51 protein-coding genes (2 of these 51 only partly in view) are annotated in these 57,671 nt (G+C 40.4%); 18 read left to right on the top strand and 33 right to left on the bottom strand.

Annotated elements, in window-relative coordinates; genetic code table 11:
• The 3 genes from J4N25_RS20305 to mazG all read right to left on the bottom strand — a co-directional run.
• Positions 1-104 carry the start of an outer membrane beta-barrel protein gene (locus J4N25_RS20305; protein WP_207423634.1) on the bottom strand. 1,300 nt of this gene lie to the left of the window's left edge, so the window shows 104 of its 1,404 coding nt (coding positions 1-104); the start codon lies at positions 102-104; its stop codon lies off the left edge, out of view.
• Positions 88-651, bottom strand: coding sequence for an RNA polymerase sigma factor (locus J4N25_RS20310; RefSeq protein ID WP_207423635.1), 564 nt, complete (start codon positions 649-651; stop codon positions 88-90). Before J4N25_RS20310 ends, J4N25_RS20305 begins: the two co-directional genes overlap by 17 nt.
• 77 nt (positions 652-728) lie before the next feature.
• A complete protein-coding gene (mazG, locus tag J4N25_RS20315) occupies positions 729-1,535 on the bottom strand; it encodes a nucleoside triphosphate pyrophosphohydrolase (protein ID WP_207423636.1) in 807 nt (268 codons plus the stop codon).
• A gap of 216 nt (positions 1,536-1,751) precedes the next feature.
• Here mazG and J4N25_RS20320 point away from each other — a divergent pair, with 216 nt between their 5' ends.
• Positions 1,752-2,417 carry a phosphatase PAP2-related protein gene (locus J4N25_RS20320; protein ID WP_207423637.1) on the top strand — a complete coding sequence of 222 codons (666 nt, stop codon included), beginning with the start codon at positions 1,752-1,754 and terminating at the stop codon, positions 2,415-2,417.
• A gap of 118 nt (positions 2,418-2,535) precedes the next feature.
• Here J4N25_RS20320 and J4N25_RS20325 read toward each other — a convergent pair whose 3' ends face one another.
• From J4N25_RS20325 to J4N25_RS20345, 5 genes are all read right to left on the bottom strand, one after another.
• A complete protein-coding gene (locus J4N25_RS20325; protein WP_207423638.1) occupies positions 2,536-2,835 on the bottom strand; it encodes a GNAT family N-acetyltransferase in 300 nt (99 codons plus the stop codon).
• Positions 2,836-2,863: 28 nt separating this feature from the next.
• On the bottom strand, positions 2,864-3,796 hold the full coding sequence (locus tag J4N25_RS20330; protein WP_207423639.1) for a ring-cleaving dioxygenase: 933 nt from the start codon (positions 3,794-3,796) through the stop codon (positions 2,864-2,866).
• 370 nt (positions 3,797-4,166) lie between these two features.
• A complete protein-coding gene (locus tag J4N25_RS20335) occupies positions 4,167-4,811 on the bottom strand; it encodes a response regulator transcription factor (protein ID WP_207423640.1) in 645 nt (214 codons plus the stop codon).
• Positions 4,812-4,983: 172 nt separating this feature from the next.
• On the bottom strand, positions 4,984-8,316 hold the full coding sequence (locus J4N25_RS20340) for a UTP--glucose-1-phosphate uridylyltransferase (RefSeq protein ID WP_207423641.1): 3,333 nt from the start codon (positions 8,314-8,316) through the stop codon (positions 4,984-4,986).
• A gap of 9 nt (positions 8,317-8,325) precedes the next feature.
• Positions 8,326-9,270 (bottom strand): UTP--glucose-1-phosphate uridylyltransferase, encoded by a 945-nt coding sequence (locus J4N25_RS20345; protein ID WP_207423642.1) that lies wholly within the window; start codon positions 9,268-9,270, stop codon positions 8,326-8,328.
• 133 nt (positions 9,271-9,403) lie between these two features.
• Here J4N25_RS20345 and J4N25_RS20350 point away from each other — a divergent pair, with 133 nt between their 5' ends.
• The gene (locus J4N25_RS20350; protein ID WP_207423643.1) at positions 9,404-10,288 is read left to right on the top strand and encodes a YitT family protein; all 885 of its coding nucleotides are present in this window, start codon (positions 9,404-9,406) and stop codon (positions 10,286-10,288) included.
• A 59-nt stretch (positions 10,289-10,347) separates the two neighbouring features.
• On the opposite strand, the gene J4N25_RS20355 is transcribed toward J4N25_RS20350, so the two are convergent.
• The 4 genes from J4N25_RS20355 to J4N25_RS20370 all read right to left on the bottom strand — a co-directional run bounded on the left by J4N25_RS20355 (position 10,348) and on the right by J4N25_RS20370 (position 14,300).
• Positions 10,348-10,881: a CDP-alcohol phosphatidyltransferase family protein gene (locus tag J4N25_RS20355; RefSeq protein ID WP_207423644.1), complete on the bottom strand. Its 534-nt coding sequence runs from the start codon at positions 10,879-10,881 to the stop codon at positions 10,348-10,350.
• A gap of 37 nt (positions 10,882-10,918) precedes the next feature.
• Positions 10,919-11,734, bottom strand: a complete 816-nt coding sequence (locus J4N25_RS20360; RefSeq protein WP_207423645.1) for an SDR family oxidoreductase — start codon at positions 11,732-11,734, stop codon at positions 10,919-10,921.
• Between the two features lie 116 nt (positions 11,735-11,850).
• Positions 11,851-13,356, bottom strand: a complete 1,506-nt coding sequence (locus J4N25_RS20365; RefSeq protein ID WP_207423646.1) for an OmpP1/FadL family transporter — start codon at positions 13,354-13,356, stop codon at positions 11,851-11,853.
• An 11-nt stretch (positions 13,357-13,367) separates the two neighbouring features.
• Entirely contained in the window at positions 13,368-14,300 is a 933-nt protein-coding gene (locus J4N25_RS20370; protein ID WP_207423647.1) for a hypothetical protein, read from the bottom strand.
• Between the two features lie 162 nt (positions 14,301-14,462).
• Between J4N25_RS20370 and proS the strand changes: the two genes are divergently transcribed.
• A complete protein-coding gene (gene proS, locus J4N25_RS20375) occupies positions 14,463-15,935 on the top strand; it encodes a proline--tRNA ligase (RefSeq protein ID WP_207423648.1) in 1,473 nt (490 codons plus the stop codon).
• 66 nt (positions 15,936-16,001) lie between these two features.
• Here proS and J4N25_RS20380 read toward each other — a convergent pair whose 3' ends face one another.
• Complete coding sequence (locus tag J4N25_RS20380; RefSeq protein ID WP_207423649.1) at positions 16,002-16,652, bottom strand: NAD(P)H-dependent oxidoreductase; 651 nt, start codon at positions 16,650-16,652, stop codon at positions 16,002-16,004.
• 94 nt (positions 16,653-16,746) lie between these two features.
• Here J4N25_RS20380 and J4N25_RS20385 point away from each other — a divergent pair, with 94 nt between their 5' ends.
• The 3 genes from J4N25_RS20385 to J4N25_RS20395 all read left to right on the top strand — a co-directional run bounded on the left by J4N25_RS20385 (position 16,747) and on the right by J4N25_RS20395 (position 18,106).
• Complete coding sequence (locus tag J4N25_RS20385; protein WP_207423650.1) at positions 16,747-17,169, top strand: winged helix-turn-helix transcriptional regulator; 423 nt, start codon at positions 16,747-16,749, stop codon at positions 17,167-17,169.
• A gap of 82 nt (positions 17,170-17,251) precedes the next feature.
• On the top strand, positions 17,252-17,800 hold the full coding sequence (locus tag J4N25_RS20390; protein WP_207423651.1) for a cob(I)yrinic acid a,c-diamide adenosyltransferase: 549 nt from the start codon (positions 17,252-17,254) through the stop codon (positions 17,798-17,800).
• An 84-nt stretch (positions 17,801-17,884) separates the two neighbouring features.
• On the top strand, positions 17,885-18,106 hold the full coding sequence (locus J4N25_RS20395; protein ID WP_002996718.1) for a DUF2795 domain-containing protein: 222 nt from the start codon (positions 17,885-17,887) through the stop codon (positions 18,104-18,106).
• 481 nt (positions 18,107-18,587) lie between these two features.
• Here J4N25_RS20395 and J4N25_RS20400 read toward each other — a convergent pair whose 3' ends face one another.
• From J4N25_RS20400 to ettA, 3 genes are all read right to left on the bottom strand, one after another.
• Entirely contained in the window at positions 18,588-18,818 is a 231-nt protein-coding gene (locus J4N25_RS20400) for a hypothetical protein (protein ID WP_207423652.1), read from the bottom strand.
• Between the two features lie 184 nt (positions 18,819-19,002).
• A complete protein-coding gene (locus tag J4N25_RS20405; protein WP_207423653.1) occupies positions 19,003-19,827 on the bottom strand; it encodes a universal stress protein in 825 nt (274 codons plus the stop codon).
• Between the two features lie 215 nt (positions 19,828-20,042).
• Entirely contained in the window at positions 20,043-21,725 is a 1,683-nt protein-coding gene (gene ettA, locus J4N25_RS20410; RefSeq protein WP_207423654.1) for an energy-dependent translational throttle protein EttA, read from the bottom strand.
• A gap of 189 nt (positions 21,726-21,914) precedes the next feature.
• Here ettA and J4N25_RS20415 point away from each other — a divergent pair, with 189 nt between their 5' ends.
• Positions 21,915-24,443, top strand: coding sequence for an ATP-dependent Clp protease ATP-binding subunit (locus J4N25_RS20415; RefSeq protein ID WP_207423655.1), 2,529 nt, complete (start codon positions 21,915-21,917; stop codon positions 24,441-24,443).
• Positions 24,444-24,599: 156 nt separating this feature from the next.
• Positions 24,600-27,338, top strand: a complete 2,739-nt coding sequence (locus J4N25_RS20420; protein ID WP_207423656.1) for a DNA gyrase/topoisomerase IV subunit A — start codon at positions 24,600-24,602, stop codon at positions 27,336-27,338.
• 37 nt (positions 27,339-27,375) lie between these two features.
• On the opposite strand, the gene msrA is transcribed toward J4N25_RS20420, so the two are convergent.
• The 5 genes from msrA to J4N25_RS20445 all read right to left on the bottom strand — a co-directional run bounded on the left by msrA (position 27,376) and on the right by J4N25_RS20445 (position 31,624).
• The gene (gene msrA / locus J4N25_RS20425; RefSeq protein ID WP_207423657.1) at positions 27,376-27,921 is read right to left on the bottom strand and encodes a peptide-methionine (S)-S-oxide reductase MsrA; all 546 of its coding nucleotides are present in this window, start codon (positions 27,919-27,921) and stop codon (positions 27,376-27,378) included.
• A 114-nt stretch (positions 27,922-28,035) separates the two neighbouring features.
• Entirely contained in the window at positions 28,036-29,094 is a 1,059-nt protein-coding gene (locus J4N25_RS20430) for a hypothetical protein (protein ID WP_207423658.1), read from the bottom strand.
• Between the two features lie 86 nt (positions 29,095-29,180).
• Entirely contained in the window at positions 29,181-30,068 is an 888-nt protein-coding gene (locus tag J4N25_RS20435; protein WP_207423659.1) for a class I SAM-dependent methyltransferase, read from the bottom strand.
• Positions 30,069-30,140: 72 nt separating this feature from the next.
• Entirely contained in the window at positions 30,141-30,893 is a 753-nt protein-coding gene (locus J4N25_RS20440) for an ABC transporter ATP-binding protein (RefSeq protein ID WP_207423660.1), read from the bottom strand.
• Positions 30,890-31,624, bottom strand: coding sequence for an MlaE family ABC transporter permease (locus tag J4N25_RS20445; RefSeq protein WP_207423661.1), 735 nt, complete (start codon positions 31,622-31,624; stop codon positions 30,890-30,892). The genes J4N25_RS20440 and J4N25_RS20445 overlap by 4 nt, the downstream gene beginning before the upstream one ends.
• A 59-nt stretch (positions 31,625-31,683) precedes the next feature.
• Here J4N25_RS20445 and J4N25_RS20450 point away from each other — a divergent pair, with 59 nt between their 5' ends.
• The 6 genes from J4N25_RS20450 (at position 31,684) to J4N25_RS20475 (ending at position 38,987) form a co-directional block, all read left to right on the top strand.
• On the top strand, positions 31,684-32,385 hold the full coding sequence (locus tag J4N25_RS20450; protein WP_207423662.1) for an SDR family NAD(P)-dependent oxidoreductase: 702 nt from the start codon (positions 31,684-31,686) through the stop codon (positions 32,383-32,385).
• Position 32,386: 1 nt separating this feature from the next.
• Complete coding sequence (locus J4N25_RS20455; RefSeq protein ID WP_207423663.1) at positions 32,387-32,911, top strand: PspC domain-containing protein; 525 nt, start codon at positions 32,387-32,389, stop codon at positions 32,909-32,911.
• Between the two features lie 9 nt (positions 32,912-32,920).
• On the top strand, positions 32,921-33,868 hold the full coding sequence (locus tag J4N25_RS20460) for a toast rack family protein (protein ID WP_207423664.1): 948 nt from the start codon (positions 32,921-32,923) through the stop codon (positions 33,866-33,868).
• Between the two features lie 43 nt (positions 33,869-33,911).
• A complete protein-coding gene (gene ispG, locus J4N25_RS20465) occupies positions 33,912-35,915 on the top strand; it encodes a (E)-4-hydroxy-3-methylbut-2-enyl-diphosphate synthase (protein WP_207423665.1) in 2,004 nt (667 codons plus the stop codon).
• 406 nt (positions 35,916-36,321) lie between these two features.
• On the top strand, positions 36,322-38,034 hold the full coding sequence (locus tag J4N25_RS20470; protein WP_207423666.1) for a glycoside hydrolase family 13 protein: 1,713 nt from the start codon (positions 36,322-36,324) through the stop codon (positions 38,032-38,034).
• An 83-nt stretch (positions 38,035-38,117) separates the two neighbouring features.
• Positions 38,118-38,987, top strand: a complete 870-nt coding sequence (locus J4N25_RS20475) for an N-acetylglucosamine kinase (protein WP_207423667.1) — start codon at positions 38,118-38,120, stop codon at positions 38,985-38,987.
• A gap of 48 nt (positions 38,988-39,035) precedes the next feature.
• Here J4N25_RS20475 and J4N25_RS20480 read toward each other — a convergent pair whose 3' ends face one another.
• Positions 39,036-39,599 carry a 2'-5' RNA ligase family protein gene (locus J4N25_RS20480; protein WP_207423668.1) on the bottom strand — a complete coding sequence of 188 codons (564 nt, stop codon included), beginning with the start codon at positions 39,597-39,599 and terminating at the stop codon, positions 39,036-39,038.
• Positions 39,600-39,746: 147 nt separating this feature from the next.
• Between J4N25_RS20480 and J4N25_RS20485 the strand changes: the two genes are divergently transcribed.
• Positions 39,747-40,238, top strand: coding sequence for a D-glycero-alpha-D-manno-heptose-1,7-bisphosphate 7-phosphatase (locus tag J4N25_RS20485; protein WP_207423669.1), 492 nt, complete (start codon positions 39,747-39,749; stop codon positions 40,236-40,238).
• 53 nt (positions 40,239-40,291) lie between these two features.
• Here the strand turns inward: J4N25_RS20485 and J4N25_RS20490 are convergent, their stop codons facing one another.
• Positions 40,292-41,752: an amino acid permease gene (locus tag J4N25_RS20490; RefSeq protein WP_207423670.1), complete on the bottom strand. Its 1,461-nt coding sequence runs from the start codon at positions 41,750-41,752 to the stop codon at positions 40,292-40,294.
• 104 nt (positions 41,753-41,856) lie between these two features.
• Complete coding sequence (locus J4N25_RS20495) at positions 41,857-44,064, bottom strand: sodium-translocating pyrophosphatase (protein WP_207423671.1); 2,208 nt, start codon at positions 44,062-44,064, stop codon at positions 41,857-41,859.
• Positions 44,065-44,245: 181 nt separating this feature from the next.
• Here J4N25_RS20495 and J4N25_RS20500 point away from each other — a divergent pair, with 181 nt between their 5' ends.
• The gene (locus tag J4N25_RS20500) at positions 44,246-45,667 is read left to right on the top strand and encodes an APC family permease (RefSeq protein ID WP_207423672.1); all 1,422 of its coding nucleotides are present in this window, start codon (positions 44,246-44,248) and stop codon (positions 45,665-45,667) included.
• Between the two features lie 54 nt (positions 45,668-45,721).
• On the opposite strand, the gene J4N25_RS20505 is transcribed toward J4N25_RS20500, so the two are convergent.
• On the bottom strand, positions 45,722-46,459 hold the full coding sequence (locus J4N25_RS20505) for a methyltransferase family protein (protein ID WP_242695961.1): 738 nt from the start codon (positions 46,457-46,459) through the stop codon (positions 45,722-45,724).
• A 2-nt stretch (positions 46,460-46,461) separates the two neighbouring features.
• Positions 46,462-47,223: a carboxy-S-adenosyl-L-methionine synthase CmoA gene (gene cmoA / locus J4N25_RS20510; RefSeq protein WP_207423673.1), complete on the bottom strand. Its 762-nt coding sequence runs from the start codon at positions 47,221-47,223 to the stop codon at positions 46,462-46,464.
• Between the two features lie 132 nt (positions 47,224-47,355).
• Here cmoA and J4N25_RS20515 point away from each other — a divergent pair, with 132 nt between their 5' ends.
• Together J4N25_RS20515 and J4N25_RS20520 are read left to right on the top strand one after the other, a co-directional pair.
• Complete coding sequence (locus J4N25_RS20515; RefSeq protein WP_207423674.1) at positions 47,356-48,225, top strand: carbon-nitrogen hydrolase; 870 nt, start codon at positions 47,356-47,358, stop codon at positions 48,223-48,225.
• Between the two features lie 21 nt (positions 48,226-48,246).
• The gene (locus J4N25_RS20520) at positions 48,247-49,329 is read left to right on the top strand and encodes an agmatine deiminase family protein (RefSeq protein ID WP_207423675.1); all 1,083 of its coding nucleotides are present in this window, start codon (positions 48,247-48,249) and stop codon (positions 49,327-49,329) included.
• Between the two features lie 131 nt (positions 49,330-49,460).
• Here the strand turns inward: J4N25_RS20520 and J4N25_RS20525 are convergent, their stop codons facing one another.
• The 7 genes from J4N25_RS20525 to J4N25_RS20555 form a co-directional block, all read right to left on the bottom strand.
• The gene (locus J4N25_RS20525; RefSeq protein WP_207423676.1) at positions 49,461-50,762 is read right to left on the bottom strand and encodes a bifunctional folylpolyglutamate synthase/dihydrofolate synthase; all 1,302 of its coding nucleotides are present in this window, start codon (positions 50,760-50,762) and stop codon (positions 49,461-49,463) included.
• Positions 50,763-50,777: 15 nt separating this feature from the next.
• Complete coding sequence (locus J4N25_RS20530) at positions 50,778-51,596, bottom strand: energy transducer TonB (RefSeq protein WP_207423677.1); 819 nt, start codon at positions 51,594-51,596, stop codon at positions 50,778-50,780.
• A gap of 7 nt (positions 51,597-51,603) precedes the next feature.
• Positions 51,604-51,999 carry an ExbD/TolR family protein gene (locus J4N25_RS20535; RefSeq protein WP_207423678.1) on the bottom strand — a complete coding sequence of 132 codons (396 nt, stop codon included), beginning with the start codon at positions 51,997-51,999 and terminating at the stop codon, positions 51,604-51,606.
• 112 nt (positions 52,000-52,111) lie between these two features.
• Positions 52,112-52,801, bottom strand: a complete 690-nt coding sequence (locus J4N25_RS20540; protein WP_207423679.1) for a MotA/TolQ/ExbB proton channel family protein — start codon at positions 52,799-52,801, stop codon at positions 52,112-52,114.
• A gap of 6 nt (positions 52,802-52,807) precedes the next feature.
• The gene (locus tag J4N25_RS20545) at positions 52,808-53,953 is read right to left on the bottom strand and encodes an SPOR domain-containing protein (protein ID WP_207423680.1); all 1,146 of its coding nucleotides are present in this window, start codon (positions 53,951-53,953) and stop codon (positions 52,808-52,810) included.
• 41 nt (positions 53,954-53,994) lie between these two features.
• Complete coding sequence (locus J4N25_RS20550) at positions 53,995-55,728, bottom strand: porin family protein (protein WP_207423681.1); 1,734 nt, start codon at positions 55,726-55,728, stop codon at positions 53,995-53,997.
• Between the two features lie 4 nt (positions 55,729-55,732).
• Positions 55,733-57,671 carry the 3' portion of a tetratricopeptide repeat protein gene (locus J4N25_RS20555; RefSeq protein WP_207423682.1) on the bottom strand. Its footprint extends 1,088 nt past the window's final position, so only the last 1,939 of its 3,027 coding nucleotides appear in the window; the start codon falls outside the window, past its right edge; the stop codon is at positions 55,733-55,735.

Below are 57,671 nucleotides of genomic sequence, written 5' to 3' on the forward strand. Positions count from 1 at the left end.
CGCTTTCGAAGCTCCTTCCAACCCTGATCAGCAGACCCATCCTCAAAATTCTCGAACACGTCTCTGATCCTCCCGCTTAATCTGTCGTCAAACTGATCGTGCATAACTCTTCTCCTGTTGGTTCAAGTAATTTCTTAATTTTTCCTTTGCCCTGCTTAAGTACACCCTTGATGTACTTACAGGAATGTTAAGCATATCGCCTATCTCATCATGGCTGTAACCATCTATCTCGTACAAGTTGAATACCGTCTTCTGAACTTCGGGTAATGCATCAAGAAGCCTTAGTATGTCTTTGGCTGAAAGTTGTTCTACAGCCTCTGCTTGTCTTCCTACATACACAGCTTCCTCAATATCTACATTGTTCTGAAACTTCATGTTCTTCCTTCTTAGGTCGATAGCGGTGTTAACTACTATGCGTCGTAACCACGCTTTAAAGGGTTGTGTCTCATTATAAAATTGTATTGCCTTGAATACTTTTATAAATGAATCATTAACAACCTCCAGTGCATCATCGCGCTCGCTGAGATAACGTAAGCTAACCCCCATGGCATAACCATAGAAATGCTTGTACAGCTTCTCCTGGTATTTTAATTCGCCTGATTTGCATTTCTGGACCAACTCGGCCTCAGAAAGGGGGGCTTTTTTAAACATTGATTAATTGGTGTTTAATTTATTGTTTTAGTCCATTACGGTAAGAAGGATCCGAACGTAACAGGAGAATAAAAAAATTATTGGTTTTTTGCCTCGTTCCAATAAATATCCATTTCTGCAAGTGTCATATCTTTTAAAGCTTTCCCGGCCTCGAGCGCTTTCGTTTCAAGATATTGAAATCGTTTAATGAATTTTTTATTGGTTTTTTCTAAGGCATTTTCAGGATTGATGTCAATGAACCGCGCATAGTTGATCAGGGAGAAAAGTAAGTCGCCAAATTCGGCCTCCGCCTTTTCTTTGTCAATTGATTCAGGTGCGGCTGCATTAAACTCGTCTTTGAATTCCTGCAATTCTTCCTCTACTTTCTCCCACACCTGGCTTTTTTCCTCCCAATCAAAACCTACACCCCTGGCTTTTTCCTGTATTCTTGAAGCTTTTACCAACGCGGGCAGTGAAACAGGTACTCCACCCAGCACAGATTTATTCCCTTCCTTCAACTTCAGCTGCTCCCAGTTTCGTTTAACATCTTGGTCGTTCTTTACCTCCACATCTCCATAAATATGGGGATGTCGTGAGATTAATTTATCACAAATGCCATTAAGTACATCTGTAATAGTGAAATGATTACTTTCAGAGCCAATGCGGGCATAAAAAACAAGATGAAGCATTATATCTCCAAGCTCTTTTTTTACTTCTTGTAAATCGCCTTCAAGGATGGCATCAGAAAGTTCGTAAGTCTCTTCAATGGTAAGGTGCCTAAGGGTCTCCATCGTTTGCTTCATATCCCAGGGACATTGCTCCCGTAAAGTATCCATGATCTGGAGAAGGCGTTCAAATGCGGTTGCAGGAGTGGTAGCAGTACCCGGAGCGATATTTTGAGGCATTAATTGAAGTTTTGTGCAAAAATAGTTTTCTTTCTGGATATAACGAAAGGATAAGGGATTGATATAGAAATTCTTCCGGGTGTAAGAAACAAGTTTGCAAACGTTAAATTATAATAATTGTTTAGGAATCTTCTCAATAACCGCTAAAAAAAGTTAGGAATCACATATATTTGCACGCCTTAAACTTATTGTGAACTAATAGTTATATTTCTGTAAATGAACAACAGTAGAGTAAAAATTATCAGTGCGTCTTTGAGCAGGTGGGAGTTAGCATGGCAGGATTCGCAGTTTAAACAGAAGTTTTTACTAGGAGCAGGTTTGTTTGGTACATTACTGCCTATTTTTCCACTTTTTTATCAATTCATTCAGGCCAGAAATGGGTACGATCAGCACGATCCAATTCTTCATATGCTACCCGCAATGGATGTTTCTATGCCTATTTTTATCATTACATGGTTAATGGGAGTGTTAACTATCACCCGTACTTTGCAGAAACCTGAGCTGTTTTTATTATTTATGTATGGGTTCATTATCATGAATGTGGTAAGATTTTTTACAATTGCTTTAATTCCCTTTGATCCTCCCCATGACCTGATCCCAATAGCTGATCCTATAAGCAATCATTTCTATGGGAAGAGCTATGTTACAAAAGATCTTTTTTTCTCTGGTCATACAGCTACTCAGTTTCTGTTTTATCTGTGCTTGAAAGGGAAATCAGAAAAAGCAATGGCTCTATTCGGAACTATAGCAATGGGTATCCTGGTTCTTATACAACACGTGCATTTTACTATTGATGTAGTTTGCGCTCCCTTTTTTGCTTATATCTGCTTCGTTATCGCAAAAAGATTCGTGAAATATCCCGTGAACCTTTGGGTTAAATAATAGTGGACAACAAAAAATGTTAGGCGGCCAACGGTCGCCTTTTTTGTTTGTCGACTAATTGGCAAAAACAAAGCCTGGCATAACAATGCCGGCTTTGATATAACTAATTCCTCGGTTATTATTGAACATCACTATCATCTACCAATTTGTACCATTCGGGGTGTCGACGGAGGAATAGTTGGGTATATGAACAAAGCGGTACTAAGCGGAACTGGTTTTCATCGAGATATCTTAGTGTTTTTTCTACAAGGGCTGCTGCAACTCCCTTACCTTCAAGTTCCTCCGGTACTTCAGTATGTAAGATGTAAACCTTGTCTCCCCGCTGCTTATAATCTATAAACGACTTTTTGCCTTCAACCCAAAGTTCAAAATTATGAGCACCCTTGTTGTCTATAAGTGCGATTTCCTGGTATTTCATGTCTTAATATTAAAGATTATTCAAATAACTATAGTTGTGGTAAATAAGTAAGGATTTCATTTCTTCGAACCTCGTATTGAGAGGGTAACTTTAGGTCTGAACCTAGTTCTTCAATTGTTTCGTCTATTGCAAAACCTGGATTATCCGTTGCGATTTCAAATAATACGCCCCCTGGTTCACGGAAATACAAGGAGTAAAAGTAATTACGGTCTACTTTTTCTGTGATATGTAGTCCTGCTCCGACGATCTTATCTCTTATTTCCATCAAAACTTTATCATCCTTCACTCTGAATGCTACGTGATGTACCGATCCTCCTGCCACATGACCTACTGCTTCTCCGGGAACTTCGACAACATCCACAATGTTGGCATTTTTTACAGTGTCAGTAACAAAACGGTATCTGTTAACATTACTTTCCAATAACCTGTAGCCAAACAAATTTGTAAGAACATCAGCTGTTGGTTGTAATTTGCTCGTGGTAATTGTTACGCTGTGAAACCCTCGTGTTGCATGTTCTGCTTTAACCTCAGCAGTTTCCCAAGGTAGGCGATCATCTGGTGTTTTAGACTCTACCAACTCAAACTTTAGTCCGTCAGGATCTAAAAAAGTAAGATATCTTTCCCCGAATTTCTCTGAGATCTTATTATAGGTCACGTTTTTTTCCTCCAAACGCTTCAACCAGAATTCTAAACTATTTGAGGGTACAGAATATCCTATTTCTGTAGCCTGACGAGTGCCTCTTCTGCCTGTTTGAATATTTCCCCAGGGAAAGAATGTCAAAATAGTTCCAGGCGTTCCAACCCGATCTCCATAATAAAAATGATAGGTATGGGGATCGTCAAAGTTTACAGTTTTTTTAACAAGTCGTAAGCCTAAAATTTGAGTATAGAAATCATAGTTCCGTTTTGCATCGCCTGCAATTGCTGTTATATGATGAAGTCCTAATAGTTGATTTTCCATTTCTTTACTTTTTGTGTTTCTATACAGGCAAAGTTATAGTGCCAGCCGGATGTGAACATTGACGGGGGATAAGAATTGGCCTTGATGTAGGTTAAGATATTCTCGATACCATTATTTCCCCACAAGCCTACTCATTGCTTATTTAATTCAATGGAGAAAGTAGATTTTAATGTTATCAGCAACAATAACCATTGGAGGTAATGTTATTATTGGAAATGCAGGTTCTATTCTAATGATAGGTTTGCTTCAAGATTCGCTAATTGTAGGGATCAACCAAGATCATTGATAAAAGGAAAGACTGAAGAACAGGGGATAGTAACCAGGATATTATCCATCTAAAGTAAAGTAGAATGGCTTGATGTGCTCTTCCTTAAAGAATACCTGTTTTACAGGCATGTTTAATTAGTTGAGCCGTATTTTTTACGCCGAATTTATCGATTAGACTCTGGCGATGTCCCTCTACAGTGCGTCGGCTGGTAAAAGTTTTTTCGGCAATTTCGTTGTTAGTGTATCCCTCTGAGATTAAGGCTAGTACTTCAAGTTCTCTTGCTGTAAGAAGGTGGGCTGCTTCCGCATCTTCATTAAGGATAGCTGCACGCGACGCTTTCTTTAACATTCGCATACCAAGATCTGCACAGATCACCTGGTTGCCATTTATGACATGCCGTATGGAGAAGATCATCTCTTCCAATCCTGTGCTTTTTAGTAAATAACCACTGATTCCTGCTTCGAATGCTTGAAACACATATTTTTCATTATCCATCATCGAAAGTATCAGAACTTTCAAATCCTGATAATCCCTTTTAAGAATACCTGCTAAGGTAATCCCGTCCATATCAGGCATGTTTACATCGGTTAAAATGATGTCAGCCTTTGTTCCGGCATGCAGTAATGAAAGGGCTTCAGCCCCATTGCTGGCTTCTCCTGTAATGGTAAAATCCTCTTCCTGCTCCAGCATTGTTTTAAGGCCATTTCGTACAATTTTATGATCTTCTACCAGTATTATCTCTATCATTACAAAAGGCGTTCGATGTCCTATGTAATACAGGAATCAGATTAAATGGTTTGCAGTAAAGGGAAGTCTTTAAACAGAGGCAGTAAATAGGTGGCAAATACCTGGATGCCAATGGGAGAAGGTTGATAGGGAAGTGGCCGGTTTTGATACCCGGCCACTTAAAAAAAATCTCTTATTCAAAATGGCCAAGACCAACAATGTAGTCCTTGCTCCCGTCCGTTACCCAACTATCAAGCTGTGCTGGGTCTTTCATTTGCTGACCGCGACTACGAGGAACAGCGATATATCCACACTTAAGATCTTGTAGGGCAGTCATATCTGTCCATAATTTCTCAATTTGAGCAACAGGATATATATCCTCCTGCGCATGTCCCCACCGGTACTTTACATCTTTAATTGTAACATATGTAGGAATGCGATGGGCAACGCTCCTTACTGCTTTAGCTAGTCGTGCTTCATCTCCTTTAGCAAGATCTTCTCGGGTTAGTCCAAAAAGTTTAAGCAGCGGATCGATCTGGATCCAGGTTGTATTTGAGTTATAATAACTAAGATTCAATTCGTCTTCTTCCCGCGGCTGTGCAAGACCTTCCAGTAATCGTAAGTTTCCGTTAATTCTTGCTAAACCACCACCTCGATCCTCCAGTCGTCTTGGAATTACCTCAAAAGTCAAAACGTTACCGCTTTGTAAATGATAGTCAAGAGCTGCCGGGTCAATATCAGCTCCAAGAGTATCGATATTATGAAGCATAATGGTTTGGATCTGGGGCTGCTCCTGAATTAATCTCGCTAATGTTCCGTTTCTTAATAAATTTGAAACTTCATACCAATGCCCTAGAGGTGAGAAACGCTGAGCGGCAATATTATCTACATAGTCAGTACCTTCACCTTTCGTTTTCGCCCAATTGATCATGCTTTGCCGTACCGAATCCCGTACTTTCTGCTTATTCTCATCCAAGGTTTCCTGAGGCATTTCCTCCCACATAAATCGGAGGTCGCGCTCCATTGGAACAAAGCGCTGGCCTATAGAGCGCCCTTCTGACAAGTAAACTGGCCCATCATACCCAAAATTCCCTGTCTCCTTCAGCTTTAACTCTATGGCTGAATGAGTAAGATAGCTGGTTGCAACGATATGGGGAATCCTCGCTTGCCATTTTGATGCAGCTTTACGTGTTTTCGCAAGGTGGATCTCAAGAAAGCTACGGTGTAGATTATTAATCTCGACAAAAGGGTTAATAGCTTTAATTACACCAGCTCCTTTTGTCCAGCGGCTTCCAACTCCTGCTGCTAAGCTCATCACCCCAACTTCTCCACTCCGGATGGCATTTTCTGCTCTTTCACCTACCGTAACTTTTTCAAGCTTTTGAATTTCTTCAGCTTTTACATCTTCTATAAGTGTCTCTGCTGGAAGACGATTTCTGGAAAGACCAATCCGGCCTTTTTGCAGCTCTTCACGGATCTCCTCATGCTGAATAAAATCGAAGCCATTCTCTTTTTTGATACGGTTAGCTTTTTCGTTCTCCGCATCGCGGTTCCCTTGCGACGAAGGGTCTGATACTTTGAACAAATTGCTTACAATAGTGCGTAGCAAAGGATAAGCCATGTTATTTTGCTCGCAATGGGTGGTAAAGAAGTCAATCTCTGCTCTTCGGATATAAGAAATAGAAGATGGATCTTTCCTAACCAGGTCAGAAACCTGGATAGCATAATACTGCTCAGGCATTACAGCCTTGTTAGCCTCTAATAGATCAGCTACGGTTCCTTTGTGGTTAATATCCCAGTTATAAACAACAGGGTCCATCGCGAAGGGAAGTGAAGAGGAAAGTGACTTCTTCGTAGACAATAGCGTCTCTAGTAATTGCTGTTTATATTGTTCGTATTTCTCCGGGTTTACAAACATCCCCATTCCTCCTCCAGACATTCCACCCAGCATTAGGAAGCCATAGTAATCATTCCCTAACTGGTGTTTTGCCTTGCGGATTAATTCCTCAGTATAATGGGTAGAAGCCCATGGTATAATGGTCTTGATCGGACCAGCAAAATTTTTATCGGTGTTTTCTGCAAGTTTCCTTACATCGCCTTCCTTAATAGCTCCTAGTATGTTCTCAAAGATCTGATTGGTTTGCTGTCTTGCGGCACTTTCGCGCTGCCCTCTTAAAAGGTATTTCTGCGTTACCATCTCAAGTATGGGGCCAACGTTCGAAGCCATACCACCATGCATCAATACCAAAGAGCCAGTAAGCTTCCTAAAGAAATCAGGATGTACATCCTCACCCTGCAAAACCTTATGCCTCGGTAATAAAGTCCCTTTTGAAATACCGTATTCCGGATCTCCAGGTTGAGCGAATTCTCCCTGTATAGCCTTAATTCCCGGCCAAACACCCCCAGAATCCTGCCAGCCTCCGCCAGAACCTCCAAGCCATTCTCCAAGGATTGCCCTGGAAGCTACAAGCCTTCTTTCGCGTTCGTTTAGTCCCCCCGTTAAGTTTTCAGTCTGCCCGGTGGCCCGCATTAACAAACTAATGATAGACCCCAATAGATTGGTCGAAACAGCGAAACGGGAACCTTTGGGAATATCATTCACTCGTGTTACCAGTTCAATACCCATCCCTTGTCCAGCAATACGAGCCAAAATTCCTGGCAGCGATTGATTGGTTCCTTCAAAAGATGGTGGAATTAAGCCTGAGGCTATAATCCCAGCCTTTACCAAACTCAAATAGTCATTACCGAAATTGAATAGGTCATCAAGGTCTGTAATGTCTTTTGTTGTCCCCAGGTCAATACTTGTCACCCTTAACACAGGCTCAGGGATCACTCTGACATATGAATTTAGTGGAGGTCTGATGTCCTTATCTCTGCCATATACTCCCAGGTCAATAGATACGTTTATCACACGTGCCCCTTCTGGGTAGTCCATTCCCAGAAAGAATATATCAGACCAGCCACTATGTGTAAGGTCCATCCTAACAGAAGTCTGCTCGTGCAGGATAGGATAGAATAGCGAGTCCTCTTTTTTCTTGAGGAGCCTGGGGTGAATAGATATCGGATGCTCGTCCTTATTACCGGCTCTGAACATCCATTGATTTCCCTTACTTGACCGAACACTTTTTCTTACCTGATCGGCGAGTATCTGGAATGACAGGTGGTGGTAACATTCCGCAATTCCGCTAAATAAAGCGGCATTAGGCCCGTTCTTACTTAGGTCATTCAGGAAAACAGAAATAGCTTCTTCAAATCGCCTTCCTAAAAGGTCTTCAAATCCCCGGTAAGGTATCTTACCTGTGTCGGGAATATCTTTAGCCTCAGTCAGAAAATAGCGAAAACCGGAATTCAAGAAGAGGATAGCTCTTACTTTGTCGTAAAGATTATCCGTCGACTTTCTGAACTTTTCCAGTTGAAGCAACTCATTTAAAAGCTCCTTTGACGAAAATTTGGAAGCTAGCTCAAAAAATGAACGATTACGTTTCTCCGGTTCAACAGAGGTAATTGTTTCTACAAAAACATTCATATTACCTCCTTATTTTCTGGTATTAGCTTCGGCAAGTAATTCAACCAGAGTACCGAGAGTCTCGTTCTTCGCTTCACCAGCAAGTCCTAACGCAAGCTGTGCTTGTAGCAGCCCATGCTTGCGACTTAAATCGTAGCGAGAACCCTTCACTTCCAGAGCAAGGTATTTTTCTGATTCTGCTAATTCCTGAAGGGTAGGAGTAAGCATAATATTCTCTGCTCCAGATTGTACTTGTCTTTCGAGCATTTCCATCACCGAAGGAGTAAATACATGCATGCCGAAAAAGCATAAATAGTATCCTATGCGAAGACCAGGGGTTTGCAATTCAAGTTCGGCAAGGCTCAAGGAAGGTTTTTCAATGATTTTGTCGATCTTGTATACACCATGCTGATTGCTAAGTTGTTTCCCTGTTAACGTGCCATATCGTCCAATCAGATGCTCTGGGGTTGGATTTACCGCAGACACAGAACAGTTCTCCTGAGTAGCAAGTTCGATCAGTTGCGCTGCACAACGCTTTTGAGCCAAGTCTGAAATGTAGAGGTAATCGCCTAAAAGCAATAGAAAAGGATCGTTTCCGGTAAATTCAGCGGCGCAAAGAACGGCATGTCCATAGCCCTTAGCCTCTGCTTGCTCTGCAAAATGCAAGTTATTTACCAAATGATCGATCTTTTGAGCTTCCTGATTTGCCCATTCGGCATTTTGGAAAGACTTAACCAGATTATCTCTTAGGGACTTAAATGCAGCCTTGTAGCGTTCCCCGTCTCCAGGGGCGCATACAATACAAATCTCTTCAATCCCGCTGGCAAAAGCCTCTTCTGCAATGATTTGAATAACTGGTTTGTGTAAACCATCAACATCAATAACTGGAAGCATTGCTTTTTGTATTGTGTCAGCAACAGGGTAAAGGCGTTCACCCCGAGCAGCCGCAGTAATTACTGCTTTTTTTATCTTCATATTACAGTAGTAGAAATATTTTAATAATTATTTGCTATCGTTGGCATTCTCACAAAATAAGTGGAATATTTCGGAACTCGAAAAAAGTTTTTCTCCTTGTCTCAATATTCCTTTTTATTATTTTTATCGGGATATGAAGAGTAGGCGAACAAAATACATTTTATCCTTCCGTCAAAAGCTTGGAAAAGCCCTGTTTGTTATTGCAGGCGTTTTTCTTGCTGCATTTGGCTTGAAGGGCTTCCTGGTTCCCAATGGGTTTATTGATGGAGGGGTAACAGGCATTTCACTTCTGGTTAATCACACCACTAATATTCCGGTCTCGATTTGTTTATTAGTATTTAATGCTCCTTTTATTTACATGGGGGCAAAGCAAATAGGCAGAAGTTTTGCCTTATATACTCTTGCTGCAGTATCAGGACTCGCACTCGTTATTTTCTTTCTGGATTTTCCCATTATTACTAACGATAAACTGCTCACCGCTATCTTCGGTGGTTTCTTTCTGGGTGCTGGTATAGGAATGGCAATGAGAGGAGGCTGCGTGTTAGACGGGACTGAAATAATGGCCGTTTATATAAACCGGAAGAGTGTTTTCTCAATTGGCGATATTATCCTGATCATTAATGTAGTGATCTTTATTATTGCTGCCTTCATCCTTGGAATCGAAGCGGCATTATATTCTATTCTTACCTATCTGGCTGCTTCAAAAACAGTGGATTTTATTATTCAGGGGATTGAGGAGTATACAGGGGTTACTATTATATCGTCTAAGAGTAAAGAGATCCGGGAAGCAATTATTTATAATCTCGGTCGTGGAGTAACGATTTATAAAGGGGAACGGGGCTTTGGTGGCAATGTTCACGCAGATAAAGACATCGATATTGTATTTACTGTAGTTACCCGATTAGAAGTTACCAAAGTTAAAGAAGTGGTTGCCGTGATAGATAGAAAGGCTTTTATGGTGATGAATGTAATTACAGAAACCAATGGAGGGATTATTAAGCGCAGACCATTGCATTAGCCATTATCAGATGCATCTTTCTAATAGAGCCAACGCTTTAAAATTGCAATAGCCCTTCTCTACAACTTCCTGATCTTTACAGTTGATATCATCAGGAAAGCGTGTATGAAGTAAAGCGCCATCCAGATAAGAAGTGATAGCTCGAAATAGGAGAACAGGAAGTAGCTGCATACAATAGCTATACTAAATGGAACGGGCATTCCTTCAAAATACTTTCCGTTATCTAAGGTTCCCGTGATATTAAATCTTGCAAGCCGAAGCAGGCCCGCTACCAGGTAAACAATTACTAATGCAATGCGGATAGTAACATCAATACTTTCCATGGAGTATGCAAAAATTGCTGGAGCAATGATAAAAGAGCAGATATCACAAAGCGAATCTAATTGAACTCCGAAAGGCGACGCGAGGCCTAGTTTTCTGGCAATACGTCCATCCAGAAAATCAAGAACGCCCGCAAGTACGATAGACAGGACAGCAAGATCTGAATAATGATGAATACTGCAGATAATTGATAAAATACCCAGCACACCGTTGCCTAGGGAAATAACATCAGGAATACGGACAAATTTTGTAATGGAATTAGTACTGGGCATGTTGGTCAATTAAACGAGTTATAATAAAGGCTTATCTTTATTTGATAAGGGGATCTCTTTCCTTCGCAAATAGTTCAAATACTTTTTTGTCAACCCAGGCCGGGATCAGTTTATTCATTAATACCGCAAGTTTTCCCTGTCCTGTCATGATCAAAGTTCTTTTGCGCTTAACAACTCCGTCAACAATGATAGCAGCAACCTCTTCCGCTGTCATCATTTTACCTTCATCCATGCTGGTTTCCCCCTGCGAGCTGCCATCTTTTGCTAGTGCCGTATTCCTGATATTGGAAGCTGTAAATCCCGGAGCCGCAATCATTACATGGAGTCCGGTCTTGAGGTTTTCAACACGTAAAGCCTCCAAAAATCCATTCATCGCAAACTTTGATGCTGAATATCCTGTACGGCCTGGCAATCCACGATATCCCGCAATAGAAGAAACGCCCACCACCGAGCCCTGATTCTTCAGTAATTGAGGCATTGCATATTTCGTGCAATAAACCGTCCCCCAAAAATTAATATCCATCAGGTTCCTGATCACTACAAGATCAAGGTCTTTAAACAGGGCACGCATGCTGATCCCTGCATTATTAATTAAGACATCAATCCTGTTAAAGGTTAACTCCGCTTGTTTAATCAGGTGCTCGCAATCCTCTTCTTTCGATACATCGCATTGAACAGCAATAGCTTTTACCCCAAAGTCTTTTTCTATTTTCTGTGCTATTTCACAAAGCGTAACAAACTGGCGTGCACCTAATACTAAGTTGGCACCTTGTTTTGCAAATTCTTCAGCGCAAGCCCGGCCTATACCTGAAGAAGCACCTGTGATAATAACAGTTTTGTTTTTTAAGCTCATAACAATAATAGAGCTCAAAGGTAAAAGATGATAGGGGAAATGAGAAGGGAAATGTGATTGAAGGAGGCTGTTAAATAAATAGTAGCAGCAAAAGGATCTGCTGCTACTGTTTATCTTTAGAAACGTGTTGCTAATGTTATAAATACTCCGTTTTTAACGTTTTTAGATGTAGCAACAGGGTTGACCCCACTATCTAATAGGTATGGAGACAAAGATGAATTGCGAGTGTTGTTTATGAAGGCAACATCCAAACTTAAATTACCCGCCCGGTAACCTCCTCCGAAGGAGTAAGTTTTGATTTCAAGGTCTTGAACTGAATTTTCCATTGGAGATCCAGTTACGCCATATCCTGCTCGCAGCATAAACTGAGGTCCTGCCTTTAGTTCAGCTCCTAACCTATAATTAATAGCATTTTTATAATTATTAACAATGTATCTGTTGTCTTCTGCAAGTTCACCGGAAATATAGCTGTCTGGTTGACTAAGTTCCATGCTGCTATAATCGATAAAATCCACGTCGCCTGTAATAAAACCGATTTTTCCGGATAATAAAGCCGCTCCAAGAGAAAGCTTTGCTGGCGTACGTAGATTGTAAGTATACGTAGGAAACTGCTGGTTTTGCGATCTAACCTCCTGGTCTGTGAAGTATGGATTGTTTGTTAAGCGAGTACGAAGACTTTCAGAATAATTATCGTCTATAGTATACCAGTTTGGAGATTGAATATTAGCACCTAACCGCAAAAACTTACTAGGTCTGAAGATCATCCCAAATTTTGCATTTACTCCAGTACCTTTAAACTCGAATCGTTGATAGTAATTATTCGCGTAGTTTTCCTGATAATTTCCCCGGGGATCAGAATAAGAAAGGGTTCCAGTTTCAGTGAAAGTATTATCTGAAGAATAGTTAAGTCCTAATATGCCAACTGCCGCGCCGAAATATAGCTTGTTTCCTACGTTTAAACCAGCCGCAAGATTAAACTCGGACTGAGCTCCCTTTCTAATAATAGTTTCTTCCTGGGTTGGATTTGGATTAGTTATGGCTCTATACGTATTGTTATAATTTATTAAATTGCTTTCGAATGCAGCATCAGGGAGGCTCCCAGCTTCCAGACTAGTGCCCCCAGCACTATTTCCCAAATCAGCATAAAAATTAGCAATGGAATTTTGATTGTTTATTCCGGAAAACAAGATCTTGTTGCCAAAATTTGCTGTCTTACTGTACCCAATCCCAAAATTTAAGCTTAACGCTCCTTTTTTTAGATCCTGTCCTTTGAATTTATTAAGTTTAATAGCAAACACTGCACCCACATTACTAATACCTATTTGTCCGCGACTAGCATCAGTGCTTTGGTTAAAATAAGTGCTTGTTGTATTATAGTTCATTAATTCGGGAGTAAAAGCGAATTCAGATTTAGTGTATAATCCCAGACCCGCCGGGTTTCCGCTAATTGAACTTAAATCGCCTCCCATTGCAGTTTGAGCATTTCCGAGTGCCTTTATTCTGGCTGTCGACCCAAACTCATATTGTGAAAACCGTAAAGCATCTGTCGCATAACCCTGCGCATACGTCTCCCCCTTAATTGCCAACAAGGCAATTAATAAAACTAAATATGTGTGTTTCATTGTTTTTAATTTTAATTGCCTCCTCGCGAAGGACGTGAACCAGAGTTGTTTCCACCACCACTGCTGCTGCTGCCACCACCGCCATAACTTGAAGGCGCTGGAGCTGAACGTTCAACTGGTGCTGGTCTTTCAGTTCGAGTTTGAGGTTGAGTTTCCCTCGTTGAACTGGTTGATGGCTGTCTTTCTCTCTGAGTATTATAGTCTGGGCCTGAAGGTCTTGGTCTTCTGTAGCTGGGTTGCTCTCCTGAACTGCTTGTTCTACCATTACCGTTAGTAGAGCTTCTAGGTTGGCCTCCGGTTATTATCGTTCCTCTTCCTGAAGAGCGGTATACATCTGAACCTCCTCTTGTAGGTCTTGGGCCGTAGTTCGGATTCGATCTCCTGTCATATACATACCCCGGATACACATTATAGTAAGAATAAGGCCCCCAGTAATTGCTATAATATGGAGCGCCATAATATCCCATGTAAAGATTGTCATAGTACCCGAGGCCCCATCTTGGAAAAGCACCAAATCCTAATGAAAGTGATAGTCCGCCCCTATAATACCATGGGTCATAGAAGAATGGATCATAACGGTAAGAATACCAGGGATTGTATGAGTAAGCATACCAGCTGTCAAAGTAATTCGACCTCCATGGTGAACGACCGTAAAAACGGTTTAATCGCGAAGCATAGCCGTAATCGTAATTGTAATCATCGTAGTAGCGATCATCGTAAGAGCTATTGTTAGCATAATTACCGCCTCCGTACAATTGCTCGTCTGTGCGATAGCTCCTTTCTTCTCTTCGTTCTTCTCTGACTGCAAGAGTTACTTCTTTCGCCTTTGCCTCTGTAAAATACACATCATCATCGTTGCTCTGTTGTTGAGCAATCTTTTGCGTAGAGCAGGATCCCAGCAATAATGCCGAGATTGCGAAAACGGGTAATAGTAATTTTTTCATTGTTGTGTGTGTTTGAACTCTCTCTGCAAAATCCCCATCAGCATGACGAAACCTGGTGAGAAATGGTTGCATCAATTAATATAAATACCTCGGTTAGTTTTATAACTTTGCCTCTTTGATATTTGTGTTAAAATTACAAAAAAAATCATTTCAAAACATATTATGAGTAAGGGAATTACAAGTAAAAATGAAGATTATTCGCAGTGGTATAACGAACTGGTAACAAAGGCCGATCTTGCCGAGCATTCCGCTGTAAGAGGCTGTATGGTTATCAAGCCCTACGGATATTCTATCTGGGAGAAAATGCAAGCGGCTTTAGACAAAATGTTTAAAGATACCGGACATACCAATGCTTACTTTCCTCTTTTTATTCCCAAATCATTCTTCTCTAAAGAAGCATCTCACGTTGAAGGTTTTGCTACTGAATGTGCAGTTGTTACTCACTATCGTTTAAAGAACGATGGTAATGGAAACATTATTGTAGATGAAGAAGCTAAATTGGAGGAAGAACTGATCGTTCGTCCAACATCAGAAACCATTATCTGGAATACGTATAAAGGTTGGATCCAGTCCTATCGCGATCTTCCGATCCTGGTGAACCAGTGGGCAAACGTTGTTCGCTGGGAGATGCGTACAAGGCTTTTCCTTAGAACTGCTGAATTTCTTTGGCAGGAAGGTCATACAGCACATGCCACTTCCCAAGAAGCGATTGAAGAGGCAGAAAGAATGCTGGAAGTATATGCGGATTTCGCTGAAAACTTTTTAGCGGTACCTGTAGTGAAAGGAGTGAAAACTCCAAACGAACGTTTTGCCGGTGCTGTAGAAACGTATTGTATAGAGGCTCTAATGCAAGATGGAAAGGCTTTGCAGGCAGGTACATCTCACTTCCTTGGTCAGAATTTCGCTAAAGCATTCGATGTGAAGTTCACCAATAAGGAGGGTAAGCTTGATTACGTCTGGGCTACTTCATGGGGTGTTTCAACCCGTTTAATGGGAGCTCTGATCATGGCTCATTCTGATGATCAAGGTCTTGTTTTGCCCCCAAAACTTGCGCCTATCCAGGTGGTTATAGTGCCTATCTACAAAGGAGATGAGGAGTTTGCAAAAATTTCAGCAGTTGCAGATGAATTATCTCAGGCACTGAAGCAAAAAGGAATATCGGTAAAATACGACAACCGCGAAACGCAGAGACCAGGCTTTAAATTTGCAGAATATGAACTTAAAGGGGTTCCTGTGCGTGTAGCAATAGGTGGTCGCGATCTGGAGAATGGTACAGTTGAACTGGCTCGTCGGGATACGAAATCTAAGGAGACTGTAATCAGGGAAGGTTTGGCTGAAAGGATTGAAGCCCTACTTGAAGAAATTCAATCGAACATTTACCAAAAAGCATTAAAGTTTCGCGAGGAAAGCACTACCGAGGTAAATTCTTATGATGAGTTTAAGCAGGTATTAGATACGAAGGCTGGATTCGTTTCTGCTCATTGGGATGGCACTCCTGAAACAGAGCAGAAAATCAAGGAAGAAACAAAGGCAACTATTCGTTGCATCCCTTTAAATAATAAGCAGGAGGAAGGTGTTTGCATTTATTCTGGAAAGCCTTCTACACAAAGGGTGTTATTTGCAAGAGCCTATTAAAATAAATGAGAACAGAGTGGCGTGCTCTGTTCTCATTTATCTGATAAATATTGATCTATTGAGAGGTTAAGAAACCTTCGCCTCAAGTTCTTCATCTGTTATAAACAGTTTCTCTTTGGCTGTTCTTACTTTTGGGAGGTTAAGCAACCAGTCATTCTCTGGGTCTCTATATCCTAATGGAAGCAAGCTAACACTTTTCAGTCCTAACGCTTCCAATCCCAGTAATTCGTCCAGTGCTTGTGCATTAAAACCTTCCATAGGTGTTGCGTCAACTTTTTCTGCTGCAGCTGCAATTAATGCAGTTCCCAATGCAATGTAAGATTGACGGGCAGCCCAGTTAAAGTTTTGTTCTTCCGTGTTTTTCAAGAAGTTTTCGCCATAAGCGCGCATTGTACCAAGAGATTCTTTTGATACATTTCTAACTTCAGCAATCCTGTCTATAAAATCTTCAACTCGTTGTGGTGTAATATTGTTCCATGCGGCAAAAACTAATAAATGAGAACTTTCTGCAATTTGTGGCTGATTATTAGATACTGCCTTGATTTTTTTCCGAAGATCTTTATCCTTTATTACCAAAACATTGTAAGGCTGCATCCCTACGGATGAGGCAGATAGTCTTATGCTTTCTAAAATTCTTTCTAATTTCTCTTCAGGGATCTCTTGTCCGTTCATTCGTTTGGTCGCATAGCGCCAATTTAATATCGATAAAATGTCCATTTCGGGTGTTTTGTTTAATAGTTACTTTAGATAACTCAAAAATATTTAGTAACTTAGTGTCAAACAAGAAGGCACTATTTTAATACTTAGTTATATGGAAGTAACCATTGGCAAAACACGAGCTAAAGCGAGTCCAGAAGTTGTAAAAGGTCATTTTCCTGACAAATTTAAGACAATGCAGTGTCCTATTACTAATGTCTTGGATCGCATTAGCGACAAATGGTCTATTCACACGATTATTTTGTTGGGCAAATCAGACAAGTTGCGGTTTAATGAGCTTATGAAAGGCATTCATGGCATTTCGCAGCGAATGCTTACAGTTACCCTGAGAAGCCTGGAGGAAGATGGATTAGTGAGCAGACAAGTTTTTGCCGAAATTCCACCGAGGGTAGAATATCAACTAACTGATTTAGGCAGAAGTTTGCTTTCCCAACTGATTCATTTATCGGAATGGGCTTCAGAAAATATGACAAAAATTTTTGAATCGAGAGAAAGATATAAAAACGAAAAAGTTTAATTTGTCCCCCTCAATCAATCACTAGCTCCGCTAATGTGATGTTTGGCATTGTTAATGAGACTTTCTAATCTTAAGCTAATTCATGAAGATATACACGAAAACAGGTGATAAAGGACAAACATCTTTGATAGGTGGTGTGCGGGTCCCTAAATATCACTTGAGGATTGAAAGTTATGGAACAATTGACGAATTAAATTCGTATATCGGATTAATTCGCGAACATGAGATTGATCCTCACCACAAAACAGTGCTGAAGGAGGTGCAAGACAGATTGTTTACGGTTGGCTCTGTTTTAGCTTCTGATCCGGAAAAATCAAGGATGAAGTTGCCCGATCTGAAGGAAGAGGATGTTTTAATGCTCGAAAATGAGATGGACAGGATGGAAGTTCTGCTTCCCGAACTAAAGCACTTTATTTTGCCAGGTGGAGGTAAGACAGCTTCTTTTTGTCATATTGCACGCTGTATTTGCAGAAGGGCTGAAAGATTGGTGGTGCACCTTTCTGAGGAGAGTTATGTGAATGAAATGGTAATGGTATACCTTAATCGTCTAAGCGACTACCTGTTTGTTCTGGGCAGAAAGATAGCCTATGACACAGGAAACGAAGAAAATATCTGGTTGCCACGATTTTAAAAGTTAAAAAAATTATTTTAAATTCTTATATTTTTTATTATACTTTTGCGACAAATTTTTGAAGCTAAACCCTAAGTAAGTAATATGTATTGGACACTAGAATTGGCATCGCATCTGGAAGACGCTCCATGGCCTGCTACAAAAGACGAGTTGATAGATTATGCTATCCGTTCAGGCGCACCTGTTGAAGTAATTGAAAACTTACAGGCTCTTGAGGATGATGGCGAGCCCTATGAAAATATCGAAGAGATTTGGCCCGACTATCCAACTAAAGATGATTTCTTCTTTAACGAAGACGAATATTAGGACCTGGATGAGCAATGCTCATTAGTGGAAAGAAGCAAACTAAGTGCCCTTAGGCATTTATAAAGCATTAGAATTTAAAAGCTCTGTTTTTGCAGGGCTTTTTATTTTTTTCCAGGGGGAATGACCTGTCTACACGGCTTATTTTTTTTCTGTTTGTAGGTCCGTTTAGTCTTGGTCTACAGTGTTTTAATGTGTATTTTTACATCAACACTCCTAAACCTATCCCTCCTCTTTAATTTTCCCTATTAGTTATACTGACCTTACAGCGACCTTATAGCGATGTTATAGCGACCTTATAGCGATATTTATCCCTATTTCATTCGTACATCACTCGTTCATAACCCGTACTTGATTCGTCCACAAGCTATTCACAATAGCCAGCGTAGTCCCTACGGCTGGCCCGGTTTCCGAACTAGAACCGAACGAGGTCCGAACGATTACAGGAAATTAATAGGTTCCTTGAGATCTGCGTCTCTTTAAATTAGCGAGCCCGTTGAAGACAGCCAGAAACATCCAGTTGCTCCCGGCAATCGAGCTCATTAAGTCTATTATTAAGAATGTTAATTTCGTTAGTGATTACATCATAATGGAACTGATTGTTACCGGGGAATTTCTCATTATGACCAAGTTTAATCTCTTCGTTTAGGGCCTCTACACTTTCATAGCGTTTAAATAGGCGTTTTTGTCCGTGGCGTTTAAATAGGATATGCATACAATTCCAACAGCGACTACTGTCAATTGTGTTTGCGATTTAATAATAGTTTAGGTGACACTAATAATTGAGTTCGAGGATTGTGTAAAAGAGGATAAGAGGACGGGGGAGAATGTTTTGAGGAAAGTAAAAACTATACTGTGCTTATTTTCTAAGCACAGTATAATAAAACTAATTATATGTCTTACCCGGGAATTGCAAGAAGCGGAATTCTTGTTTTAAATGCCATTTCCAAAGTTTTGCTTTTATGAAATAAGGAATTCCAAAAGCCGTATTTGTGCGGCGACATTATCAGCATGTCTGCATTGAATTCATTTATTCCTTTTTCTAGCCCCGCAATGATGCTTTTTGATTCAACATCCTTGTAGGTATGTTTTACGGTGCTGATTGAGTTCTCCAACAGTTCGAGGGTTGCTGTTCTTGTGACAAACTCTTGGTCAGATTCTTCATGATCTCTGCACACATGAAGTATTTGTAGTTCAGACTCGAAGGCTGAAACAAATTCCTTAAGATTAACCAAGTGTTTTTTATGCGGTAAAGAGTGATAGTCACATGCGTATAGCACTTTCTCCGGGAAATTAAACTGGACGCCTTCCGGAACTATCAAAACCGGAACTGTTGAGTTTGTAATTATCGTATTTGAAACGTTTTCGGTAGAAAGATAGGCGCTGTAGTCTTTTTTTCGTCCCATAACTATCATGCTTGCATTTACCTTTTCTGCAAATTCTGATAGGGTGTCTTCAGAAAGAGAAGTAAGCGTATGGCTGGTTAGGGGAATATTATACCGATACGACGCAGCTTCCGCATAACTTTCCAAATGCTCCTGATTATTCTTCACTAATTTACTCATCCCCGTAGGGCTTATCCTGGCATTTAACACGTGTATGCTAAATTGGTAGTAATTAAGAAGACTTATTTTAGCTTTTGTAAATTTTGCAATAAATGAGGCGTATTTCAATGCTACCTCTGAGCTTTCGGAGAAGTCGGTAGCTACTATAATGGTTTGCATAATACTGGTTTTAGAATATAAAATTACCAGTTTTATCACCACTAAAAATGATGGCAGTCACGCAGATATAAGACAAAGACCCATGTATTGGTCAGGTTTCAGGTTTGACTGGTCAGGTATCAGCGATGAGATGTCAGCAGTGAGGTCTTTTTGTTGCCTCACCACTCACGTCTGATCGCTGATTAGTCACGTCTGACCACTCAAGGCTCACCGACCTATGCAATAAGTTTCTTGTACTTGATTCGTTTCGGTCCCGAATCACCTAATCTCTTTTTCTTGTTCTCTTCGTAATCACTGTAGTTGCCCTCGAAGAAATATACCTGGGATTCTCCTTCAAAAGCTAGAATATGGGTACAGATCCTGTCAAGGAACCATCTGTCGTGGGAGATGATAACAGCACAACCAGCAAAATTTTCAAGTCCTTCTTCCAATGCTCTAAGGGTATTAACGTCTATATCGTTGGTAGGCTCATCTAAAAGAAGCACGTTTGATCCTTTTTTAAGGGTAATGGCAAGATGAGCCCGGTTTCTTTCTCCACCGGAAAGTACTCCTACCTTTTTCTGTTGATCCGCTCCATTGAAGTTAAACTTAGATACGTACGCTCTTGAATTAATTGGACGGTTACCCAGAAGGATGGATTCATTTCCTCCTGTAATATTTTCCCAAACAGATTTTTCCGGATCAAGGTCATTATGCATTTGATCTACATATCCCAGTTCTACGGTTTCGCCAACACGGAAGGTTCCATTGTCAGGAGTCTCCTGTCCCGTGATCAAACGGAATAAAGTTGTTTTACCCGCACCATTAGGTCCGATGATTCCAACAATACCATTTGGAGGAAGAGTGAAGCTTAAGTTCTCAAAAAGGACCTTGTCTCCATAAGCTTTGGTAACATTTTGTGCCTCAATAACAACGTTTCCAAGGCGTGGCCCTGGGGGAATAAAGAGCTCCAATTTTTCTTCTTTCTCACGACCCTCTTCTGCAGCCATCTTTTCATAATTAGCAATACGGGCCTTAGATTTGGCGTGGCGAGCCTTTGGAGCCATTCGTACCCATTCCAACTCTCTCTCAAGTGTTTTCTGGCGTTTGCTTTCAGTTTTCTCTTCCTGTGCCAGTCTTTTGGATTTTTGATCTAACCAGGATGAATAGTTCCCTTTCCATGGAATTCCTTCCCCACGGTCTAATTCGAGGATCCAGCCCGCAACATTATCAAGGAAGTAACGGTCGTGAGTTACGGCAATAACGGTCCCTTTGTAGTGTTGCAAGTGTAACTCCAGCCAATCAATTGATTCTGCATCAAGGTGGTTGGTTGGCTCGTCCAAAAGAAGGACATCTGGTTCCTGAAGCAATAACCGACATAATGCTACTCGCCTGCGCTCTCCTCCTGACAATGTGGCAATCTTGCTGTCGGGATCGGGGGTTCTTAATGCGTCCATTGCACGTTCTAGCTTTGAGTCCAACTCCCATGCTCCGGTCGCATCAATTTTGTCCTGAAGTTCGCCCTGGCGCGCCATGAGTTTATCCATTTCGTCTGGATTCTCATACACCTCTGGAAGACCAAATTTTTCATTAATTTCCTTGTATTCCTTCAAAATAGAGGTTATTTCCGCCACGCCCTCTTCTACTACTTCTCTAACTGTCTTTTCAGGGTCCAATTCTGGTTCCTGTGCTAAATATCCTACGCTATAGCCCGGAGAGAAAACTACCTCTCCCTGAAAAGATTTATCTAAACCAGCTATTATTTTGAGCAATGAAGATTTACCTGAACCGTTTAAACCTATAACGCCAATTTTGGCGCCATAGAAAAAGGATAGATATATGTTCTTAAGTACTTGTTTCTGTGGAGGGTAAATCTTATTTACGCCAGCCATCGAAAAGATTATTTTTTCGTCTGCCATTTTTGCTTGAAAAAGAGATCCAAATATCGTGATTTACCGTACTTCATAGTAATTTTTATTATATTAGACTATTATCGTACATCTATGGTCCTTTGGCTTAATTGTTGATAATTTTTTTACACTTATCGCCCTTTGATTTATGAAACATTTTGATAGATTAGGGCGTTCAACACACAGAAAGGTTTTATAATGGAAGCTAAATTTTCACCTCGTGTCAAAGACGTAATATCATACAGTAGGGAGGAAGCGTTGCGGCTGGGACATGATTACATTGGCACCGAACATTTGTTACTTGGCCTTATTCGCGAAGGCGATGGAATGGCTATCAAGGTACTGAAAGCGTTGGGTGTTGATACTGTACGTTTGCGTCGCTCGATCGAAGATGCTGTAAAAGGTACTTCGGGCACAACAGCAAATCTGGGGAACATTCCCCTAACTAAACAGGCAGAGAAAGTTCTTAAAATTACATATCTTGAAGCCAAAATCTTTAAGAGCGATGTGATTGGCACTGAGCATTTACTGCTTTCAATCTTACGTGATGACGATAATATCGCCTCGCAAATTCTTTTGCAGTACAACGTAAATTACGATGTATTCAAAGCGGAAGTAGAACAGAATAAAGAAGGGTTCAGAGATGAAATGCCGGGCTCCGCTGCAGGTGACGACGATTTCCGGGAGGAAGAGTCTTCATTCAGCCAGCCGAAAAAGGTTTCTGATATCAAATCTAAAACTCCGGTTCTTGACAACTTTGGACGTGATTTAACAAAAGCTGCTGAGGAAGGAAAACTTGATCCGATTGTAGGTCGTGAAAAAGAAATTGAGCGTGTTTCTCAGATCTTGTCACGTCGTAAAAAGAACAATCCGATTCTTATTGGGGAGCCAGGTGTAGGTAAATCAGCAATTGCTGAAGGTCTTGCACTCCGTATTGTTCAACGTAAGGTATCAAGAGTTTTGTTTAATAAACGCGTTGTTACGCTTGACCTTGCTTCGTTGGTTGCTGGTACAAAATACCGTGGTCAGTTTGAAGAAAGAATGAAAGCTGTAATGAACGAACTGGAGAAATCTCCCGATGTGATTTTATTCATCGATGAGATCCATACTATTGTAGGTGCTGGTGGAGCTTCTGGTTCTCTTGATGCATCTAACATGTTTAAGCCAGCTTTAGCTCGTGGAGAAATCCAATGCATTGGTGCAACTACTTTAGATGAGTACCGCCAGTACATTGAAAAGGATGGAGCTTTGGATCGCCGTTTCCAAAAGGTAATGGTAGAGCCTGCTACTCCGGATGAAACCATTGAGATCCTTAACAGGATCAAGGAGAAATATGAGGAACACCATGCGGTTACTTATACTCCTGAAGCGATCAATGCATGCGTGTCTTTAACTTCACGCTATATCACAGATCGTTTCTTACCAGATAAAGCTATCGATGCTTTAGATGAAGCTGGTTCTCGCGTTCACCTGACAAATATCCATGTTCCTCAAGAGATCATTGATATTGAGCAGAAAATAGAAGAGATCAAAGTTGAGAAGAATAAAGTAGTTCGTAGTCAGAAATACGAAGAAGCTGCTAAGCTTCGCGATACTGAGAAGAACCTTCTTGAGGAACTCGACAAAGCTAAGGCGGCATGGGAAGCAGAAACAAAAACAAAACGTTATACTGTTTCTGAAGATAATGTTGCTGAAGTAGTGGCGATGATGACCGGTATTCCTGTTCAGCGTGTCGGTCAGACAGACAGCCAGAAATTGCTGGCGATGCCTGAACTAATGGCTGGAAAAATCATCGGCCAAGAGGAAGCGATCAAGAAACTTACAAAAGCTATTCAGCGTACTCGTGCAGGATTGAAGGATCCTAAAAAACCAATCGGTTCATTTATCTTCTTAGGTCCTACCGGGGTTGGTAAAACTGAATTGGCTAAAGAATTAGCACGTTTCATGTTCGACAGCGAGGATGCCTTGATCCAGATCGACATGAGTGAGTACATGGAGAAATTCGCGGTATCTCGCTTAGTAGGTGCGCCTCCGGGATACGTGGGTTACGAAGAAGGTGGTCAGCTGACTGAGAAAGTTCGCCGTAAACCATATTCGGTAGTTCTTTTGGATGAGATCGAGAAAGCTCACCCGGATGTATTCAATATCTTGTTACAAGTTTTGGATGAAGGTCAGTTAACAGATAGCTTGGGAAGAAAAGTTGACTTCCGTAACACTATCGTGATCATGACTTCAAACATTGGAGCACGTCAATTAAAAGACTTTGGTCAGGGTGTTGGTTTCACCACTAATGCTAAAGCGTTACAAGCCGATACTCATTCAAGAGGGGTTATTGAAAATGCGTTAAAACGTGCCTTTGCTCCTGAATTCTTAAACCGTATTGATGATGTGATCGTGTTCAATTCTCTAACAAGAGAAGACATTTTCAAAATTATTGATATCGAACTTAAGGCTTTGTTCTCTAGAGTGCATGATCTCGGATACAATATTGAACTAACAGAGAAAGCGAAAGACTTTATCGCTGACAGGGGATATGATTCCAACTTTGGAGCCCGTCCTTTAAAACGTGCGATACAGAAATATCTGGAAGATCCTATTGCAGAAGAGATCCTTAAAGGAGAGCTTATTGCAGGCGACGTGATGGAAGTTGATTACGTTGCTGAGACGGAAGAGATCAAAATTCACGTAAAGAAAGTAGATATTCAAAGTAGCGAAGAAGAGAAGTAATTCTTAATTTGATACCTGAAGAAAAAAGCCCGGCAGTAAAAGTCGGGCTTTTTTTTTGTTGGCCATGTTAGGCTGGCCCTAAAAATCAAAAATCAATACTCAACTCATATCCCTAAAACCACTATCTTTACTTGTTTTATGAGTTTTTAGAAAAGGATGAGCGACGAACCTTTAGACAATATTGATAACGACGAAAAATTACACAACGTTACCTCAATCAACGGCCTGTACGAGAACTGGTTCCTTGATTATGCATCCTATGTAATCCTTGATCGGGCTGTTCCGCACATTAATGATGGGTTAAAACCCGTGCAGCGACGTATCCTCCATTCGCTTGAGGAGATGGATGACGGTCGATTTAATAAAGCCGCCAACGTCATTGGTAATACCATGAAGTATCACCCGCACGGGGACGCTTCTATTGGTGATGCAATGGTGCAAATAGGTCAGAAGAACCTTTTGATTGATACTCAGGGGAACTGGGGGGACCCTATGACCGGGGACTCAGCTGCAGCACCTCGTTACATTGAAGCCAGATTATCCAAGTTTGCGAAAGAAGTTGTCTTTAATCCTGATACCACCGAATGGCAGTTGAGCTACGATGGTCGAAATAGGGAACCAGTAACGCTTCCTGTTAAATTTCCTCTGCTATTGGCCCAGGGAGCGGAGGGGATTGCGGTAGGTTTGGCAACAAAGATCTTGCCTCACAACTTTGTGGAGCTGATTGACGCTTGTATAGAGGTGTTGAGAGGGAACAGACCAAATCTTCTTCCGGACTTCCCAACGGGGGGAATGGCAGACTGTTCTAATTATAACGAAGGGCAGCGTGGTGGAAAAGTCAGGGTAAGGGCAAGAATAGAAGAACGGGATAAAAAAACCCTTGCCATTACTGAAATTCCATTTACTACTACCACTGGAAGTCTGATCGATAGTGTGATATCGGCTAACGATAAAGGGAAGATCAAGATTAAAAAGATTGAAGATAATACAGCGGCAAATGTTGAGATCATTATTCATCTTGCTCCTGGAATTTCTCCTGATGTAACTATTGATGCTCTCTATGCCTTTACGGATTGCGAGGTTTCAATTTCTCCGAATACCTGTGTTATTCACGAGGACAAGCCACACTTTCTAAGTGTAAATGATATTCTGATCTCCAATGCTGAACACACAAAGAACCTTCTGAAGCAGGAGCTCGAGATCCGTTTGAATGAGTTGAAAGAGAAGATCTTCTTCAGCTCATTGCTAAAGCTCTTTATCCAGGAAGGGATGTATAAGCATCCTGACTATGAGAATTCCGGGAACTTCGAGGTAGTGGTTCAGGTTCTGAATAAACTTTTTGAGCCGTTTTTCCCTCAGTTCTACCGTGAGATCTTACCCGAAGATTATAAGAAGCTTATCGATAAGCCGATGAGCAGTATTACTCGCTTTGATGTAAAGAAGGCGGATGAACAGATGAAGGCTCTTGCGGATGAGATTAAGGAAGTTACTCATCATTTAAAACACCTTACTGATTATGCTATCGCCTGGTTTGAAAGAATTAAGGCTAAATATGGAGCAGGAAGGGAGCGGAAAACAGAGCTTAGAACCTTTGAAAAGGTTGAAGCCGCGCAGGTTGCACTTGCAAACGTAAAGATTTATGTGAACAAAGCTGATGGCTTTATCGGGACGAGTCTGAAGAAAGATGAGTTTGTTTGTGACTGCTCTGATATAGATGAAATAATAGTGTTCCGCGAAGACGGGCGCTTTATTGTAACTAAAGTCCAGGAGAAGATATTCGTAGGTAAGGATATAATTCATGTTGGGGTCTTCAAAAAAGGTGATGAACGGACAGTATATAACATGATCTATAAGGATGGTGAAAGTGGGGTCTCTTATATCAAACGATTTAATGTACTTGGAATAACTAGGGACAAGGAATATGACTTAACAAAAGGAACCAAGGGTACCAAAGTTCTCTATTTTACAGCCAATCCGAATGGAGAAGCAGAGGTGGTGACCGTCCAGCTAAAACCTCACTCTAAGCTAAGAAAACTGCAAATGGACTTGAACTTTGCAGAAGTAGCGATAAAAGGGAGAGGGTCAATTGGAAATACGGCGACGAAATTCCCAATTAAAAAGGTTCTTCTGAAAGCAAAAGGTGTTTCAACCCTTGCTGGTAGAAAGATTTGGTATGATGATATACTTAAACGTTTAAATGTAGACGGTCGCGGAAAATTCTTAGGCGAATTCGACGGAGCAGATAAGATTTTAACCGTTATTGGTAATGGAACTTACGAGCTTACTTCCTTCGATTTGACGAACCATTTCGATGATAAGATGATTCTTATTGAGAAATATGATCCTGAAAAAGTTTATAGCGTAGTTCATTTGGATGGAAAGTCGAAAAACTACTATGTAAAACGCTTCCTTTTTGAAGATATAGCAATTGGCAAGATAGTAAGCATCATTAATGAGGAGCCGGGATCAAAGCTTATCCTTATTTCAGGAGCTGCCCAGCCAATAATTCAGGTTACCCAGTCGAAAGGCAAGGGGCAGGCTGCGGAAACTGTAGAAATTAATCTTTCTGATGTAATTGATGTGAAAGGTATGCGAGCTCAAGGTAATCGCCTTTCAGCTCAGGAAATCAAGGCAATAGAATTGGTTGCAGAGCACGATGACCCTGAAGATGTACCGGATCCTGTTCCTGAAACTCCGCTTGAAGAAATTGTTGAAGCTGAAAAGCAGGATGAAGAAGCTGAAAAAGAAATTGTGAGTCCAGACGATGAAGATGCGGAACTGGCAGCAAAGGCTACCGGAGCAGCTCCTCCTGAAGAGCAGAAGAAGAACATTTCTTTGGAAATAACAAATCCGGAAGATATTCATATGGATAAAGGGCAGCTAGGTTTGTTCTAAAACAAAAAAGGTTCAGATACTTCTGAACCTTTTTTGTTTATTGAAATTCTGGTTTCAGCTTATCTTTAAATTGCTTAATAAACTTATCCAGTTTTGGTTGTATTACAAATGCGCAGTATGACTGACCGCTATTTAGATTGAAATAATTCTGGTGATATCCTTCTGCTTTATAAAAGTCACTTACTGGAACTACTTCTGTAACGATCGCACGATCGAAGACTAACTCTTTAGTCAGATTATCGATCATCTCATTTGCCTGGTCCCTTTGTTGGGTGGTGTGATAGAATACCGCAGAACGGTATTGGGTACCAATGTCATTACCCTGACGATTTAAGGTTGTGGGATCATGGGTTTTAAAGAATACTAGAAGTAGCTCCTCAAAGGAAATTTCCTCAGGATTATAATCAAGTTGAATTACCTCTGCATGCCCTGTATCGCCATTACAAACATCCTTATATGTTGGATTTTCAAGTGTGCCTCCCATATAGCCTGACTCCACTCTTGAAACGCCTTTTAGTTTTTGAAATACCGCTTCGGTGCACCAAAAGCACCCAGCGCCGAAAGTTGCTGTTTCTAATGCCATTTCATTTATTTTAAATAATCTACGAACTTTTAGCTGCCTTAGATTTTATAAGGTAAATACAAATAAAAAGGGCAGAATGTTATTTCTGCCCTTAGTAATGTCATTTTTCTCTAGTTATTGATATTGAATATATAGCGGAACCGGTTTTAACTTCATTAACTCTTCAGGAGTCATCAATCTGTTAGGCGCTTTTTTCAGGTCATTTTTATAAAAAAGCTTGAAACCGGTGAACTGAACAGGTTCTTTAAAAATGTGATTCCGATAGGTACCTAGCTTTAACTCAGGCTCACCCCATCCGTCCATATGCACTACGAACTGTACTTCAGGATGAAGTTTGATGTTTTTGTAGTTAGTAACCATACCTTGCGTAAAGCGATGTAAGACGAAAACTTTAGGAGGAAGATTATTTTCTCTCACGATACGGGCCAAGTAGTCGGTTACATAGTTTATTTCTTCTGCATCATAGGTACCGATCTTTCTGCCAGGAGGAACACCTTTTTTACGCATTGCAAACTCAGGATCAATGCCCAGATGCACATGAGACATTTTTAAATACTTGTCAAATCTGGGAAGCTCTTTTTGAATGGTGCTAAGTCCAACCTGGATATCCAAAAACACGATAGCATTTTCCATTTTAGCGATAGTTAGAGCCGAATCAATCTGCTTTTCTGGCATACGATTAACATAAGCTCCATCTTTACCAGCCGTACCGCTGGCAACAGTTGCAATATAATGAATACCTTTTTGTACCGGGGTTTTTGGGTCTACCCGTTCCCAGTGTTTAACTTCAGCATTGAGTCTCCGCCACATTTCTTTTGGGGCATATTCTCCTAAGGCTCCCATTTTTTTAGAATGCATATTGCCGTAGTAAACCACAATCCTTTTGAAAGGTAGAATAGCGCCAGGAAGAGGGTATGGTTGATTTTTTACAGGCCAGCGACCGGTAGTATCCCCATTGGCGTTCTCTCTTACTTTTTCATTATACTTGGCGGTATCAACAGCAGCAGTAGATGTAGCTTGTGCCGAATCGGCAGAAGCTAAACTATCCTTTGCGGCTACTTCCTTAGTCGAGCTATTGGAGTTATTACCTGCTTTTGAAGTATTTTCGCTGCAGCCAAGAGCGCCTGCACCTACTAATGCTAATCCTAAAAATAATATATGCTTGTTTATCATTTCAGATGTTTAATAATGCAAAATAGTCCTTGTCAGTAAACCTTGCAAATAAAAGATATCATCGGCAAATGTACTTGTTAACACATTTACGTGCTGAATTTTCTCACCTTGCCAAAAACTCCCAGCGGAAGTTTGGAGCCTGCCGTTGCCTGAAGAAATAATTCTCCGATCTCAAGGTTCTGAGGATCTTTGATCGTATTCCTTAACAAGTTCTCAACTATAACAGATGAAAAACCAAGAGAGTAAGTATTGAGGATAAGAAAATGTTCGTTCTCGTCCAGCAGTTGAGTTACCTCTTTCATCATTTCCAGAATATGATCTTCCAATTTCCATTTCTCACCATTGGGTCCGTGACCGTAAGCTGGAGGGTCGAGTATAATACCATTATATTTCTTACCACGTTTTAGCTCCCGTTTAACAAACTTTAAGGCGTCTTCTACTACCCAACGGATGTCTTGAAGCCCTGAAAGTTCTTGATTTTCATTCGCCCAGGTCACTACTTGTTTAATGGAATCAACGTGGGTAGTATCTGCTCCAGCTGCCCTTGCTACAACTGATGCGCCTCCCGTATAAGCGAAAAGGTTTAAAACCTTTGGCTGAGGTGTTTTAAACTTTTTTACCGAATCTGAAATGTAATCCCAGTTCACAGCTTGCTCGGGAAATAATCCAACGTGTTTAAAGGAGGTGAGCCCGAGTCGCAATTTAATTGCTATATCCTTATTCTCGTAAGAAATGTGCCACCGGTCGGGACTTTTAGTGTTTTTCTTTACCCATTCTCCGGATGTAGCACTACGGCCCTTAAAACGGATATGATGCTGTCTTTGCCACTCTGATTCTGGTAATTGCTTATCCCACACCGCCTGAGGTTCTGGGCGAATTAAAATTAAGTTACCAAAGCGCTCAAGCTTCTCGAAGTTACCGCAATCAATCAGTTCGTAATCTTTCCAGTGCTGCGGGGTAAGGAGTTGAATCATTTATATAATGGATGTACGGAGTTCCTGTTATTTGGGGCAAATGTAGAGAAAAAGACTTGGAAACACGGATTCTTATAACTTCTCCTTGGCAGCTTGCATAAAACGACTTGCAAACACAAAATCGTTCAATTCTTTGCTGTTAGATTTAGCAATATCTTTATTTGAGCCTTCCCATTCTTTCTTGCCGTTATAGAGAAAAATTATGTTATCCCCGATTCCCATAACGGAGTTCATATCATGTGTCACTATAACCGTCGTGATCCGGTACTCTTCGGTAATCTCATTTATCAGCTCATCAATTACTATTGAAGTTTTAGGGTCCAGGCCAGAATTTGGTTCGTCAACGAATAGATATCGTGGTTGCATAGATATAGCCCTGGCTATACCTACACGTTTCTTCATACCTCCTGATAATTCAGCCGGGAATAGCTTGTTCTTTCCTGTCAGGTTTACTCGTTCCAGACAAAAGTTTACACGATCAAGCTTTTCTTTTCTTTTTTGATCTGTAAACATGTTCAGTGGAAACATGATGTTTTCTTCAACTGTCATAGAATCAAACAGCGCTGAGCTCTGAAATAACATTCCAATCTCCTTCCGGATCTCGATACGTTCTTCAAAGCTCATTCTGGTAAAATCCCGTCCATCATAGATCACTGAACCCTCGTCTGGCTCATGCAGGCCAACCATACACTTCAGCAAAGTAGTTTTTCCTGAACCAGATCCCCCGATAATCAGGTTGTTCATACCTTCTTTAAATTCTGATGAGATTCCCTTTAAAACATAGTTCTCACCGAAAGTTTTGTGGATGTTCTTAATCTCAATCATAATAAAAGTTGGGCAACTACGTAATCAGCAAACAGGATCATAATACAGCTTACAACAACGGCTCTGGTACTGGAAATACCTACTTCAAGAGCGCCACCGGAAGTGTAAAATCCCTGGTATGCTGAAACAGAAGTAATGATAAATGCAAAAATTACAGCCTTAACCATTGATACCGTTATTGTAAATCCGCGGAATCCATCTGTGGCTCCCTGAATAAATTCGTTCTGGGTCACGGCTCCCGACAAGGTACCTGCAATATATCCTCCCCAAATACTTAGTCCAATAGAAATGACTACTAACATTGGAATAGTAATAACAGCAGCTATTATTTTAGGAAGAATAAGGTAACCTGGAGAATTGATTCCCATAATTTCTAAAGCATCAATTTGTTCGGTAACACGCATTGTTCCTATCTGGGAGGCAACACTCGACCCAACCTTTCCCGCAAGTACGATAGCTGAAATAGTCGGACTTAGTTCAAGGATGGAAGAGTCGCGAACGATCATACCGATGATTGATTTGGGAATAAAGTCGCTTACCAGCTGGTAGGCAGTTTGAACAGTGGTTACCATTCCAAGGAATACAGAAATTATGGAGATGATCCAAACAGAACCTACACCAATAGAGACCATTTCCTTGAAGATCTCTTTCCGATAAATGTTCCACTTTTCAGGTCTCCTGAAAGCTGCTTTTAATAGTAGAATATATTTCCCTAGAGGATAAAAGATCATATCTTTTTTGCTGCTAAAAATAAGTTTTTTTAACGTTACAGTTTAAATCGAAATATAATATGAACGCTATAATAACCGGAGCAACCAAAGGAATAGGTCGAGCTATTGCTTTTAAACTAGCTGAAGCAGGATACAATATCATCTTTTGTGCTCGTGATCAACAGGATATCAACACATTATGCGATGATCTTATAGCTCTAAACCCTTCTGTTTCAGCTCTGGGCCTGGCTACAGACTGTTCGGATCCCTTGCAAGTTGAGCGCTTTTCCGGTTTTGTACAACAACACTTTGACTCCGTTGATGTTTTAATTAATAATGTAGGGGTGTTCATTCCAGCTTCTATCCTTGATGAGGACGAGAGTGATTTTCAAAAGCAACTTCAGATTAATTACCTTACCGCTTATCATTTGTGCCGGATTTTCGGTCGCCAAATGCGGGAGGCTAAAAAAGGACATATCATCAATATATGCTCTGTTGCAGCTATTTCCCCGGTTGTTGCAGCTGGATCTTATTCTGTAACAAAAGCTGCGCTATTAAGTCTAACCAAGGTATTAAGGCAAGAATTGATGGCTCACAGGGTAAAAGTTACAGCAATTCATCCAGGTTCAACTTTAACAAGTTCCTGGGAAGGTACTAGCATTCCTACCGAACGCTTTATAGCTGCTGCAGATATTGCTGATGCGGTTCTTTGTTGTTTAATGATGAGTGTTGGTGCTAATCCTGATGAGTTGTTGATATCGCCTTCTGGAGGAAATATTTAACATGGAAAAGAAATTAGAAAGAGATGAGTCGAACAAGATGCTTGCAGGTGTTGCTGCTGGCCTGGCAGATTATCTGAACGTAGAAATTACATGGATAAGAGTACTTTTTATCTGCCTTACCATTTTTGGCTTCTCAGGCGTTTGGATCTATATTATCTTATGGATAGCTGTACCTGCAAGAGCCATTACCTATGGGAAAACTACCAGTAGAGAGTCTGATTACAGAATTTACGAGGGGCCTGACTTAGCATCAAGTTATACCAGCCCGGTAAGTATTAACAAAAAGGAGAGGGATAATAGTGTAAGATATGTAACGGGGATGATCCTGATTGCTTTAGGCTCATATTTCCTGTTGGATGAGTTCTTCACTCTTCCTGATTGGATTTCCCTTGAAAAATTGTGGCCTCTTGTGTTTGTGGCAATAGGGTTGGTGATTCTGGTTAAGCCATCAAAAAATAAGGATCTTCCTAAAAAGGAGACACCTTTTGAAAACAATGAAACGAGTTCAACAGGCGAGAGCCTTTAAAATAAAAGTATGAAAACGGAAAGAGTAATTTGGGGATTAATTTTTTTATTTATTGGTGGCGTACTGCTATTGGATAATTTTGGAATGATCGACTTTCACTGGTCAATCATCTGGCGGTTTTGGCCTCTTGTACTGATTATCCTTGGAGTAAATATGCTATTTCCTGGTGAAGATTCTAACAGAGGGGGGCTAATTTCTGTAGTTATTACGATTGCTGCGCTGGTGTTTATTGGCATACAGGGTACCAAGCCAGATCAGGAAGATGGGTTCGGTTTCGGATGGGAACATCATGATTCGGACGAACGCGATGAAGGTAGGGTTGATGAGGCGGAAACCCGGGGAAATACTTTTTCGGAGCCTTTGTCGGCTACCACTAAGTATGCCGTACTAAATATTGAAGGCGGGGCAACCAAATATGAATTAAGGGATACCACGGGAGAGCTATTTGTTGCAGAGGTTAAAAAAAGAGGAACAGACTATTCTTTGCTTAAAACCTCATTAGATAGTACAGATAGTCTTTCTTTTAGTATGTCTGGCAAGCATAACTTACATGGCCGTTCAGGAGGAGGAAAAGCCCGGCTTAAATTAAATACTAAACCTGTTTGGGATCTAAATCTGGAAGTAGGTGCCGGGAAAATCGATTTTGATCTGAGTGCTTTTAAAATAAAGAGTATTAAATTGCAGGGAGGAGCTGCATCTTTTGATATCAAACTTGGTGCCCCTCAGACGGTCACCTCAATCGATACTGAAACCGGTGTTTCGAAATTAACGATTTCTATTCCTGAAAATGCAGCCTGTGAAATTCATACTGATACAGGTCTTTCATCAAATGAATTTGATGGATTCGAAAAGCGGGATGATGGAACTTATGTTACTCCAGGATACACTGAAGCAAGAGATCACTTTATAATAAATATCAGCGGCGGATTATCTAAAGCAAGAGTAGAGAGATATTAGTTAACTCCCAAACCATTTATGTAATTTTGCGTGATTAATTGCTATGATCTCTGATACAAATTCTGAACTAAAGGGCAAGTACTGCAACTCTCTGACTCAATATTCACGTTATCTTACCCGTGAGGTAAGTATAGGCGATATACCTATGGGAGGTAAAAATCCAATACGGATCCAGAGTATGACTACTACGAATACAATGGATACGGTGGGAACTGTTGAGCAAACCATTCGAATGGTAGAGGCTGGTTGTGAATATGTTCGTATTACTGCTCCCAGTATTAAGGAAGCGCAGAATCTGGCAGATATCAAGAAAGAGCTTAGGTTTAGAGGATACAATGTGCCGCTTGTAGCAGATATTCACTTCACTCCGAATGCCGCTGAAGTTGCAGCACGGATTGTAGAAAAAGTGCGAATTAACCCAGGGAATTATGCTGATAAGAAGCGTTTTGACCAGCTGGACTATACGCAGGCGGAGTATCAGGCAGAATTAGAGCGTATCTATACCAAGTTTGCACCTTTGGTAAAAGTATGTAAGGAGTATGGAACGGCTATGCGTATCGGGACAAATCATGGCTCTCTGTCAGACCGTATCATGAGTTATTATGGGGATACTCCAAGAGGAATGGTTGAATCGGCTATGGAGTTTATCCGCATGTGTGAGACTTTGAATTACTATAACCTGGTTATCTCAATGAAGTCGAGCAATCCGCAAGTAATGGTTCAGGCATACCGGCTACTAGTAGAGACGATGCAGAATGAAGGAATGAACTATCCCTTGCATCTGGGGGTTACAGAAGCTGGGGATGGAGAAGATGGCCGCATAAAATCTGCCGTGGGAATTGGAACGCTGCTAGAAGATGGATTAGGAGATACCATTCGTGTTTCTTTAACGGAAGAACCTGAGGCGGAAGCACCTGTGGCAATTGCCCTTGCAAAAAGATATGAACAAAGGCGTTTAAACAGCGAAAGCTTTGATGCCGGGAAAATAATTTCAGACCTTCCATTAAATTTTTCGCCCTACGATTATAAAAAAAGAGAAACAGCTGAATTAAATACATTTATAGGTGGCCATCAGGTGCCGCGTGTGATTATAGACTTGTCTGCAAAAAATCTCAAAGACCCGAATATTCTTACAGATACGGGTTACAACTACTCGGCGCTGCTTGATAAGTATAACATGGGTGAGCAATCCGTTGATTTCGTGTATCTGGCAAATCAATTACCTTCCTTTACGATGCCAGGTAACTTAAAGCAGCTGTACAATTATAATACATGGAAAGGGCTGCAGAGTAAAAAGAACTGCCATCCTCTTTTTACATTAGAAGAATATATAGGAGCAACAGTTAAGGACTCTTCCTTAAATCTCGTGACAATTACAAATGCTGATTTGCAGAGAGAGCAGCTATTTAATGTGCAAGTGGATCAAACACTTGTGTTTGTACTCGAAACAAGGGAAGAGCATGGAATGGCTGATCAACGTCAATTCTTTTTCACGTTATCTAAAGCGGGAATAAAGGTTCCTGTTATTATCAAGAGAAGCTATGGTGTTGAACTCCTCGATACGGCTGTCCCTACTGCAACTTATTTGCAGTTATATGCTTCTACAGACATCGGTGCTTTATTGGTAGATGGTTTTGGAGATGGTATATGGTTAGATGCCCCAACAGTAGACACTAAAACTATTGTGAGTACTTCTTTTGGAATTCTCCAGGCCACAAGGTCGAGGATATCAAAGACCGAATATATTTCCTGTCCAAGTTGTGGAAGAACATTGTTTGATCTTCAGGAAACTACCCAAATGATCAGGAGTCGTACAAGCCACCTGAAAGGCTTAAAGATTGGGATCATGGGTTGTATTGTTAATGGGCCAGGCGAGATGGCCGATGCTGATTATGGTTACGTAGGTGCCGGACCAGGGAAGATTACACTGTACAGGGGTAAAGAAGTTGTGAAAAAAAATGTAAACACCGAAAGTGCTCTAGACGAATTAATTGAGATCATCAGAACTGACGGCAATTGGGTTGAGCCTGCTGACGCTGTAGCTTAGCTTTACGAAGGTCCTTGGTGTAATTCGTCTTAATTAGAATAATTCGTATCTATTAAAAATCCCGGACCCTTAATAGTCGGGTTTCCCTTAGCAGCTATGCTTTAACTTTCCGCTTGCACATCAGGTTTTCGTGTTAATTAAAGCAATCAGTATAATGGGCGTTCATTCAAAATTCACGGTCCTTAACTTATGCACCATGTAATTCGTGTTAATTAGAGTAATTCGTGTTCTTTTAATTTTCTCGATCCTTTATAAGAAGTTTCACTATGCCATTGTGCTTTAGCTTTAACTATCTCCATTACTCAATTCGTGTTAAATTAGCGTAATTCGATTAATTCGTCTTCATTTATTTATAAACCAACTTTCACACCTGGTGTTGTGCTATAGATTAAATTGAGAACTATAAATGGAGAAAGAGTACGCAGATAGTAGCAACAACGGTAACTTTGAACGAGTATGGTGGAAGGAAGCTGTTGTATACCAGATATATCCAAGAAGTTTCAAAGATAGTAACGGAGATGGTGTAGGAGATTTGAAAGGAATAATTTCAAAATTAGATTATATTCAAAGTCTCGGCATCGACGTTGTATGGCTTAATCCGATATTTTCTTCTCCAAATGATGATAATGGTTACGATATAAGCGATTATCAGGGAATTATGAAGGAGTTCGGAACAATGGAAGATTTTGATGAACTTCTAGGGGGCCTTCATGAAAGAGGTATAAAGCTTATCTTAGACTTGGTAGTAAATCATAGCAGCGACGAGCATAGATGGTTTATAGAAGCAAGAAGCAGTCGCGATAATCCTTATCGGAATTTCTATCATTGGTGGCCCGCTGAGAAAGGTAGGCCCTCACACAGGTTCAGTTTCTTTGATGTCAATAACGACGCTTGGAAATATGATGAAAGAACTAATTCTTATTATCTCCACTATTTTTCCGTAAAACAGCCTGATCTGAATTGGGAGAACCCTCACCTAAGAAACGAGATCTATCGTATGATGCGGTTCTGGCTCGATAAAGGCATCGATGGCTTCCGTATGGATGTTATTCCTTTTATCTCTAAAGATACTACTTATCCTCCTTTACCTGATCATTATAATAACGATTACGTCAGGTATTATTCTGAGGGGCCGTATCTCCATAAATACTTGCAGGAAATGAACAGGGAGGTGCTTCGCAAGTATGATATTATGACGGTAGCCGAAGGTATTGGCGTTAACACCGGAACAGCGATGGATTTCGTAGATCCTGACAGAAAGGAGTTGAATATGCTATACCATTTCGATGTAACTGGCATCGGCTTGCTTCCCTACGAGTTCAAAGCTCCTGATCCGAACGGTTACGATCTTGTTTATTTTAAGGACGTATTTACCCGTTGGGATAATACTTACGCCGAGAAGGGGTGGGGTACGGTTTATCTTGCAAATCACGATAATCCCAGGATGCTTACGCGCTGGGGATCTGACAGCGAGGAGTTTCGGGACGTTTCTTCTAAAATGCTTACTACCTTTCTGTTAACTATGCGAGCCACGCCCTACTATTACATGGGCGACGAGATTGGGATGAGTAATATTAAGTTCGATGATATTGAAGACTATCAGGATATCGAAACCCGGAACATGTATCTGCATATTTACAGGACAGGAGGCGATACTCAACGATTTATAGAAAATCAAAAGATCACAGCAAGGGATAACAGTCGAACCCCTTTTCAATGGGATAGTACAGCGAATGGGGGATTTACCAGCGCAGGGAGTACACCATGGTTAAAGGTTAACCCGAATTACAATACAGTAAATGTAAGCGCCCAGGAAAAGGACCCGGAGTCAATACTGAACTATTTCAGGAAATTAATTCAGTTTAGAAAGAGCGAACTTACACTAGTATATGGAAGCTACACGTTGCTTGATCGGGATAATCCTCACGTATATGCTTATAAGCGGGAGCTCAACGGTAATATCCTCATTGTAATTCTAAACTTTAAACCACATGAAGCCTCCGTTTGGATTCCCGAAGTTGATCTTAGCTACTCAAAAGTTGTAATTTCTAACTACGGTGACACGATAGGAAGGCCAGATAAATTGCGTCCTTTTGAAGCGCTTATATTCTCATTATAGAGCGAAAGTATCTTTTAAAAAATTTATTAAACTTAGTGTATAGCTTACACTAAGTTTTTTTATTTTTATCGAAATTTTCTGATATGATTTTAATTGCAGACGGTGGCTCGACCAAAACTCACTGGAGTTTAATAAGTAAGGATCTTAATACAAAGGATTTCTACTCGGAAGGTTATAATCCTTATTTTGTTGACGAAGAATACATCGTGTCTTCTTTGCAAGACGTACTGCCTGAGGATTTAGTAACTGAGAACGTAGAAAAAATCTACTTCTATGGCGCAGGAGTACATAATAAGGAAAAAGCGGCAGTTCTTGAAAGGGCTTTCGGACGCATATTTACCAAGGCGAGCACTTTTATTGAACACGATCTTTTGGCTGCCTGTCGCGCTTTATTAAATCAGGATGCAGGTTTCGCTGCAATTCTTGGAACTGGAACAAACACTGCTATTTATGACGGTAATAAAATTTCTTACCACATCGACTCAGCTGCGTATATATTAGGAGATGAAGGAAGCGGATGCTATATTGGTAAGAAATTCTTAACGGATCTGGTGAGAGGAACATTACCCGATACGATTAAAGAAAGCTTTAACGGAGCTTATACCTATACCATTGATGAAATTCTTGATCGGATTTATACTAAACCCCTTGTGAGTCGTTTTTGTGCAAGCTTCTGTGAGTTTATAGCCAAGCACATTGATAATGAGCATATATATAAATTGGTAGAGTCTTCCTTTAATGATTTCTTTTCAAATTTAGTTAGTCTTTATCCTGATTATCAGAAATACGAATTCAACTCAGTGGGCTCTGTTGGCTTTTACTTCAAAGATATTCTTGCATCTGTAGCAGACCGACATGGAATGAAAACCGGCAAAATCTTGAAATCACCAATTGAAGGATTGATTATATATCACAAACAACTTCTTCTTACAAATACTGAGGTTGTTTCTTAAAAATAAGTTTATCAGCAAAGCCATAACTCGATATGGCTTTGCTGTATCCTAAAAAAGCTTTAGCTCTTCTGGCTTTTGCAGTAAGAACTCCTCAAGCGCTTGCCACTTCTTTCCGTCATGCCTCAATAAAGTAAAGCGATCAATAGTAAAGCTTCTTTTAAGCTTCCTATTCTTGTATTCCGCCCAAAGGGGTATAAAGATTTCAGGGGTTACATCCCGAAACGCAATGGTAATATGAGGGTGAAATGAGCTATTACTCTTATTTTCGTCTGGGTCAAGTTTGTTTTTGTGGAAGACAGCAGATATGTCCTTTTGTAAGTTGTTTAGAATAGGCTGCTTGACACAATGAACAAACAAAGTCTTGTTATTAAAGCTGTCGAAGTTCTGCAACTTCTGCTCAAATGAGTTATGCATAAATGCGACTGGCTTAAGCAGCTGTATAAGGTTTTTCTCCGTTGTTAAAGGGATACTGAGAGGTCGGTAAAGTGTTATATGAACAGGAGGTTTTAGAGCTGCATAAACATTGTATTTGCTGGATATTTCCTTCCGGATATCATCAATTTCTTCGGACAGCGGGGAGGGGAGTAGTATGGCAGTCAGGTAAAGAGGCATTCAGTAAAGATAATGAAAATACTAATATTGTTAGTAAATATTGCCTCGTTATATACTCTCTTTCTTCTTATTTTAATATTTAAAACTGTGCTTTATGCTTGAATTAACAAAGGAAACTTTCACCTAAAAAATCGTAGTTTTGACCTGATGAATAAAAATAAAGCTGTTTTCTTAGACCGTGACGGTGTGCTTAATAAAGAGCTGGGTGATTATGTTTGCAATTTTGACGACTTTCACATCCTTGAGCATAATTTCGCTCCCCTAAAGGAGTTGCAAGACAGAGGTTATTTATTGATCGTCGTAACTAACCAGGGCGGCGTTGCAAAAGGATGGTATACAGAAGAGACATTAGGAAAAATGCATAAGCATTTGATTGACACCTATGAGGCAAATGGTGTGAATATTACGGAGGTTTATTATTGCAGGCATCATCCCGAGTACAACGGGAAATGTATGTGCCGAAAACCTGGATCCTTGTTGCTGGAAAAGGCTATCGCAAGGTTTAACGTCGATAAAAAGCAAGCTTATTTTATAGGCGATAGGGAAAGGGATGTAATTGCGGGGGAAGCAGCAGGTATTAAAGGTATTTTGATCGACTCAGATCAGCCAATATCAGAAGTATTGCATTTAATTGCATAGCGTGAAATATCTATTATAGAAAACCCGACCCCAACAGGCCGGGTTTCTTTATTTTAATGCTCAGCAAGCGGTCCCCGAAGAGATTTCCCAACTTTACTATGGCGTCGGCTGTAACCGAAGTAGACTATTATTCCTATAACTAACCAAATAATCAATCTTTCCCAGGTATGCCAAGGCAAACCCGCCATTAGGTATAGGCAGACAAGAATTCCCAGTATAGGAACAACAGGGAAAAACGGCGTTTTAAAGGGCCTTGGAAGTTCTGGGTTTGTATAACGTAGAACTAGAATACCTCCACAAACAATAACGAACGCTAAAAGTGTTCCTATTGAAACAAGTTCTCCTAACAGATTTATTGGACCAAAGCCTGCTAGGATCATAGCAAGAATTCCTGTAATGATTGTGGTGATATATGGGGTTTTAAATTTCGGATGGATAATGCTGAAGAAGTTTGGCAACAGGCCATCATGAGACATGGAATAGAATATCCGAGGCTGACCTAATAGCATAACCAGGATCACTGAGCTTAAACCAGCAATAGCACCAATCTTTATAGGAAATCTTAACCAGAATAGATCTGATCCCCCTGCATTTACAGCTACTGCTATAGGATCTGGAACATTTAGTTCAGGGTAATGAACCATACCCGTCATTACGATACCAACTAGAATGTAAATGACGGTACAGATAGCCAGTGAACCTAGAATCCCTCTCGGCATATCCTTCTGCGGGTTAAGGGCTTCTTGTGCAGCTGTTGAAACTGCATCGAAGCCTATATATGCAAAGAAGATAATTCCTGCTCCCCGTACAATTCCATCGAACCCAAATTCTCCCGGACCTTTGGCCTCAGGAATAAATGGTGTAAGATTGGCTGTATTGATATGACTGACCCCAAAAGCGATAAATAAAAGGATAACAGCCACTTTTAATACAACAATAACATTGTTAAATTTAGCGGACTCGCTTATTCCAATAACAAGAAGGGTAGTAATGATGCCGATAATAAATATTGCTGGGAAATTTATGATAGCCCCTGTTGGTGTAAAGGCACCGGTTGCAGAATCATAATCATAAGGTGCTTGTGCAATACTTGCGGGTATTTGTATCCCGAAATCTTTCAGGAAGCTCACGACATATCCTGACCAAGAAACAGCAACAGTTGAAGAAGCAAATAGGTACTCTATAATTAGATCCCATCCAATGATCCAGGCTACAAACTCACCCAGGGTTGCATAGGCATAGGTATAGGCACTTCCAGCGATCGGTATCATAGAGGCGAACTCGGAATAGCATAAGCCAGCAAATGCACAAGCTACGGCAGCAAGAATAAATGATAAGACAACAGCAGGACCGGTGTGAAGAGCAGCAGCCGTTCCCGTCAAAGTAAATATTCCAGCTCCTATAATTGCTCCGATACCTAAAGAGATAAGATTATTCGCGGTTAATGTCCTCTTTAATCCTCCTTCGTTCTTCGATTCATTCAGTAACTGGTCAAGAGATTTTTTATAAAACATAAATAAGAGTTATAATGAAAGCTTTTTTGTCAAACGTAAAGATTTTAAGAGCAAAAGGAAAGGGCTTATGTCACAAAATCCCTTCCTTTTGCATTTTTTTCTAGTTATTTAAGTCGAATTTCCTTTTTTAGGATCTTGACTACAGTTTCCGTCTTTATTTCCTGTTTAGTTTCACTCCTTAATATGTCAGAATTATCTACCTCGGCAATATGCGGAGCGATGATCAATGAAACGATAGACATGAGTTTAATCAGAATATTCATAGAAGGGCCGGAGGTGTCTTTAAATGGATCACCAACAGTATCTCCTGTAACAGATGCTTTGTGCGGCTCTGATTTTTTATAGTGAGTTTCTCCATTTATCTCAGCGCCTTTTTCGAACGACTTCTTAGCATTATCCCAAGCCCCTCCGGCGTTCGATTGGAACATTCCCATTAAAACACCTGAAACTGTTACTCCTGCGAGAGTCCCACCAAGAACTTCGGGGCCAAATGCAAAGCCAATAATGATTGGAACAATCAGAGCAATTGCTCCTGGAAGCATCATCTCACGAAGAGATGCTTTGGTAGAGATCTCAACGCAGCGTTCGTATTCGGGCTTAGCTTTATATTCCATAATTCCCGGGATGTCACGAAACTGCCGACGCACTTCCTGCACCATATCCATCGCGGCTCTTCCTACTGCTGAGATTGCCAATGAAGAAAAGATATATGGGATCATCCCCCCTACAAATAGTCCCGCTAACACGTTTGCCTTATAAATGTCAATACTGTTAATGCCAGCCACTCCAACAAAAGCGGCAAACAGGGCCAGAGAGGTCAAAGCTGCAGAGGCAATGGCAAATCCTTTTCCGGTGGCGGCAGTTGTATTTCCTACCGCATCAAGATTATCAGTCCGGTTTCGAACTTCCTCAGGCAACTGACTCATTTCTGCGATTCCTCCAGCGTTATCTGCTATAGGTCCGAATGCATCAATAGCTAATTGCATTGCTGTAGTTGCCATCATTCCCGCTGCGGCTATTGCCACTCCATATAGTCCTGCGAAATAGTAAGATCCATAAATTCCTGCGGCAAGAACCAGGATAGGAAGCAAAGTTGATTCCATCCCTACTGCCAAGCCTCCAATGATATTTGTGGCGTGACCAGTAGAGGAACGGTTTACTATTGATATTACCGGTCGTTTACCCATCGCCGTATAATATTCGGTGATCACACTCATCAACGCCCCAACAATTAATCCAACGATAATTGATAGGAATGCATCCGTACTCGTAAATTGATAACCTCGGATCTCCATGGTTTCAGGAAGCATCCAGGTAACGGCGAAATACGAAGCTATAGCCGTTAAGATGATGGATGACCAGTTACCGGTATTTAAAGCAGTGAGAACATTATCTGTTTCATTCTTAATTTTAACAAAGTAGGTGGAAACGATTGAAAAAATCAAACCAAGGCCTGCTACTAACATTGGCAGCAATACTGGTGCAATTCCCCCGAAGTTGTCTGCTGATTCTATTTCCCGGCCTAAAACCATCGTAGCGAGAATGGTTGCCACATAGGAACCAAACAAGTCGGCACCCATGCCTGCCACGTCCCCAACATTATCTCCAACGTTATCTGCGATTGTTGCAGGGTTACGCACATCATCTTCCGGGATTCCAGCCTCAACTTTTCCTACCAGGTCGGCACCTACATCGGCTGCTTTGGTATAAATCCCTCCGCCAACTCGTGCAAACAGTGCTATGGATTCTGCTCCTAGCGAAAACCCAGCGAGCACTTCCAGGGCTTTTTCCATTTCTTCTCCATTAACATCAGCACCTTTACTTACTACAAAGACCTGATAGAACACTATAAATAGAGAGCCGAGCCCAAGAACAGCCAAGCCTGCAACACCTAACCCCATTACGCTGCCTCCTGTAAAAGAAACCTTCAGCGCATGAGCAAGACTCGTTCTCGCGGCCTGAGTTGTCCTTACGTTTGCCTTGGTAGCGATATTCATTCCAATATATCCAGCAAAAGCAGAGGTAAAGGCACCAATTAGGAATGATATTGCGATTACCGGACTTGAGGTTTCAACTAAAGTCCCGGAGTAGGCAAGGATGATTGCGGCAAAAACTGCAAAGTAGGATAGTATTTTCCATTCTGCTTTTAAGAAGGCCATCGCTCCGTCGGCTATATAACCTGAAAGTGTTCTCATATTTTCATCTCCGGCATCTTGTTTTACGACCCAGGCTGATTTTGAAAGCATTACAAGAATTCCCACGAGGCCAAGGAGAGGGATTAGATAGATGATATTACTGTACAAGAAATCCATACAATGTCTTTGTTTTGTTTAGAAATGGTTAGTTATATTCAAATATAAAAGCCCTAGCGACTATTGCAAATATTTAGGCTTTAACCCAAGAGCTTTATTCTTTAGGTATGATGGTTTTTCCGGTATTGACATAGTAAGAGGAGTATTTTTAAATATATTAGTGGAATTTCTTTAACTATTCATGGAAGAACTTCAGGAAAATGTAACAATGAAACGCGAACTAGGTTTGCTTGACGCTACATTATTAGTAGCTGGTAGCATGATCGGGTCGGGAATCTTTATCGTTAGTGCAGATATCACAAGAAATGTTGGTTCTGCCGGCTGGCTTATAGCAATTTGGTTAATCACCGGCTTTATGACATTAACTGCTGCCTTAAGTTATGGCGAGTTAAGTGGGATGTTTCCCAAAGCTGGCGGACAATATGTTTATTTAAAAGAAGCATATAACCCTCTAGTCGGATTTCTTTACGGATGGAGCTTTTTTACTGTAATTCAAACCGGCACAATTGCGGCAGTAGGGGTGGCCTTTTCAAAGTTTACTGCATACCTCATTCCCGCTGTAAGTGAAGATAATATTCTGGCTGATTTCGGATACTTCAAGGTTTCGGCCGCTCAGTTGCTTTCAATTGTAGTTATTACTTTTCTCACTTACACGAACACGAAAGGTGTAAAAACGGGTAAGTGGATACAAACATCATTTACTCTGGCTAAGCTTCTAAGCCTTTTTGGTTTGATTGCTTTCGGATTTATTGCTTATAAAGCGGAGGTATGGAATGCGAATTGGCAGAACGCATGGGATATTCATAAACTAAATAAAGATACATCAATCGAAACTTATACGTTAGTTGCCACTCTCGGAGCTATTGCTGCGGCCATGGTCGGTTCTATTTTCAGTAGCGATGCATGGAATAATGTAACATTTATAGCAGGAGAGGTTGTTAATCCTAAGCGAAACATTGGTCTAAGTCTTTTCCTTGGAACCTTCATTGTTACTGTGATTTACGTTCTAGCCAATGTGGTATATGTTTCAGTTCTTCCCCTTCAGGAGATTGCGACAGCGGAAAAGGATAGAGTGGCTGTAGCGGCTTCTTCTGTTATATTCGGTGATATTGGAACGAAGATTATTGCTATCATGATTATGGTATCGACCTTCGGATGCAATAATGGTTTGATCTTATCGGGCGCCAGGGTTTACTATACAATGGCGAAAGATGGCTTGTTTTTTAAAAAGACTGCAGAACTTAATAAGAACGCAGTTCCTGAATTTGCTTTATGGATTCAGTGTTTAGTTGCATGTGTCTTAAGCTTGAGCGGTAAGTATGGCGACTTGCTTGATATGGTATCTTTTGTAGTGGTGATCTTCTACATCCTTACAATACTTGGAGTGTATATATTAAGAAGATCGCGGCCAGAAGCTGAACGCCCCTACAAAGCCTTTGGTTACCCTGTTTTACCAGCGCTCTATATTATAATGGGCTTAGCTTTTTGCTTTTTGTTGATGAAATTTAAGCCTGAATATACATGGCCTGGGTTAGGTATCGTTCTAATCGGTTTGCCAATATTCTTCTTGTGGAAAAAAGATTCAACTGAGAAAAAGACATAAAAAAACCGGCTTAAGGCCGGTTTCCCTAAATATAATTGGTCACATTCAATCAATTTAAACTCGATTAACCTTATCTTTTAGTTTTCCAGCTTTCTTTAAAGATCTTACAGTAAAATAAGCGATAACTAATAGTATTAGAATACCAGCTACAATTTTGTTTCTTAGCTCAATATCTGAACTTATTACATCAGGGTAATTCACTAGGAGGAGTAGCACAATTCCGGTCAGCCAGACAAATTGAGTATTATATTCTTTAGAGATCCAACGACGTCCCTGAAAATCCATACTTGAAAATGTTCTCGAAATGCCTTTCAAACTGATTCCCCAACGACTTACTCGGCTGCAATAAGAATCGAACTGAGCTCCGAATTTATTTCTTAAGAAGTTTTCTTCTGCCAGTACGATTGCTTGATATATAAATAAAAATAGAGGCATAAGAATGCCCATGAATATTAGAGAATTAGATAATATACCTACCCCTAATAGCATTAATATATTTCCAACATATAAGGGATTCCGGCAGTGATTGAAAATACCTTCTGTTACCAAGTTCTCTGCATACACTTTTTTATCTTTACCGCCTCGCACGATGTAAGCAAGTCCGATGGTAAGACCTCTTATTATCTGACCAAGCACGGTTACAATTAGTCCGATAGTGATTGGCCAGATATAATAATTGCTACCCAAATTGTCTTCGGTGAATATTTTGGGTGATGGGAGGAATAGTGCCAGGTAAAGGAAAATAAAAAGGAAGTTCCTGTATTTAAAGAAGAAGTTGCCTATGCTAATCATTATTAGTTTTTAACAGCAATGATGCCTGTGAAATTATACCATTTAAAAAATACTTCGCAATGCGAAAATCCTGCATCCCGCAACATCAGAACATTTTCGCTGGATTTGTAAGGAATTAGTACATTCTCCAAAGCTTCTCTCTTCTGAGAAATTTCCATCTCACTATAGTTGTTACGACGTTTCATGTCGTAATAGTATTTGATAAAGTTTCTATTGAATAAGCTTTCTTCCGCAAGTATTTTCTCCACAAGGATAAGCACACCTCCAGGGACCAATCCCTCAAATACTTTTTTCAAAACTTTTTCCCTGCAAATAGGGCGAATGAATTGAAGAGTAAGACAAAGCACGGCAACAGAAGCGTTTTCTACCTTGAACTCTTCGTGCAAATTAGCAGTAATCAGATCATAAGGCCGGGTGAATCCTGCTTCTTTTAATTTCTGATCACATTTGTTCAACATATCCTGCGATTCGTCGATGCCAACAAAACGGATATTATCAGGGACCATGGTGTTCATCCCAATCATGGTAGTTCCTGTAGAACAACCAAGGTCGTAAACGTTGGTTCCTTCGATTGCGTGATCCGCTGTGAGTTCAGCAATCATTCTTTGCATTTCTCCGTAATAAGGAACCGAGCGGCTTACCATATCGTCAAATACGCCAGCCACTTTTGACCCAAATTTAAAGTCGGAAACTTTTTTTATTTCTTCCTTGAAAAATTCGTCTTTTGATAATTTAGGATTAGTTTCAATTTCCCCCGCCATCATAATTTGTTTAGAGACATAAGTTAACAAACTTGTTTATGTATTGTGTGATTTCTTTAACAAAAACGTTAAACTTGGTTAATACTCTTTCGTATCATATGGCTATTTTTGCGTCCATTTTGAAATTATAAGTAAATGAAAAGTGTTAAAGTAGGACTAGTGCAAACTTCATGCACAGCTAACAAACAGGAAAACCTGGATAAGGCAATCTTAAAAGTTAGAGAGATTGCAGCTAAAGGAGCTCAGATTGTTTGTTTACAAGAACTTTTTACATCATTGTATTTCTGTGATGTAGAAGATTATGATAATTTCAATTTAGCTGAAGCTATTCCCGGACCTTCTACAGATGCTTTAAGCGCTGTTGCAAAAGAATTAGGTGTGGTGATCATTGCTTCACTTTTCGAGAAACGGGCAGAAGGTCTTTATCATAATACAACTGCTGTTCTTGACGCTGATGGGTCTTATTTAGGTAAGTACCGAAAGATGCATATTCCTGATGATCCGGGATATTATGAGAAATTTTATTTCACACCTGGTGATTTAGGATACAAAGTATTCAAAACAAAGTTCGCTACTATTGGAGTGTTAATATGCTGGGATCAGTGGTATCCGGAGGCTGCCCGTATCACTTCTTTGATGGGAGCTGAAATTCTTTTCTATCCAACTGCAATAGGATGGGCCTCTTCTCAGGAAGTTGATACAAACACTGAACAATATAATGCGTGGCAAACCATCCAGCGTAGTCATGCAGTTGCAAACGGAGTACACGTAGTAAGCGTTAACAGAATAGGGGATGAGGGTCCAATGAAGTTCTGGGGCGGATCTTTTGTTGCAAATCCTTTCGGAACTGTTCTTTATCAAGCCTCTCATACTGATGAAGAGCTAATCGTTCAGGAACTAGATCTTTCGAAATCTGACCGGTACCGTACGCACTGGCCTTTTTTACGTGACAGAAGAATTGATTCTTATGCGCCGATCACAAAGCGATATATTGACGAGGATTAATCTTTCAAAGAAACAGAATTAATGATAAGTCCTCAAATTTCCAGAGTTTCAGATTTCGCGGGGTTGCAAACACCTAAAGAACTTGGCTATTATTTCCCGGCAGAATTTTCCGAACATGAAGCAACATGGTTAAGCTGGCCTCATAAAGAAGCAAGTTGGCCAGGAAAGCTTGATAGCATTTACCCCAAATACAGCGAGTTTGTAAAGATCCTTACTCAAAGTGAAATTGTAAGAATTAATGTTGCTGATGAAGCTTTAAAGAACTCGGCAATTGCCCATCTTCGAGTTGCAGGTGTCGATCTAAGTAAGGTGGAGTTTTATTTCCACCCAACGAACGATGCCTGGTGCCGGGATCATGGACCTGCCTTTTTGGTAAATCCTTCGGCGGAGATCAAGAAAGTAATTGTTGATTGGGGCTACAACGCGTGGGGTGGAAAATATCCTCCTTTCGATCTGGATGACGTTATTCCGACTCTTATTGGTAAGCATTTCAATATACCAGTTTTCAGTCCTGGGATAGTGATGGAGGGTGGATCGGTTGAATTTAATGGTAAGGGGACGGTTTTAACGTCAACATGCTGCTTATTGAACCAGAACCGGAATCCTCATCTTAGTCAGGGGCAAATCGAAAAGTATCTCTCTGATTATTATGGCATAGACCAGGTATTATGGGTCGATGAAGGTATAGTGGGCGACGATACTGATGGACATATAGACGATACTATTCGTTTTGTTAATGAAGATACAGTTCTTTCTGTTGTTGAAACTAATGTGAATGATGAGAATTACGAACTTCTTCAGCAGAACGTTAAAGCATTGAGTAAAATGCGTCTGTTAAATGGTAAGCAATTAAACGTAATTGAACTTCCTATGCCAGAAGAAGTTGTTTATGACGACATGCGTCTTCCGGCCTCTTATGCGAATTTCTACATCAGCAACACCCATGTCATTGTTCCCACCTACCGGTCGAAATTCGATGACAAGGCTCTTGACATTATTGGTGAGTGCTTTCCTGAAAGGCAAGTAGTTGGAATTGATTCAACAGATATTATCTGGGGATTGGGAAGCTTTCATTGTTTAAGTCAGCAAGAACCGAAGGTTTAAGTTATCTTATAATAATATATAACACGGAAAAGGAGACGTTGGGTCTCCTTTTTTGCTACATAATATCTTTTTTGGCTTTAATACCTTAAAGCTACATTCCACATTAGTCGGTGGTTTTGCTCAGGGCAATTTTATTGCAAGTCTTCAATAGCCTCTGCTACTACAAATGTGCTTCCCCCTACAAATATTAAATCAGACTTCCCTGCCTCAACTTTTGCAGCATCCAAAGCATTTCTTACCGAAGAATAAGTTTTCCCTTGCAAACCAAATTGAGCAGCTTCTGAAGCCAGTGCCTCAGCGGGTTTCGCACGTTCAAGTAGTGGTGCGCAAAAGTAGTAAGTGGCTTCTTTAGGTAGTAAGGATAAGACGGACGAGCTGTCTTTATCTTTAACCATTCCAATTACCATATAGAGGTTATCAAAGGGAACAGTGGATATGTTCTTCAGAACTTCCTTAATGCCATCTTCATTATGGCCTGTATCACATATAACTAATGGATCGCTTCCTATAGTTTGCCATCTACCATTCAGTCCGGTTAGTCCCTGTACATTTCCCAAAGCTTGCCTCAGGTGGCTGTTTGTGATGTCAAAGCCTTGATTTCGCAAAACAGAAACACTGCTTAGAACTCCTTTGATATTTTTTACCTGATAAGTGCCAGTAAGATCAAGTTGAAGCGGCAACCGATTCGAGTTGTCAAACAAGCTGGCTACTTCGATATTTCTGATTTTTGTATCCGATCCTATTTCTTTGACATCCCATTCGTCCGACCCAAAGCGCAAGTCAGATCCTGTTTCAATAGCTTTCGACAGAAATACTTTTTCAATTTCTTCCTGTCTCTGACTTATCACTATCGGAATCCCTGGTTTAATAATCCCTGCTTTCTCTGAAGCAATTTCTTCCAATGTGTTTCCAAGGATGTTCATATGGTCGTAACCAATGTTAGTAATCACTGACAGCAGAGGGGTTATTACATTAGTGGAATCGAGACGGCCTCCTAATCCAGTTTCGATTACTGCTATATCTACCTCCTGAGAAGCGAAGTGATCAAAGGCCATAGCCACAGTTACTTCGAAGAAAGAAGGCTCAATTGCTTCAATGGTACTTCTTTGAGAGTTGACAAATTCTACCACATCCTGCCTTGCAATCATTTGCCCATTGATCCTGATCCTTTCCCTGAAGTCAAGTAGGTGAGGAGATGTGTAGAGCCCTGTTTTATATCCCGCCTCCTGTAGAATCGCTGCAAGCATATGAGAAACAGATCCCTTTCCATTTGTTCCAGCAACATGTATGGTCTTGAATTTTCTATGAGGGTTACCTAAAGCCTCACAAAGTGCCAATGTATTAGTAAGATCTTTCTTTATAGCAGAAGCACCAATTTTAGTAAACATCGGTAACCTCGAATAGAGATAGTCGATCGTATCAGAATAAGTCATCAAGGAGGAATAAGACTAATCTACTTTGAAGTTGAAGATAACTGTTCCAATTTGAACATCAGGGGCTGATTCAAGACGGTTAAGGCTAGCACCTCTTACAGCTTGTTCACATTTAGTCCAAAGGTCTTTGTCAGAAAGCGTAGTTCCACGAACACCCGCACGAGCGTAGACGACGGTGCCTGTTTTATCTACTCGAATCTCAACCGCTACCTTACCCGAGCTCTGCCCGTCATCAGATATGCGAGGAACACTTACGAATTTTCTTCCGACTAACGATAATTGTGTGTTTCCAAAACCAGAACCACCTTTACCATAATTACTTGCCATTGGATCTCCATCTACATCTCCTTTATTCCCAGGAGTGCCATCATTACCATCGCCTCCCCCGTTACCATCATTTCTTTTTCCTTTATACAAGGCATTAGGATTAACGCTTGGCTTTGTTTCTTTTGCCGGAGTTGTTGCAGTAGGAGTAGAAGTTGTCTTTTTTTTAGATGTTGCTATAACTGGGGCGTCTTCAATATCCTGAGTAACTACCGTCTTATCGGTGGCTTCTGTAGTTGGAGTGCTTTCCGTTGGTTCAGATGTAACTATTTTATCTGGTGCTGTATTATTGGCATCAGGAGCAACAGAAGGTTCTTCAACACTCATGAGGTCTTCTCCCATACCCGTTTCTGAAGTACCATAGTTTACAACAATGCCACCCGTTCCAACTTCTTCCATAGGCATATTCGTTCCAAACGTTATAAGATAGCTGATAACCAAAAATAGGATCATAGCTCCCCCGGAAAAGAGAAGTGCTTTTGGATAATTATTTTCTTCACGGTACTGCATAACGCATTTATTTAGGTTCTGTTGCCAGTACAAGTTTAATTCCCATTTTGTTAGCGATGTCCATAATTGTTACAACATCCTGTATCGCTACAGTTCTGTCAACAGAAAGGACAATAGTCAACTCTTTGGCCTGCTGCTGATAACTTGCGAGCTTCGGTTGAATCTCTTCCAGCTTTACAAGCTGCTTGTCAAGGAAATACTCTAAGTTTTGATTTATTGCTATACTAACGGTTTTTTTAGATACAGATTGTCCCGAGGCAGACTTCGGAAGCATCAGCTTTATTACGTTAGGGTTTGTCACGGTCGAAGCAATAAGAAAAAACAGCATCAGGAAAAACATGATGTCATTCATTGCTGAAGTATGAACTTCTGCATGAGGACGATTTCTTCTTCTTAAGTTCATTTTTGCTATTTAAGCTGTTTGTTCAATTTTGCCAGAACTCCTTCTATTCAGATTCAAGGCTCTGGCAAATTCCATAAATCATTTTTTTAAAACTGCTGACTATGTCAAAGCATTACCTGCCAGGCTGCTCAAGAAGATCAATAAATTCAACGGCGTCAGTTTCCAGCTTCAGAATTACTCTATCAACCATGATGTTTAAAATATGATAGCCAATGTAAGCTAGAATACCAATCATCAGACCAGCAGCAGAGGTAATCATTTTTTGATACAGACCATCTGCTATCAAACCCATACTAATATTGTCTGTCTGTGCGATGTTGTAGAAAATACGGATAACACCGGCAATAGTACCAACAAAACCCAACATTGGTGCAATACCTGCCACAATACCTAGAATACTGACGTTCTTCTCAAGTTTTGATACTTCCAGTTTTCCAATATTTTCGATTGCACCTTCGATATCCTTAATAGGTCTTCCTATCCGTAACAATCCTTTTTGCAGCATTCTTCCCAAGGGAGAGTTGCTGTTACGGCAAATAGCAGTTGCAGAATCAAGATTCCCAGAAAGAATATGTTGTTTTACCTGAACTAACAGGTTTGCTTCGTCTTTGGCCGCTTTTCTTATGGTTAGATAGCGTTCAATAAAAATAACTAATCCCAGGAATAAAAGAATTCCGAGGGGAATCATTACCCATCCACCCTTTATAAGTAGATCGATAAATCGTAGGTCTTGCGCTGTCTGTACTGCTTGCGTTGCTCTTGCAACGGTATCTGGTAGAACAGTATCTTGTAGTAGAATCATGTGTGTTTATTTGTTTTTAACGGTAAAAACCCAGGCCTCCTGACCTATTTTAGTCTCGCGAAGCCGGCGTCTTTCTTTTTGTGCTGCTTCTTCGTTTGTAAAAGTCCCGGTGCTTATTTTAAATTTTGGTTTTTTAGTATCGGATACAACTTTAGCATCAATACCTTTTTTTCTAAGCTGAGAAATATAATCTTCAGCTTCTGATTGTCTATTAAAGGCCGCCACTATAACTTCAAACCTTACTGCAGGTAAAGTTGCAGATGGAGTCGTCACTCTAGAAACTGAGTCCTTTTGCCTTAAGGGAGTTGTTTTTGTGGTAATAACAACAGTATCCCTTGGTTTTTCTACTGTAATTCCCTTCTCCTGATTAAGCTGAGCCATGCTTTCTTCAAACATGCTGTCGGCTGCAGCTTCTGAAGCTACAAGTTCTTTATTTGCTGCAGTTTGTGTAGAATCAATTTTCCCGGTAGTAGGGGGGGCAGGTTTTGTAGCAGGAGGAACTGCTGCATTTTGTTCTTGCTGTCGGAAAAATTTAGGGTATAAGAAATATCCGGCTACAAGTGCTGCGCTCAAAGCGAGGAACGTAATTACAATAAGGATAGCAGTTTTATTCGATTTCTCCTGGGGTTCCCTTGTCTCTTTAGGAGCAACCGGTGCGGGAGCTTCTTGTATTGCAGGAGCTGGTGCTTTAATCCTGATAGCAGAAAAATCTGGCTCGGTTGAGTTATTAATCTTCTTAGCTCTTCTGTCAATTTCCATTACTGGTATTAATCCATACCCAACTGAGCTATTTGAGAATTTTGATGGCTCCAGCACATAGGAGCTATTTGATGAACGTAATTTACCCAAGGAATCAATAGTGGCATATCCCTTTACCTGTAATGATTGCTTTAATGAGTCAACGTATTTTTCAATAAAGTAACGTGCTGATGGCTCCGAAATATTTCTAACACTGCAAACATATTCCACCAAGGCCGAACCTGTTTCGTATTTATTTGGATCAAACGCGTACTCCTCAGATGGGGGGAAAAAGATCCCTTGCTTATTATCATGATAAGCAGAAGTCCTTTTTTTATAAAATGTACCAATTCCAGAGAGACTTACTGCATCAATCTTCTGAAGTAATTCGGCAACATAAACACCAACATCCATTTCGGTAAAAATAAACGAAAAAAATAATCAGGCCAAAACTATCAGAATGAATAATTCAAGCCCCCAATAACATTAAATCCTAACTTAGGGTAGTATAAGTATTGTTGGTATTTGTTACCGAACAAGTTGTTCACTCTTAAAAATACCCCAAGTTTATTTTTAACTAGGTACTCCGCGCCTCCGCTCAAATCCAGGTAGCTTTTAACCGCAACAACGCGTGAATTTTCAATAGTTGCCGGGATTCCTTTAGAGTAGTCATAAGTAAAAGCATCCCTGTCACCAGTATATACAGCTTCTCCATCGATTGTGAACTTCTTGTTCAGTGATAAGCGAAAGTTTGAATACAATCTCAAGCCAGGTTTCAGCCAGGCTTTTGCCTGGTTTGTCATGTTGTACTTATTAGCCTCAATCTTTCCTGTCCATGTCAATGTTTCAGAAGCTTTCACGTTAACTTCACCTTCCAGTCCCACAACTTTTGCCTTATCATAAGCTATCTCGTAACGTTCAAACCCATACCTGCTATTTACATATAGAGGCATATTCTCAATGGTTTTGAAAAAGATCATACCTTTGAAGGAGAATCCTGCGCCTGCATTACCTTTTACACCACCATATAAATTTGATTTCTCTACTGCGTTATCAATGATGCTCTTGGTAATATAAGGATTCTCGAATGCAAAGCTACGGAGCGAAGATTTAAGAACGTCTCCTGTGTATCCACCAAAAATAGTAGCATACTGAGGAACTATAGGAAGCTCTGCTGTAGCAATCGGGAATAGATTCGTATTTCCTTCAGTTCCAAATTCCTGGACAAAGTTCAATCCCAAGGATAGCTTATAGTTCTTTCCCTGAAACTTGATATACGGGTTTGCCCGGAAAATATGATTTCCAATATCTAAAGAATCTTTAGTGCTAGTGAAATCAAGGGAGCTATTCAAGCCAACATTAAACTGTTTCCAAACGCTGTTGAAAAATCCGCTTAGGGCAAAGCTTGTCTCTTTTGAGTCATAACGACTTCCGAAAGCATAAGCATCCGCCTTAACTGCGTAGTCAAGATTACTTTCGGGATCGTAATTCTTCAATAATTCACCCTTTAATCCAATGGTATTGAAACGTTGTTTCCTGGGATCCGGGTTTTGATCCACCATCTCGGGATTAAACCCATAGAAGTAAGACCCTAATCGATCAAAATTCAGCTCACCGTTAATAGTAACCTTATCTTGTATACTTTTTCCAAAAACTGCCGCTTGTTGTCTTGAAAAGTTCTGCTTGTTCAGTGAACCACTTTGAGCCAAATGTTTAGCGAAAAAACCTAATTGCAGCGCCTCATCAGGTCCATTATTTATATAGATCTCGCCAAGGGTTGATGAAAAATTACCAATACCAGCTTTAACATAATTGTTTTCGAATGGCAGGGGAGCGGCTTGCTGCAGAGGCTGAGCTTGAAGCTGAGTTATATCACTGTTTAATTCCAATCTCTTGTCCAAAACCAAATAACTTAAGTTTGGCTTGAAAACCTTATATGTATTTAAATCGGGACTTCTCCTGATCTTGGCAGCATCAGCCAACACGGGTTTATAAGGCCTAACTACGTCAATTTCTTCAGTAAGTGTTCCTTTTGCTGGTTCCGTACCTGGATTTTTTTCAGGAGGGGTCGTCGTTGTTGGTTTCTTTTCCGTTGATGGTTTCTTTTCCGGTGTTGGCTGTGTTTGTGCGTTGGCTGTAACAGTTAAAATCAAACCGAAAAAGGTATATGATAGATATCTAAACTTCATTGTCTTATTTCTTTGTGTTTAACTGACTGAGTTTCTCTTTAGCAGAAGGGACGATTTCATCATTACCCTGGTAATTGTCGATAAGACTTTGCAACGTTGCCTTTGCTGAAAATGTATCTTTACGCGCTACAAAACTATCTGCTAGTAACAGTAATCCTTTTGCTACCCAATAGTCGTGTGATGGCATTTTGTTAACCAGTGAATAAACTGTTTGCTCAGTCTCTTTATATTCTCCTTTGTGATATTGCACAAAGGCAACTAGATACTTAGCCTCTGCTCCAGTGGAGGTAGTAGTTTTGGTTGATACCTCAAGAAAGGACTTATATGCCGTAGTTGTATCTCCCTTTAACATAAGAGCTTTACCGGAGTAAAGCGTTGCCCTATATTTGTCTTCGGTGGAGGATTTATCGAAAGCTCTTATTAGTTCAACATATTTTAATGTCTCGTCAGACATTCCCATATTGTAGTAGGCTTCCATCAAATTATTTACAGCATAACTATAATTAGCTTTATACTCAGAAGTTAATTCCAGTTTTTTAAGAGAAGCAACTGCCTCATTGTATTTCTTCTGCTTAAGATAAAGTTGAGAAACGCTAATCAAAGCCCTTTCCGTAAACTCGCTGGTCCAGTCATTCAGGATAACATTATAATCAGGGATAGCTTCATCGGGACGATTTAGCTTAACTAAACTCTCCGCTCTGATAAATTTAGCATGCTTTTCATGGATCGGGTTTTTAAACTTATCAAAATAAGCGTTGATCGCCTCATAGGCTCCTTGGTATTCTCCTCTAAGGAACCGGTTGTTTGCAGCCTGAAAAGTTATGTTGTCCTGCTCAGCAGTACTAAGATTTCCAATACTTGTTGAGTTAGCATAATTTAAAAACTCGTCCGCATTGCCTTTGTCCAAGTAAATGTTTTTGATTGACTCTAATGCAATTTTAGCTTCTTCTGTACTTGAGTAATCTTGTACTACACGTTTGAAGTAAGTTAAAGCTTCGTCATCTCTGTCCTGATTATAATTAACCAGACCAATGGTTACCAGGGCTCTTGGAACATAACTACTCCTTGGGTACTTTTCAACCAGGTTAGTTAAGTCGGTACGGGCCTTGTCATAATCGCCTTTAACAAAGTAAGTATAAGCCATCTCAAAACCTGCATCATCGGCATAATTAGAGTTTGGAAACTGCCGGAGAAGAGATTGGTGGGTAGCAATCTTCTGATCATTATTACCTTGAAGACCCTGAATCATGCCCCTTTGAAATAAAGCATAATCCTGACCTTTTCCGTTCCACGTAATGATCTTATTGTATTGCTGCATTGCTTTGTCATAATTTTTCAATACAAAGTATGAATCCGCAAGTCGAAGAGTTGCATCGTTAATGGTATTTCGGTCTTTATCGTCGCCAATTATAAAACGCTCGAAATAGGTAGCGGCCTTACCGTAATTGTCATTTTGAAAAGCAGAGTAACCTAACGCATAATTAGCATAATTATATACGTCTGTATTTCGTGCAGCCTGCATTCCCAGGAATTTTTCAAACTGACCCACAGATTCGCCGTACTTCCTTACTTCAAACATTGCTTCGGCAAGCCAGTATGTGGCCAGTGCTTCAATTTCATCGTCGACAGCACTGTTTTGAGACCGGATAAACATAGATATGGCGTTTTCGAAGGCTCGTTCGTTATAGAATTCTAATCCCCGGAAATATGTCACTCTCTGATAAACGCCCCTTGTCTCTGCATTTTTATTGTTAATAGTTTCAAGGATGAAAACGGCCTCTTTATAATTCTTCGTTGACAGCAGAACCTGCCCTAACAATGTTTTAGCCTCGTTAATTCTGGTAGACTTCGGATAAGTCTTAATGAACTCCTGGACAGCATCTAATGCAACTGAATGGAATTCTAATTCATATGATAATTTTCCATAATTAAATAGGCCTTCC

This window comes from Desertivirga brevis, from assembly GCF_017355835.1.

Coding starts and splice junctions, on each gene's coding strand:
- J4N25_RS20515 (WP_207423674.1), top strand. CDS start 47,356: ATGAAAAGTGTTAAAGTAGGACTAGTGCAAACTTCATGCACAGCTAAC.
- J4N25_RS20310 (WP_207423635.1), bottom strand. CDS start 651: ATGTTTAAAAAAGCCCCCCTTTCTGAGGCCGAGTTGGTCCAGAAATGC.
- J4N25_RS20370 (WP_207423647.1), bottom strand. CDS start 14,300: ATGAAAAAATTACTATTACCCGTTTTCGCAATCTCGGCATTATTGCTG.
- J4N25_RS20530 (WP_207423677.1), bottom strand. CDS start 51,596: ATGCAGTACCGTGAAGAAAATAATTATCCAAAAGCACTTCTCTTTTCC.
- J4N25_RS20400 (WP_207423652.1), bottom strand. CDS start 18,818: ATGCATATCCTATTTAAACGCCACGGACAAAAACGCCTATTTAAACGC.
- J4N25_RS20460 (WP_207423664.1), top strand. CDS start 32,921: ATGAAAACGGAAAGAGTAATTTGGGGATTAATTTTTTTATTTATTGGT.
- J4N25_RS20455 (WP_207423663.1), top strand. CDS start 32,387: ATGGAAAAGAAATTAGAAAGAGATGAGTCGAACAAGATGCTTGCAGGT.
- J4N25_RS20330 (WP_207423639.1), bottom strand. CDS start 3,796: ATGGAAAATCAACTATTAGGACTTCATCATATAACAGCAATTGCAGGC.
- J4N25_RS20520 (WP_207423675.1), top strand. CDS start 48,247: ATGATAAGTCCTCAAATTTCCAGAGTTTCAGATTTCGCGGGGTTGCAA.
- J4N25_RS20500 (WP_207423672.1), top strand. CDS start 44,246: ATGGAAGAACTTCAGGAAAATGTAACAATGAAACGCGAACTAGGTTTG.
- J4N25_RS20345 (WP_207423642.1), bottom strand. CDS start 9,270: ATGAAGATAAAAAAAGCAGTAATTACTGCGGCTGCTCGGGGTGAACGC.
- J4N25_RS20350 (WP_207423643.1), top strand. CDS start 9,404: ATGAAGAGTAGGCGAACAAAATACATTTTATCCTTCCGTCAAAAGCTT.
- J4N25_RS20545 (WP_207423680.1), bottom strand. CDS start 53,953: ATGGATGTTGGTGTTTATGTTGCCGAATTACTTCAGAAGATTGATGCA.
- J4N25_RS20395 (WP_002996718.1), top strand. CDS start 17,885: ATGTATTGGACACTAGAATTGGCATCGCATCTGGAAGACGCTCCATGG.
- ispG (WP_207423665.1), top strand. CDS start 33,912: ATGATCTCTGATACAAATTCTGAACTAAAGGGCAAGTACTGCAACTCT.
- J4N25_RS20420 (WP_207423656.1), top strand. CDS start 24,600: ATGAGCGACGAACCTTTAGACAATATTGATAACGACGAAAAATTACAC.
- J4N25_RS20325 (WP_207423638.1), bottom strand. CDS start 2,835: ATGAAATACCAGGAAATCGCACTTATAGACAACAAGGGTGCTCATAAT.
- J4N25_RS20525 (WP_207423676.1), bottom strand. CDS start 50,762: ATGACTTATTCTGATACGATCGACTATCTCTATTCGAGGTTACCGATG.
- J4N25_RS20385 (WP_207423650.1), top strand. CDS start 16,747: ATGGAAGTAACCATTGGCAAAACACGAGCTAAAGCGAGTCCAGAAGTT.
- J4N25_RS20475 (WP_207423667.1), top strand. CDS start 38,118: ATGATTTTAATTGCAGACGGTGGCTCGACCAAAACTCACTGGAGTTTA.
- J4N25_RS20490 (WP_207423670.1), bottom strand. CDS start 41,752: ATGTTTTATAAAAAATCTCTTGACCAGTTACTGAATGAATCGAAGAAC.
- J4N25_RS20440 (WP_207423660.1), bottom strand. CDS start 30,893: ATGATTGAGATTAAGAACATCCACAAAACTTTCGGTGAGAACTATGTT.
- J4N25_RS20450 (WP_207423662.1), top strand. CDS start 31,684: ATGAACGCTATAATAACCGGAGCAACCAAAGGAATAGGTCGAGCTATT.
- msrA (WP_207423657.1), bottom strand. CDS start 27,921: ATGGCATTAGAAACAGCAACTTTCGGCGCTGGGTGCTTTTGGTGCACC.
- J4N25_RS20550 (WP_207423681.1), bottom strand. CDS start 55,728: ATGAAGTTTAGATATCTATCATATACCTTTTTCGGTTTGATTTTAACT.
- J4N25_RS20360 (WP_207423645.1), bottom strand. CDS start 11,734: ATGAGCTTAAAAAACAAAACTGTTATTATCACAGGTGCTTCTTCAGGT.
- J4N25_RS20540 (WP_207423679.1), bottom strand. CDS start 52,801: ATGATTCTACTACAAGATACTGTTCTACCAGATACCGTTGCAAGAGCA.
- mazG (WP_207423636.1), bottom strand. CDS start 1,535: ATGCCTCAAAATATCGCTCCGGGTACTGCTACCACTCCTGCAACCGCA.
- J4N25_RS20535 (WP_207423678.1), bottom strand. CDS start 51,999: ATGAACTTAAGAAGAAGAAATCGTCCTCATGCAGAAGTTCATACTTCA.
- cmoA (WP_207423673.1), bottom strand. CDS start 47,223: ATGATGGCGGGGGAAATTGAAACTAATCCTAAATTATCAAAAGACGAA.
- J4N25_RS20405 (WP_207423653.1), bottom strand. CDS start 19,827: ATGCAAACCATTATAGTAGCTACCGACTTCTCCGAAAGCTCAGAGGTA.
- J4N25_RS20430 (WP_207423658.1), bottom strand. CDS start 29,094: ATGATAAACAAGCATATATTATTTTTAGGATTAGCATTAGTAGGTGCA.
- ettA (WP_207423654.1), bottom strand. CDS start 21,725: ATGGCAGACGAAAAAATAATCTTTTCGATGGCTGGCGTAAATAAGATT.
- J4N25_RS20435 (WP_207423659.1), bottom strand. CDS start 30,068: ATGATTCAACTCCTTACCCCGCAGCACTGGAAAGATTACGAACTGATT.
- J4N25_RS20335 (WP_207423640.1), bottom strand. CDS start 4,811: ATGATAGAGATAATACTGGTAGAAGATCATAAAATTGTACGAAATGGC.
- J4N25_RS20340 (WP_207423641.1), bottom strand. CDS start 8,316: ATGAATGTTTTTGTAGAAACAATTACCTCTGTTGAACCGGAGAAACGT.
- J4N25_RS20505 (WP_242695961.1), bottom strand. CDS start 46,459: ATGATTAGCATAGGCAACTTCTTCTTTAAATACAGGAACTTCCTTTTT.
- J4N25_RS20495 (WP_207423671.1), bottom strand. CDS start 44,064: ATGGATTTCTTGTACAGTAATATCATCTATCTAATCCCTCTCCTTGGC.
- J4N25_RS20390 (WP_207423651.1), top strand. CDS start 17,252: ATGAAGATATACACGAAAACAGGTGATAAAGGACAAACATCTTTGATA.
- J4N25_RS20470 (WP_207423666.1), top strand. CDS start 36,322: ATGGAGAAAGAGTACGCAGATAGTAGCAACAACGGTAACTTTGAACGA.
- J4N25_RS20355 (WP_207423644.1), bottom strand. CDS start 10,881: ATGCCCAGTACTAATTCCATTACAAAATTTGTCCGTATTCCTGATGTT.
- J4N25_RS20480 (WP_207423668.1), bottom strand. CDS start 39,599: ATGCCTCTTTACCTGACTGCCATACTACTCCCCTCCCCGCTGTCCGAA.
- J4N25_RS20380 (WP_207423649.1), bottom strand. CDS start 16,652: ATGGACATTTTATCGATATTAAATTGGCGCTATGCGACCAAACGAATG.
- J4N25_RS20485 (WP_207423669.1), top strand. CDS start 39,747: ATGAATAAAAATAAAGCTGTTTTCTTAGACCGTGACGGTGTGCTTAAT.
- J4N25_RS20415 (WP_207423655.1), top strand. CDS start 21,915: ATGGAAGCTAAATTTTCACCTCGTGTCAAAGACGTAATATCATACAGT.
- J4N25_RS20445 (WP_207423661.1), bottom strand. CDS start 31,624: ATGATCTTTTATCCTCTAGGGAAATATATTCTACTATTAAAAGCAGCT.
- J4N25_RS20365 (WP_207423646.1), bottom strand. CDS start 13,356: ATGAAACACACATATTTAGTTTTATTAATTGCCTTGTTGGCAATTAAG.
- J4N25_RS20320 (WP_207423637.1), top strand. CDS start 1,752: ATGAACAACAGTAGAGTAAAAATTATCAGTGCGTCTTTGAGCAGGTGG.
- proS (WP_207423648.1), top strand. CDS start 14,463: ATGAGTAAGGGAATTACAAGTAAAAATGAAGATTATTCGCAGTGGTAT.